Raw genomic sequence first — 57671 nt, 5'->3', positions numbered from 1 at the left:
TAGCCCTGTGAGTATAAATGATGTTTCATCTAAATTAAATTCCTTAATTTTAATATTCTTTTCAAAATCCGAAACAGTTACATACAAATCTGCCATTTTTTTTATACTACTTTTATCTTTGCCTGTGTACTTTCTTTTTTTCAATCCATCAATTCCGTGGGTTAAATAAATCCTAACTCCTTTCGGTTTAATATAGTTATGCAGTATAGGAGCGATATCTGATGCAGAGTGCGAATAAAATAAACCTTTACTCTTAAAATAATATAAGTAGTTTTTAACACTTCCTCTCGTTAAAAATTTATTGATTTTTTCTTTATCTAAGCTCGTTTGATTAATTATCCAATATACTTCATAATTCTCATAATGATTACTTAGATATTCAAATAAAGCCTTGCTATTGTCAGCATATAATTCGCCGGCATGTCCCCCTATTAAAATCACATTATTTCCTATCTTGTTTTTTTGTATAGGGAAAATAATCATTGCAATAAGAATATTCATTATAAACTTTAGTTTTTGAATCATAACGCTACCTTCCTTTATATCACTTAGCTACTAAATATAATATATTGTTACTTCTTAAAAATGAGATCTTAATTGATAATAATAACTATCTTTTAAATATCCTTGTTACGCGTAAAAGTAAATGAAGCACTAAGTTCTTTTCGTAATTATTAAATCCAAAAAACCACATAACAATTAGGTAGAAAAAAACTAGAATTATTCCTTTTAATAAGAGACTAATTATACTTAACATTGGAAATACATATCCTATTCCATAACCGCCTGCCAAAGTAAACATTAAAGGTAATAATAACTTAATGTGGCATTCTTTAAAAAAAACAAATATATTTATTCTTAATGATTTATAAAAAATAATATTCATTCCAATACTACGTAACAAATATGAAAAACATATTGCAAGAGCAGCACCTAAAGCCCCCCAAAACCATGAGAAGATTAAAGATAAAATTATATTAACAATCGCCATACCGGCAAAAACATATGATTGTAATTTTATTTTATTTAGGGCGATTACTGCAGTATTACCTATATATTGTGGTAAATCAATTATACTGGGTAGTATAAGAAGTATGGCGCAATAATAAGATGTAATATAATCAGCTCCAATCCATAAATAAATAAAATCTTTTCCAATAGATATAAATCCAATTATTATTAATCCTATAATTATAAGCTGAATTCTTCCGATTTTAATCATTAATTTAAGTAGAATACTTGATGCATCGTCTTTGTTAACAATTCTAGTTACTTTAGGAAGAAACAAACCATTTATTGCATTTGCAATTGTGAATATATATCCTTCAATAAGACTTGCAATAGCAAATATTGAAATACTTATCGTACCCGAAACTGCCCCTAAAACCGATGGGGTAATATTAAAAATGAATCTCTGAGCTATACTAATAATAGTTGACCACATGGAAAAACTAAAAATTTCCTTTGCAAGAAACCAACTTGTAAAACCAAAGTTAATCTTTATTGAAGTATTTTTTTTCACCATAATCAGTTTTATTGCAATCGTAATTAAACCACTAAATGCGTTTGCTGTTACTAAAGCATATAGTCCATATCCATTCAATAAAGCCACAACTATTAAAAAGATTGAAAACAATTTATTAAATAAATCACAAAGTCTTAATTTTACGAATTTCTCATAAGAAGTTAGAATACCATTAAGTGGAGTAAACGGAAATGATATAATGCTGAATATTGCAATAATTACATATACTATTTCAAAACGATTTAATTCATTTACTGATAACTCTTGGTAAATAAATTTCAAATTAAAATACACAAGAATCAATAGAATCGATAGAACCAAGCCTATTAAAAAATAAAATTTATATATTATTCCCAGAATATTATTTACACTATTTTGATCTCTTTCTGCATGATATTTTGATAAAAATCGTGAGACAGCTGCACTTAAACCAAAATCGAGTAAAAATATACTTATTAGAGAAGTTGCTAATGAGTATAAACCAAAATCATTTTGACCAATTTGTTCAATCATCCAGGGAGTATACAGCAATCCAGCTATAATGTTTATAGCAATGCTACTATAGGAGATAACTGCGGCACGTTTTATTTGATTGGTACTTTCAGACTCATTAATAATAGTATAATTCTTCAAACTTTTTCACACTCCCACTAGCACAGCTAAAAGAATTACTAAATTACTAAATTATACAATTAAACCCATAGTGTTTTTATTAAAATATACTTTTAAACTCGATTTTGATTAAATATAATAATGTTAAACAAGTATTTTTTTTACTTCAGCCGGTACTCCGGCTACTAGATTATTTTTCTCTACATCCCCTATAACCAACGATCCAGCAGCTACCACTACTGAATCATCAATATTAGCACCATTAATAATAATTACATTTGTCCCAATCCAAGTACCATTCTTAATAACAGTTTTAAATTTTAATCCTTTTCCTGCTCTTCTATATATGTCACCAATTTGATGCCCACCTGTACTTATCAAAACATTGGGTGCAATATCACATCTGTCACCAATTGTTACACTTCCATTTCCATCTATAGAAAAGTTTTTCCCTATCCAACAATCATTTCCTATTTTAACTTTGTTGATATATCCAACTTTTATTGGTCCAACTATTTTTGTTCCACTTCCTATATTAAGACCAATAAAATTCAATAATTTCATTTTCGTGTTGAAAAATTTAGTACCTTTTAATATATGATTAATAGTATTAAGAACTAAATAAAACACAACTTTTTTCATGGTTTCCTCCTTCTGTAGTTATAAGAGTCAATACTGATCACCAGTTTTTATCCACATTCATTATTTCATTTTATTAAATAAATCCATATGAACTTTTGCCATATTTTCTATTGTATATTCCCTAATTTTCTCTATATTCGATATAGCCATTCTATGTCTTAGTTTCTCATCATTAATAAGAGTAAAAATTCTTTTTTCTAATTCATTAATATCTTCAACTGGAACAATATATCCATTTTCTCCGTCATTCACTAATTCTATCCCAGCTATACATTTATTAGTTGTAATCACAGGAAGTCCATATGACATTGCTTCATTTATTACAAGTCCCCATATATCCTCTCTTGTAGGTAGGATAAATATATCACTGGACTCATAGTAATCCTTTAATTCATCTTTCGTTTTAAAAGGAATAAAATGTAAATTATTAAGATTTAACTTTTCTCTTAAATTTAGATATTCAGTTGGAGGTTCACCACCTATTATATAAATCCCCCAATTTTTAGGGATATTTTCAGATGCTTTTAAAAGTATGTCGAACCCTTTTCGGTGAATAAAGTTACCAATGGATAAGATTATTTTTTCTTCTGAAATACCAATCATATTTTTTAATTTTTGTTTCATTTCGGCTTTAGGAAAATCATCTAAGGTATCTATTTTACTCAAGGAAGTAAAGGGATATCTAAAAATTTTTTCATTTTTCGCACCATAAATTTGAAAGTAGTTATCAGTAACCTTACTTGTACTAAACCACCAATTTGCAGAAGATATTAATTTTTTTTTGAATTTTTCCTTTAATCCTTTACCACTTTTTGGAAAAGCTCCATCTGCTTCAATTGCAAATTTAATTTTATGCTTTTTTAAATAATTTATTGCATATATTCCAGTTAATTTAGAATAATTTGCGACAATTATAATATCATAATTGTTATTTAAATATTCTTTAACACTAAAGCAAATTGTTTTATTCATTGGTAATTTAGTTGGCTTTAAAAATACTGCTTCAAAATTCTCAAAATTATTATTAAACCATTTTCTATTCCTATGTGTTTGTTTTTCTATTCCTTCTTCAAATACAACAGTTAACTTGCATTCTTTACCTAGCTCATTAAAAAAATTCACCCTATAAGGTGAAGGGAAATTAGTAATAAATAACACCTTCATTCCTTTTCCTCCGTTTTTAGATAAGAGATTCCATTTAATTTTATTTTTGTATACTTAGCTTTTTCAAATAGATATCTAAAGTTAATAAAGAATACCAAAATGGGATCGACATTGGATTGCCAACTGAAAATAAAAACGACTCTGACATTCCATTTATTAGTAACACTATACATAACAGAAATATAATTTTAGTGAACTTTTTCTGTTTTATTTCAAGTTTTAATGATTTATATTTATTCTTAAGCTTAATAAAACAAAAGATAAAAAAAGCTAGGTATAAAACACTTCCTAGGATACCATTTTCTATCAATATAATTAAAAACGAATTATGGATACCCCACTGTGAAAATTCAGAAGGGTTATTTATATATATATGATAATTTGCTGAACCATACCCCCATCCAAATAAGGGTTTCTCCATAAAAATAGGAATACCATCAATCCAAATATCCCCTCTTGAAAATCCTGTAGAATTATCAACTGTTTTTTCTCCTAAAAGCCTATTTAGTGCAGGAATGTCAATGAAATTCATTATAAAAGCAATCACTAACGACACAATAATAATAGAAAAGATAAATTTGATTTTTTGCAACGTGTACTTAAGTTCAAAAAGTATAAATAAAGATCCTATAAGTATAATTACTAATCCTATCAATCCAGTTCTTGAACCTGTACTTATAGTTACAATTATGCCAGCTAAAAAAAATACCCATCCTATGAATTTTTTATTACTTTTAAAAATCATCCATAATGAACAGACAGTAGTACTTAAAGATAAACTTGAAAGCATATTAGGATTACTATAGATCCCTGAAAAACGACCAAAATTAAATATCTCCGACCCTAACAAGATAAATTGGTAAACTATTATTATTCCTAATAAATAACCCATTAAAGAAAATCCACCCATCAATAAATGAGGGCTAACATTTGTTCTATTTAAGAATATATATATAGAGCTTATTATCAAAATAAATGATAATAGTTTAGACATTCCATAGATTAATCCGTAATCTAGTGTAAAAAGAGAGATAATAAAAGTTGGAATTAAAAAATTGAAATAACATGGCCAGAGGTAAAAAATCTGATTCCGCCTAATTTTAGAATAAATACCGATTACTATAAAAACTATCGGTCCAACCCACCTAAGAATCTCCCCTTTGGGCAACATTAAAGATGAACTAATGGAAAAGTATAAGGAGAAAAAAAGAAAAATAAATAAATAGTTTATAGGAATTTTTTTTAGCAAAATTCTATTCATATATTACTCCTATATCAAATAATTATAATTAAATCTTCGTTGTTCTTTGGTTTAAAAGAGTAATGATAATTTCTTCCCAAGTATCTGTTACAAACATTTTCTTTTTAAGTATTTTTTTTTTCTTGATTTCGCCTGTTAAGACTTTTTCCATTAATTCGGCTAACTCTTTAGGATTAAAGGGATTAAAAAAATATGCATTTTCATACTCAGCTAATGCTTCTCTTGAATATGGACAATCAGCAACTAAAATTATTGAACCCATATAGCTTGCCTCTATTAATGGCAATCCTACTGTTTCAATGTAGGAAGGAAAAATTAATGTAGAGGTACTATACCTCTTAGAAACTTCTTCAAATGAAATTTGTCCTAAACAAGAAATATTTTCTTCACTAATTTTTTGATTAATAGTAAGTTCAATATTATATTTTGAAACACCACTGTCTTTAAGTATAGAGCATGCATCAAAAATACATTTATGATTTTTGTATACACTATAATTAGCGGGATAAAAAAAATTATTTTTACAAAAAATAGAATTTTTATTGTACTGATCCATATTATTTAATGAAGGGAAAATGTTCTGTATTTTTTCAGGATTAATATTAGTTATATTTATAACTGCCTCTTTAATCCATTTCGTTTGCACTATTACAGTATCTGCTTTTTTAACTGAATCTTTTATTAAAAAGCCAATAAGCTTTTGATATACTGCTAAAATTCTTTCTTCAGACTTAAAAAAGGAAAAATTTTTAGTGGTTTGGAAAGGTATAGATTGATGCATATATAAAATCTGCGGAACTTTTAGCCCATATATAATAGTATTCTGTAATGAAAAAACTACATCAGGATTTAATTGTGAAATAATTTTTTTACCTTCATAAAAATCAAATTTTAATCTATTGATCCAATTTTTTTTAATATTATCTAAAACAATAACTTTAATATTATCGGTCTCTTCTATATAATTATCACTCAATAAAAATATCCATTCATTCCCTTTACTTAAATCGGTCTTTAAAAGAGAATCATAAAAATTTTTTAGAATTGATAAAGCTCCTCCTGCACTGGCTGCTATGTCATTAATTACTATTCTCATTTTTCTCCCCATACTTTTTGCTTGACATAACTTATATAAGATAAAATTACTCTAAGAACTTTTTCGGATACATTCGGCATGCTATAATCTTCAACCTGTCTAAGTGTATCCTTTTCCTGCGCCTTTAAAATTTCTAAGCCTTGCAATATCCTTTCCTTTTTCAAACCAACCATCATGACTGAAGCTTCTTCCATCGCTTCGGGCCTTTCATGTGTTTGTCTAATATTAAGAGCTTTAAATCCAAGAATGGAAGATTCCTCACTAATTGTTCCGCTATCACTTAGAACAGTATTCGCTTTGATTTGAAGCTTGACGTAATCGTTAAAGCCTAATGGTTTCAATGATCTTACTAGTGGATGAAATCCAATTCCTTTTGTTTCAATCATCTTTCTAGTTCTAGGATGGGTACTCATAATAACAGGCATATTATATATTTCTGCAACCGCATTTATACTCTCAACCAAATTCATAAAGTTTGTTTCTGAACTGATATTTTCCTCCCTATGTGCTGATACTACGAAATAGTTTCCTTCTTCAAGGTTCAATTTCTCTAGTACGTCAGAATTCTCAATGTCATTTTTCCTTGAATGAAGAACTTCTAACATCGGGCTTCCCGTTTTTATGATTCGATCTACTGGCAGTCCTTCTCTTAATAGATATTCTCTGGCAATATCACTATAGGTTAAATTAATATCAGCAATGTGATCGACAATTTTTCTATTCGTTTCCTCAGGTACTCTCTGGTCAAAGCACCTGTTTCCCGCTTCCATATGAAAAATGGGAATATGTCTTCTCTTAGCAGCAAGTACACATAAGCAACTATTCGTATCCCCTAATACCAGCAGAGCATCCGGCTTAACTTCATCCAGAATAGGATCAATTTTCATTAAGATATTACCTATTGTTTCTATTGCTGTTCCATTCGCTGCATCAAGGAAATAGTCAGGCTTTTTCAATTTAAAATCCTTGAAAAACACTTCATTTAATTCATAATCGTAGTTCTGACCTGTATGGACTAAAATATGGTCAATTGCATGTGAATCTTCTAATTTATTTATGACGGCCGATAGCCTAATAATTTCAGGTCTTGTCCCTACCACTGTCATCACTTTTAATTTCTCCATTCCTTAAACCTCCAAGAAGTATGTGTCGGGCTTTTCTGAATCAAAGCATTCATTTGCCCACATGACCGTTACAAGATCAATATCTCCAACATTCACGATGGAGTGTGTATAACCTGTTGGAATATCTACTACTTCTAACTTTTCACCACTAACTCTATATTCAATGATTTCTTCGGAATCAATTGGTCTAAATCTAATCAGTCCTTCTCCGCTTACTACTAGAAACTTTTCATTCTTCGTATGGTGCCAATGGTTACCTTTTGTAATGCCTGGTTTAGATACATTAACAGACACTTGGCCTCTTTCTGGTGTTCTAATAAACTCGGTAAAAGAGCCTCGGTGATCCACATTCATGTTTAAATCATAGGAAAAATCATCTTCTGGTAAAAAGCTTAAATACGTACTATACAATTTTTTTGTTAAAGAGTTTTCCATATTAGGTATGCTTAACTTTTCTCTGCTTTCTTTGAAGCTTTGAATCGTTTCAGCTAAGTCTCCTAATGTAATAGTATGAGTTGTTTTTACATAGCAGTATTGATTCTGTTTAGTTGGTTTTCCTTCTAAAGCCTGTAAAAGTTCTTCTGAAAGATCATCAATATAACATAGTATTAGTTCCGTACCTGGATTATTGATTTGAATGTCTATATTTCTCGCAATGTTATAGCAATACGTTGCTACGACCGTATTATAGTTAGGCTTACTCCACTTTCCAAATAAGTTAGGGAGTCTATACACCATTACTCTCGAACCTGTTTGATGGCTATATTCAAAGAGAGCATCTTCCCCAGCTTTTTTACTCCTGCCATATGCATTATCCTTTTCAGCTTGGATTGAGGACGTGATAAGAACTGGTGCTTTATTATTATGTTTTTTTAATAGTTCAAGTAATTCAAGCGTAAAATGGAAGTTTCCTTGCATGAATTCTTTTTCATTTATAGGACGGTTTACTCCCGCTAAATGAAAAACAAAATCACAGTCTCTAACATAAATATCTAATACTGACGTTTCTGTATCCTTTGTCGCTTTAAGGATATCTTCATATCCTCTATTATTTAGTTCAGCAATTAAGTTTTTTCCAACAAAGCCATTTGCACCTGTTACCAGTATTTTCACGTATTAGGACCATCCTTTCCAATAAGGTAAATCGTTATTTTGAGGTAACAATTTTCATATTTTTCAGTTCACTTCGAATATATTCTATTTGAAGCAGTTTTTCTTTAATTTGTTCCACAGACAGAATTTGAGTATTATGAGAGTTATACTCTTGATCGGTAGAAAGTTTTTGGTCACCTTCAGCAAAGTATTTATCATAATTTAAATCTCTATTATCAGCTGGTACTCTAAAGAATCCGCCCATATCTTCCGAGACAACATATTCCTCTCTCGTTAGTAGCGTTTCGTATAATTTTTCCCCGTGTCTAGTACCAATAACTTTAATTTCATTTGCTGCGTTAAATAATTCTTTTATAGCACGTGCTAAATCCCCAATATAGCTTGCTGGAGATTTTTGTACCATAATGTCTCCTGCCACAGCATTATGGAAGGCAAAAACAACTAACTCCACAGCTTCTTCTAAACTCATTAAGTATCTTGTCATTTTAGGGTCCGTAATGGTCAATGGTTTGCCTCTTTTAATCTGTTCGATGAATAACGGAATGACAGAACCACGAGAAGCCATTACATTTCCATATCTCGTTCCACAAATAAGGGTCTTTGCAGGATTTACAGTCTTTGCTTTAGCAACAAAGACTCTCTCCATCATCGCTTTTGAAATTCCCATAGCATTTATAGGATAGGCTGCTTTGTCAGTTGAAAGACAGATGACCTTTTTAACTCCATAACCAATAGCAGCCGTTAACACATTATCAGTTCCTAAGATATTCGTTTTAACAGCTTCCAATGGGAAAAACTCACAAGAAGGTACCTGTTTAAGAGCAGCTGCATGAAATACATAGTCTACTCCGTGCATAGCATTTTTTACACTTGCCAAGTCTCTTACATCGCCAATATAAAATTTAAGCTTATTATTATTATATTTTTTACGCATATCATCTTGTTTTTTTTCGTCTCTAGAAAAAATACGAATTTCTTTAATTTCACTATCTAGAAACCTTTTCATGACTGCATTACCAAAGGAGCCGGTACCTCCTGTAATTAATAATGTTGTATTATTAAACATAAGTTTGCCTCTTTTCATGGATAAAATGATTCATGATTATTTTATATGATTTTTCAGCTGTATAATAATCTTCTAGGTATTTTCTCGCATTTGCACCCATCTTCACCCTTAAACTGGCATTACATAGTTTCTCTACATTTTCATTAAATTTTTCTACATTCTTACTTTCACACCAATAACCGAATTTGCCTTTTTCTATAACTTCACCAATATCAGTATAAAGATCTGTTGCTGCTAATACTGGCATAGAAGCTTGCATATATGATAGAACTCTTGATGGGAAATTTGGTATTGTAAAACGATGATTTAGAAATAATAATCCTACATCACATGAATTCGCCAAAACTTCATAATCTTGTTTTGGTAATTGTTCAAGTAAATTTAAATTTATTTGTTTCTCTTTATTATAGTAGGATTTAAGCTTATTAAATTCAGTTCCTGAACCTACAATGACAAAGTATGCTTGTTCATTTTCTTTATTAGCCTTCAAACAATCGATTAAAAAATCAATACCTTGTGGTTTACCAAGGTTACCCCCATAAATAAAAACCGTCTTATCAAGTGGTATATTATATTTGTTTTTTATCTCTCTCATTTTTTTTTCGTTTTTTTCTATATTCAAAGGTTCTATACTATTTGGACATACCTCAACAATTTCCGGTGATATGTCAGAGTTATTTCTCACTATAAAATCTACATTTGCTTGTGACATACAACCTATATAATCGGATGTTTGATATAAATGCTTTTCTTTAAAGCGAAAATATTTATACAACATCCCTTTAATCCCTGACTTACTCATCATGCCCAGATCTAATGCATTCTGAGGGAAAATATCTTTTAGTAGAAGATAAGCGGTTGCACCATCTCTTTTTTTAACATATTCTACTGACTTTTGAAGGGTAATAGGCGGTGTAGAATATATAACTAAATCAAATTTAACATTCGAAAAATAATTCTTAATTCCTCTTAGAATATTTGCTTCCAAAGTAAGAGTTGAGACTCCTTTTTCAATCACATTTGTTTTTTGAATATTGCCAATCTGCAATTTAAGTATTTTATAATTTATATTATCTATTAACTTAGTCTTTTCTTTCTTTCTCTTTTCTGTTGGAGATATGATATATACATTATTCTGGTTCTTTATGAACTCTCTTAATAAGTCAGTGTAAATACCGCTTTCTTTAACGGATGAAAAATCAAGAAGTGTTAAAAAAAGTACATTCATTTGCTAAACTCCCCTCGCTGGAATGCCAACATAAGTACCTGGTTCTGTTATATCTTTTACTACCACAGCACCCGCTCCAACAACGCACTTACTAGTGATTTGTATGTTATTGCTGACCACACTACCAATACCTACCCACGATCCTTGACCTATTTTCACCGTACCGGCTAAATGTACACCTGGTGATATATGTACATAATCTTCAATCAAATTGTCATGATCTACTGTCGCCCCCGTATTGATAATGCAACCTTTTCCGATACTGGTGCAGCTGTTAATCACTACTCCCGCCATTACTACGGTGCCTTTTCCTAGACTAACTTGTTCACCGATAATAGCCGCAGGATGAATTAGTGTTGGTATGCTCACACCTTCTTCCTCAAGCCTTTCCTGAAGTTTTTCACGGGTAGTATTATTCCCAATGCCTACTAACATATCAAAGTCTTCCTTATATTTATGAAACACACATGACTTTCCAATTACTTCTATTCCCAATGATACGTTGGTCATTTCATCATCATCCAGGAAAAAGATATTTTCCCATGTGTTCATTTTCAAAGCAATATCAGCAACAACTTTTCCATGGCCACTCGCGCCGATTATAAGAAGTTTTTTACTCATAGCTTCCTTCTTTCCTTTTTTGTCCCTTCAAAAGGCTCCATTGTTGCGGCAACTTCTGAATTAATGCCTTCCCTTATAAAAACCTTTTTAATCGTTAAATAAATGATTTTCCAATCTCCCAAGAAGGTTATATTATTTACATAATCGACATCGAGATTGAATTTATCTTCCCAACTAATCGCATTTCTACCACTAACCTGCGCCAAACCTGACAATCCCGGTCTTACTTCATGACGCCGTGTTTGTTGTTCATCATAAAGAGGCAGATACTGTATCAACAACGGTCTTGGACCTATAATGGACATATTCCCTTTAAGGATATTGAAAAGTTCTGGCAGTTCATCAAGGGATGTCGAACGTAATAACTTTCCAAACCTTGTCAACCTCACATGGTCAGGAAGCAAATTCCCATTTCCATCTCTTTCATCTGTCATCGTTCTAAACTTGTACATCGTAAAAATTTTCTCATGGAGTCCCGGCCTTTTCTGTTTAAATAATACTGGACTCCCCAATTTGACTCTTACAAGCAAAGCTATAATCAAAAGGAAGGGACTCAAAACTACAATAGCCATCAATGATAATATGAAATCCATTGATCTTTTTCCAAACCTTCTGTAGGGGGAACCTTTTAAAGATTTCATTATTTTACCCACAATCCTTTAATAATCTCTGTAACTCGCTCCAAATCCTGATCCGTCATCTTCGTATCGGATGGCAAACAAATACCATTCTCAAATAGTTTCTCCGATACATCCGTTCCAACAAATTCATACTTTTCAAAGAACGGCTGCATATGCATCGGCTTCCAAAGTGGCCTTGACTCGATGTACTCTCTTTCTAGGACTTCCATTATATCCATCGGTCTGACCTTTCCATGTAAAACTAAAGAGCTTAACCAATAGTTTGGCTCATTCCAATCATTGCTAGGCATGAACTTTACTCCATCAAGGTCTCCAAGCTCTCTCTTATAGAAATCAAAGATATAGTTTTTCTTCTCCACCCTTTGATCTAATACCTTAAGCTGTCCTCTGCCAATCCCAGCAACTACGTTACTCATCCGATAATTAAATCCTAATTCGCTATGTTGATAGTGCCTTGCTTTGTCTCTACTTTGGGTGGCCCAAAATCTAGTCTTAGCTATTCTCTCTTCATTATTGGAAACCAACATTCCACCACCAGAAGTCGTGATGATCTTATTACCATTAAAGGAGAAGATCCCATAGTCTCCAATGGAACCGGTATGTTTTCCTTTATAATAAGTACCCAGAGACTCCGCAGCATCTTCTATTACCGGAACCTTGTATTTATTGCAGATTTCCATAATCTTATCCATATCGGCAGAAAGTCCGTACAAATGCACAATAATGACGGCTTTCACATCAGGATATTTCCTAAAAGCTTCTTCCAATGCATTCGGACACATATTCCAAGTCTCGTAATCACTATCTATAAACACAGGAATCGCATTTTGATAGATTATTGGATTGGCCGTTGCTGAGAAAGTCAGTGTCGGACAAAACACAATATCCCCTTCTTCAACTCCTGCAGCTTTAAGTGCTAAATGAATGGCTGCCGTTCCCGAGGATAAGGCGGCAGCAGCTTTGCTCCCTACCTTTGCTGCCAGTTCATTCTCAAATTGATTTACGTTTCCCCCGAGAGGAGCGATCCAGTTCGTATCAAAAGCTTCCTTTATATATTGCATCTCATACCCTTCATCACTCATGTGTGGAGATGAGAGGAATAACCTATCTGCCATCGTCTAAAAACTCCCTTACATATAATAGTTACTTATTAATTAGTAAACTATGAATATCAGTACTATGCTTTGATTTCTTGTGAAGAAGTATGAACCATTTGAATTAAGAACTCTAAAACTTCCTCTTTTACTTCATTATTCTGTAAAGCGAACTCTATCGTTGTTTTGACAAACCCCAACTTCTCACCCACATCAAACCGTTTCCCTTCAAAGTCATAGGCAAATACACGTTGAATTTCATTTAACTTTTGGATGGCATCGGTTAGCTGAATTTCGCCACCCGCTCCTCTTTCTTGCTGATCCAAGAACATGAAGATTTCAGGTGTAAGAATATATCGGCCCATGATGGCCAAGTTTGATGGTGCCGTTCCTATCGTGGGTTTTTCAATGAATTGATCCACTTGATATCTTCTTCCTGTTTGTCCGGAAGGGTCTACGATGCCATAGCGATGTGTCTCGTTCTCAGGAACCGTTTGCACACCTATGACAGACGAAAGGGTTTGGTCATACTCATCGATTAATTGTTTTAGGCATGGTGTTTCCGCCTGAACGATATCGTCCCCTAAAAGAACAGCAAAAGGTTCATCTCCAATGAATTTCCTTGCACACCAAACGGCATGTCCTAATCCCTTAGGTTCCTTCTGTCTAATATAGTGAATATCCACTTTAGAAGAGGCTTGGACCTTTTCCAATAGTTCGAATTTATTTTTCTCCATTAGATTGCTTTCCAACTCAAAGGCATTATCAAAATGGTCCTCTATCGCTCGCTTCCCTTTCCCCGTAACGATGATGATGTCTTCAATGCCTGATGCGACTGCTTCTTCGACGATATACTGAATGGTTGGCTTATCTATAATCGGCAGCATTTCCTTAGGCATAGCTTTTGTAGCTGGTAAAAAACGGGTGCCTAAACCCGCCGCAGGAATGATTGCTTTTCTTACCTTCTTCATTTGTGTTCCTCCCTATAACTACTTCGCTATTGAAAAATCTTTATTCTTTTTCCGATTAGCCAAATTAATCACGAACTCTTTCAGTTCTACTAATGGTAAACTTTCATGGGAGCGTAAAAGGTAGTTGATTTCCTCTTCCTGCTCCAAAACTGCTTTTCCAATGAATATCTTAGGGAACACGGCATCACTATGAACTTCTTTCTCACCTAGTAGTTCCTCATACATCTTTTCCCCCGGTCTGATACCTGAATATTTAATCCCTATTTCTTCAAGCGTATAGCCAGATAGCTGAATGAGATTTTTCGCTAAGTCTACGATCTTAACGGGTTCACCCATATCAAGGACGAAAATCTCTCCGCCTCGTGCAAGGGAACTGGCTTGAATGACCAAGCGCGATGCTTCCGGTATCGTCATAAAATACCTCGTCATATCTGGATGTGTCACTGTTACAGGTCCGCCTGCCTGGATTTGTTTCTTGAAGAGAGGAATGACACTGCCCCTACTGCCTAACACGTTACCAAATCGGACAGCGACGAATTTGGTTGGGCTATTTTTAGCCAATTGCTGAATGATCATTTCCGCAATTCGCTTAGTCGATCCCATAATATTTGTCGGGTTCACTGCTTTATCTGAAGAAATCATGACAAAGGCCCCGACGCCGAATGTATCGGAAGCTTCGGCAACATTTTTGGTGCCAAAGATGTTGTTCTTGACTGCTTCACGAGGATTATATTCCATGAGTGGTACATGTTTGTGTGCAGCCGCATGATATACGATATGGGGTCTATAGTGGTCTATCACTTCAAATATTCTTTCCCGATCCTGTATATCAGCAATGATAGGAATGATATCAATATGTTCGGCGTGTACCTTTCTCAGTTCCATATCGATTTGATAGATGCTATTTTCTCCATGCCCTAATAGAATCAGTTTTTCAGGAGAGAAGCGACAGATTTGCCGACAAATCTCGGAACCAATCGAGCCACCTGCACCGGTTACTAGAATCGTTTTATCTGTTACATATTCCGAGATTCCGTTAATATCCAATTCGACAGGCTCTCTTCCTAATAAATCTTCTACCTCCACTTCTTTGAAATGCGTGAGCGAAACGTTTCCAAGCATAATATCTTCAATTTTTGGCATGATGAGGATCTTGGCATCTGTTTTTGAACACGCTTCATACACTTCCTTTAAATCATTTCGATTAAGTGAAGGAATGGCGATCACGATGTTATCTATCTGATACTTTTTGACCACTTCTGGTATGTGTTTGGATTTCCCGACAACTGGTATACCTAGAAAATCCAACTTATACTTCTTCCGATCATCATCAATAAAGGCCACTGGCTTCAAGTCTGTATGTTGCTGATTATTAAGCAATTGCCGAACCACCATCGTTCCTGCTTCTCCTGCGCCAATGATCAATGTATTCTTTTTAGCCAATTTAGAACTCGTATATCGATCTCTCAGCATTCTCCACATGAACCGTGAACCGCCAATCAGCAATACATGGAGCATCCAGGTTAGGGCGAGTGCTCTAATATACACTTGGTTAAAGAATAGTAATTGTACGACCGCTGTAACAACAATGGACAGTGAAACCGCTTTAATGATGGCTAATAATTCCCTGACACTCGCATAGGCCCAAACTTTGTTATAGAGTTTGTATAATGAGGCAAAAAGATGATGGCTGCACAATAAGGTAATCGAAGTCACTATAAGTGTCTGGTTACCGAATAAGATGGAATCCGTGTATAAAATCAAACAGCCGATATAAATGGATGTCATAACAATGAATGAATCCAGTAGAAATAAAAACGTTAACCTACTGCGGTATGCCACGTACTTAACCCCTTTCTTTTTTAAAATAAATAGCTAATGAAAAAACATATAGGGAAGCAGATATGTTCTCTCATTAGCTATTTATTAGGCACATTATGAATAATATAAAATTGGGCATCTAACCCACCCTCACTTTGCACTACTGACGACTAGCGTCTAAGGATGATGAACATCCCACAGCACAATCGAGTGTTTCTCGCGATAACGGGCAAGGAACCTCACCGGTCAGAAAAATTTCTGACTAATTATTTAATTGCGTTCTAGAAGAGACCAAGAAATTTCTTCGATTCAATCTGTTGTGGAATTTCCTTATATGCTAAATCTCCTTGGATAAGTAGTTCTGCGTTATCCATGAAACCGTATACCATATCCACACCAAAATTTTTTTCGATTTCATCAAATGCTTGTATCATATGAAACTTCCGATTCGTTAAATTATGTGCATCGGATGCTACATAATGTGTCAAGTTCGCCTCTATAAGTTGAAGGGAGAACTTTTTGATTTTCTTCCCAAAGAGTCCACAAACGCTCCCTGCCGTAATCTGTGTCAAGGCTCCACTTTTGACGAACTCGTATAATAAATGAGGAGAAGAGACAAGCTCTAGGTTACGTTCGGGATGGACGATGATGGGCAGAAGCCCATCCATTTGAATGTCATATAATAACCGTTTCGTATAAGCCGGAACATGATTGGAAGGCAATTCAATCATGATATATTGCCTTCCGTCCACGAGTGATAACACTTTTCCAACGTCGTAATTGTGTAATAGATCTCCAGTAATCCTTACTTCTTGGCCTGGTACTATATCGAGGCCGATGGCTTCTGCCCTTAACACATCGTTAAGAGCATTCACCTTATTTAAGATCGTCTGCCTCGGGTTGTCATAATGACCATCATCATGATGTGGAGTGGCAATAATTAAACGAATCCCCTCTGCGACGGCTGCTTTTGCCATCGCAATGCTCTCCGCTAACTGTGTGGGACCATCATCAACTCCAGGCAAAATATGGCAATGGATATCAATCATGTCATAACTCCTTTTCCTACTTATCTAAGCTAGAGATTACCTGTTCACTTATTTTGATAATAGTAGTATTGCTGTTTCTTCAGTTTTTTCCTATTTAATACGGCCCCTAACACGTTGGCATTAACAGAGTCTAGCAACTCCTTCGCTTTTCTCATTTCATCTTTATCTGATTTTGCACTTCTTACAACCAATATTGTCCCATCACAGCGATTCGCTAGAATTTGTGCATCGGTTACAGCCAAGATTGGCGGTGAATCGAAAAGGACGATATCAAATTGCCCATACATCTGTTCCACTAATTCATCCATTGCCTTCGAGGCTAACAATTCAGCTGGATTTGGTGGAATTGGACCACTAGGTAAAACATACAGATTCTCTTCATCTGCTCGATATACAGCCTTCATAAGAGAAGTCTGTTTCATAAGGACGTTCGTAAGACCGGTATTATTCGTTATATCGAACGCAAATTGCATAGTTGGCCTCCTTAAGTCTGTATCGACTAGGAGTACTTTTTTTCCTTGTTGGGCAAATACTACGGCTAGATTGCCCACAGTCGTCGATTTTCCTTCCGAAGGCGAGGAAGATGTCACTAAAATGGAACGGACCTTTGTGTCTACCGTAGAAAATTGAATATTGGTCCTGATTGTTCGATATTGTTCGGATATAGGCGATCTAGGATTATTCTTTGCAACTAAATTTTGTCCATTTGTAAATTTTCTGCTAGATTTTCTAGCCATTTGCTTTCACCCCTTTGCCTACCGCGGTGCTTGATCGTATCTTCGATTTCTTTTCTTTTTTTTCGTTTATTTCCATGATGGCACCTAGAACAGGCACTCCAAGAATTTGTTCAATGTCTTGCTCTGTTTTGACTGTATTATCTAGGTATTCTAATAGGAAAATTAAACCTATACTCGCCATTAGACCTACTACTAGAGCGATTGCAATATTTAATAATGGTTTCGGTTGAACCTGAGCTGGATTACTTTCGTATTCTGCTCTCGCGAGTATTTTCACATTATCAACTGCCATGATTTCGGTTATTTCTCTTTGAAATACACTAGCAGTCGTATTGGCAATCATCACTGCCCTTTCATGCTTCTCATCTTGAACCGTAACATTCAGCACTTGTGAATCCTGTTCGCTTTGCACCGAAATTTTATCATTCAATTGCTTGGTCGATAGTTCTAAACCTAGCTCTTCATTGACGATATCAAGTATGGCCGGACTTTTTATAATGACAGTATACGTATTGATCAATTGTAAATTCGTTTGAACCTCATTGGAGCTATAAACGTTGCTGCCTTTCTCATCATTTGCTTGATTGACCAGTAATTGAGTCGAAGCTTGATAGACTGAGGGTAGATAGTTGAAACTGACAATGGCCGCTACTAAGACTGCTAGCACCGTAATTCCCAATATCCAACCCCATCTTTTCTTCAATGTCATAAACAATTCTTTTAAACTTATTGTTTCCTCCATATAGGCCCCCTTAGTAGTTAATTAGAACAGGTTGTTTTTCCTTTTTTTCATGTTTTTACCTACTTTATAATTATTAAAACCTATATTACCATTTATTACTAGCAAAAAATGTCGTTTATTGTTCGTAATCTCCTTTTTTTGTAAAAAATAATGATATATAATCATTACTTTTCAAAATTAGTGAATTCCACCCGTAATATAGGTCATATTACTCAAAAAAAATCACATAGTTACTTCTAATGGAGCCAGTTAAAAGGATTTCTATCCTACTCTACTACTGCTTACCCTCTTTATTTTTCCCGGCTTAAGAGAAATTTGACCTCTCCCTTTTTCTTTCTCGTAACATGTATAGCTTATTAATAGCTTCATATGAAAGGATATGACCATTGTGAATAAAACAACAGTCACTGGTGGTAGTGCATCTAGTTAATTAGATAATAGGCGGCATCAAGTGAGGGTGGAGATCACTACGTTAGCCGCACAGGAAACAAATATTGTGCTAGATCATCAGCAGGTTAGAAATATAAATTTTACTTTTTGAGACATTTTGGCTCTTTTTTATATGTGGTTAATTAGTATGGTTGATTTATATGCTTCTGTGGTTGAATTATCATTTTCCGTGGTCGAATTAATTGTGGTTGTGGTTGAATTATTGCTGTTTGTGGTCGAATTACCTATTTATTTGTGAGATTTTTTTATTGAAAACAGCCCCCGGATGATTCCGGAGGCTGAACCTGTTTATTTTTTCGCTTTGACCACAGTTACGGTTCTTGCTTTGCTGGAATATCCCGCTTTGCTTTTGGCCGTAACGGAAAGCTTGGTTCCTGCTTTTTGTTTTGTCTTCATCGTAACTTTAAATGTTCCCGCACTGTTGGTTTTTGCTTTTCCGAGCTGGCTGCTTCCTTTTTTAACGGTAACGGTCGAGCCTTTTTCAGCTTTTCCTGTAATTGTTTTAGCATTGTCCTTGACTGTATGAACGGTTGGCTTTGCGACGTAGTTCACGGCCCTTTTGGCATTTACGCGCCCATTTCCGTAAAGATCGTCTTTTCCCTTTTTACCTAGGTCATCGGCCGTGCTGAATAGGCGTTCTTCGACCTGCGTATTCTTCAAGGTGGGCTTGTTCCCCCAGACCAAGGCTGCGACCCCAGTGACGATAGGCGCGGCCATCGAGGTTCCTGTCATATAACCATACGATTTATAAGGAAGCGTTGAATAAATCGAATCACCTGGTGCAGCCAAGTCAATATTGGTTCCATAATTGGAATAGTCGGCAATTCGATCTTTCTTTGACGTCGCACTGACGGAAATGACGTTCTCATAGGAAGCGGGATAACTGTTCCAGTAAGTATCTTCATTTCCAGCTGCGGCAACGATGACCAATCCCATATCATGGGCATGCTGGATGGCTTGATCTTCACTATAAGAATAATTGAAGCCTCCTAAACTCAGATTGATAATATTAGCTCCATATTCCACGGCATAATAAATCGAATAAATGAGATCAGAGGAATAACTAATATCACCGTTAAAAACATTAATCGGCATGATTCTAGTATTCGGGGCGACACCCGTTCCGCCAGCTCCATTATTCATCGTAGCCGCAATGATTCCGGCCACATGTGTTCCATGTTCTCCTGCCGGCAAATAGGTGCTACTAAAGTTCACCATGTTATAGGGAGCATAGAATTTTCCTTTTAAATCGGGATGGTTCAAATCAGCCCCGTCATCAATGACGGCTACTATGATTCCTTTCGAACCCTTCGTCTTGTCCCAGGCTTTCTCGGTTTGGATCAACTTGTGATGATATTGTTTCGTATAATGGGGATCACTCGGTTTTTTCATCTTTTGAATGAGATGATCTGGTTCCACGTACTCAATATTTTTATCTTTTTCTAGCTTCCTTATAAAACCAACTAGGCTTGTGTCATCCGGGACTTCCATCGTTTTCAATAGACCCATATTATCTATCGTTTTCTCGCTATTACTGTACTTTTTCAAACTACCTTCTCTGGCTGAAGGTTTCATTTTGACAATGACTCTATCTGTTTCAACATCGGTTGGATTGGGCTGCTCAGCCGCTAGTGTAGTAGGGCTGTTGCCTACGCCTATTTGCATGCAAAAGACGATGACAACCAATAAAGAAAACATCCGATTCATACTTATCCCCTCTTCCTCATACTCTCGAACTATAACATTACCAGTTATTAACTAATTAATATACTAATTTCATGAGATTCATGACAAAAAAAGCCTCCCAGATTCTCGGAGGCTTCCTCTCTATCACAGTTTTACTTTTTCACGGTCACTTTTCTCGACTTACTTACATTCTTTGCTTCGTCTTTTGCATAGACATACACGATTTTCCCGGCACTTTGCTTGGCAATCTTGACCGTGAAGTTGCCTTTATTGGTAGCTTTGGCAGATCCGATGACTTTGCCTGATGTTTTGATAGAAACAGTTGAGCTTGCTTCTGCCTTCCCTGTCACCTTTGTTGTTTTGGGCGTAACTTTATTGACTGTCGGCATGCTTGGTGCGGTTTTATCCTTAACCGTCACTTTTTTGGCAGGGCTTTTGTTTCCCGCTTTATCGGTTACGGTTACGATAAGCACTTTTCCAGCCTTTTGCTTTTTCTTCATCGTCGCGGTGAATTTGCCTGAGCTGTTGGTGGTGGCCTTTCCAAGCGTAGTCGTTCCCGTTTTGACTATCACGCTCGAACTCGCTTCCGCTTTCCCCGTCACCTTTGTCGTATTGTCACCGACAACATTTACTGTCGGCTTAGGTGGGGCGGTTTTATCGGTAACTGTAAGGGAGACCGGTACGCTTTTATTTCCTGTTTTATCGACGACCCGTATATACACTTTCTGACCGGCTTTCTGTTTGCCAATCGTCGCTGAAAATGTCTTTTCCCCGTTGATTTTTACCGTGGCAAGCGTTTTTTTCTTCGTATAAATGGAGACGGTGCCTGTTTTGAAGTTATTAGGTATCGTTCCTTTAATTTTCTTATCCTTATCCGAGATGCCTGTCACAGAAGGCTTACTGAGGGTCTTCATCTCAAGCGCCTTTTTGGCATTGACCCGCCCGTTTCCATAGTAGACATCTTTCCCTTTTGTGCCTAGATCGATAGCCGAATCATATAGCCGGTATTCCACCGCTAATTGGGAAAGTTTCGGTTCATTGGACCAAATCAATGCGGCTACACCGGTAACAATGGGTGTCGCCATCGACGTACCGCTCATATAGGCATATCGATTATTAGGAAATGTTGAAAGGATTTTGTCCCCGGGGGCTGTAATATCCACCGATGAATCGTAATTGGAATAAGTGGCGCGCTTATCTTTTGATGTGGTGGCACCCACCGAGATGACATGACTGAATGCGGCAGGGTATACTCGCTTGTTGCTCTTTTTCAAATCCCCGTCATTTCCGGACGCTGCGATAATCAGTACCCCTTCTTTATACGCCTCTTGGACCGCTTTATCTAGCGCCTTTGAATAATGGTTTTCTCCTAGACTCATATTGATTATGTCGGCCCCGTTTTCGATCGCATAATGAATGGCTTCAATAATATCGACTGTATCTGCATATTGTCCGTTAAAAACGTTAATCGGCATAATTTTAATCGTAGGGGCCACACCTGCGCCGCCTACTTTATTGTTGGCAGAACCGGCAATGATCCCCGCAACATGCGTTCCATGTTCTCCTTTGGGCAAGATATTCTTTCTCTCCCGTACGGTATCATATCCTTTATAAATCTTCCCTTTTAAATCTTCATGATTGCGGTCAATGCCATCATCAATGATGGCTACGATCATTTCTTTTGAGCCCATGGTCTTTTTCCATGCAGCTTTCGTCCCGATTTTTTGGTGATGCCATTGTTCCTTAAAGATAGGGTCAGCCGGACTTTCCATCTTTTTAAAAAGATAGTTTGGCTCTGCATACTCTACCTTTTTCTGATCTTCAAGCTTCTCTATTAGCTTTTCTGGGGTTTGCCCTTTAGGGATGTCTACCGCCTCAATTAATTCGCTGATAGGCTCATGATTTGTTTCTATATATTTTACAATGACACCATCGGCATTAGGAGTTTCCTCTGCAAAAACGGCTTCTGGCTGTTGAATTGGCAAAAATGTTAAAAGAAGTGCGATAGGTAGGATGGACTGAAATAATTTTTGCATGGGATCACTCCAATAGATTGTTATGGGGATTTTTTCATTAGTTCCCTCTATCTAAATTGTATACTGATAGATTTAGATTTACTAATTTTTCATCTAGTCAATATGAATCATTTCCATTTTTATCAAAAGAAAAAACCGCAATTTGCGGTTTCAGTGTCCTCCTAAATAGGCATTCTTGATTTCTTCACTTGCCGTTAATTCCTCAGCTTGACCCGATAGGACGATGCGACCCGTTTCCACTACATACGCTCGATCTGCAATGGATAACGCAAGGTTTGCATTTTGTTCGACGAGTAGAATGGTCGTGCCCGTTTTATTGATTTCTTCAATGATGCTGAAAATCTGTTTCACCAGTAACGGTGCAAGTCCCATCGAAGGCTCATCCAATAAGAGCAGACGCGGCTTTGCCATGAGGGCCCGACCCATCGCGAGCATTTGCTGCTCTCCGCCAGAAAGGGTTCCCGATTGTTGCTTCAGTCTCTCAAGCAAGCGTGGAAATAGTTCGTATACCTTTTCCATATCCTTTTTGATCTCCGCCTTGTCTTTTCGTAAATAAGCACCTAGTTGAAGGTTTTCTTCCACCGTCATGTTGGCGAAAACACGGCGTCCTTCCGGGACATGTGAGATTCCCATCTTCACGATCGATTGGGCAGGTTTGCCACCGATTGATTGATTCTCATAAAGAATCTTTCCTTGTTTCGGTTTCAATAAGCCGGAAATCGTCTTGAGCATCGTACTTTTACCTGCTCCGTTCGCCCCAATCAGGGTGACGATTTCACCTTGGTTGATTGTGAGGGAGACACCCCTTAGTGCCTGTATGTTCCCGTAATATACGTTAATATCCTCGATTGTTAACATTATGAAACCTCCTCGCCCAGATAGGCCTCGATGACTTTTGGATTGTTACGTATTTCTTCCGGCTTTCCTTGAGCGATCAACTGGCCATGATCGAGCACATAGATACGCTCGCATACACCCATGACAAGTGGCATATCGTGTTCAATCAACAGCACGGTCAAGTCAAATTTCTCACGGATTAGCGCAATCAATTTCATGAGTTCGTGTGTTTCCTGGGGATTCATGCCGGCCGCCGGTTCATCGAGTAAGAGTAATTTCGGGTTAGCGGCAAGGGCACGGGCAATTTCCAAGCGCCTTTGCTGACCATATGGCAGGTTTTTCGCCTTTTCATCCTTGTATCGATCCAGATTGAAGATCTTCAGGAATTCAATGGCCTTTTCCTCCATTTCCTGTTCCCCTTTAAAATGGGTGGGGAAACGCAAGATGGAACTGACAATGCTATGTTTCGAAAGAGAATGATAGGCTACCTTTACGTTATCAATCACCGAAAGTTCACTGAACAAACGGATATTCTGGAACGTCCGGCTGATTCCTTTTTGCGTGATTTTATAGGGCGGACGTTTCCTCAAGTTTTCCCCGTCAAGGGAAATGGTGCCCTCAGTCGGGACATAAACCCCAGTCAATAAGTTGAAAAATGTCGTTTTCCCAGCTCCATTCGGTCCGATTAAACCGACCAATTCCCCCGGATACAACTCGACGTTAACATCGGATACCGCTTTAAGCCCTCCAAACTGGATGCCGACCGAGTCGACTTTAAGCAGCGGTGTTTTTGTTGTTGCCATGGCTGCTGCCTCCTTTACGATTGAACATGGACGTTATTTCTTTCGTTCCCATCAAGCCTTGTGGACGATAAATCATCATCACAATCAGAACAAGGCTGTAAATGATCATTCTTGTTTCTGGATAGTCTTGCAGGAATGTCGTGACGACCGTAAGAAGGATAGCTGCCAATACGGAACCGGATAAGCTTCCAAGTCCACCGAGTACGACTAGAATTAAGATATCGAATGATTTCAAGAACCCAAAGTTCGACGGTTGGATAATATAGAAGTTGTGGGCATATAACCCTCCAGCGATTCCAGCAAAGAAAGCACCGATTGCAAACGCGACAACTTTATAATAGGTTGTGTTGATTCCCATCGAATCAGCTGCCGTTTCGTCCTCACGGATCGAGATGCAGGCCCTTCCATGTGTCGAACTTGTAAAGTTCCGGATGACAAGGACTGTGATGAGTACGGACCCGAACACCCACGGCCAAGTAGTCAAATGCGATACTTGCATTCCGCTTGCCCCGCCTACATAGTCAATATTCAAGAGCACGATCCGGACGATTTCTCCAAACCCCAAGGTCGCGATTGCCAGGTAATCCCCTTTAAGACGCAAGCTTGGAATCCCAATGATCAAACCGGCAAGCGCTGCGATCAACCCACCTATAATCAATGCCAGGGGAAACGGCATTTGCAACTTCATGGTAACGACCGCTGAAGCGTATGCACCGACGGCCAGAAAGCCGGCATGTCCGATTGAAAATTGACCGGTAATCCCGATGATTAAATGAAGGCTCGTTGCCAAAATAATATTGATCCCGATGAACATGAGCGTATTTTGATAAAAAGGATTCAAAGAACCGCCGCCGATCAGTACCTGGACCACGGCGAAAAAGATCAGTGATAGGACGATCGAGAGCCAAAAACCTTTGGCCCGCTTAAAAGTAGTCATAGCTTTGTCTCCCTTATACTTTTTCTTTTTTGTTTTTACCGAACAAGCCTTGTGGCATGAAAATCAAGATAAGAATCAGTACGATAAAGGCTACGGCATCTCGCCATAATGAATAGCCGGCGGCACTGACCAAAGCCTCGATGACTCCAAGCAATAATCCTCCGACCATCGCACCTGGGATAATTCCGATTCCACCAAGCACCGCGGCTACGAATGCCTTCAACCCTGGGAGCACTCCCATCAAAGGCTCGATTTTTATATAATAGATACCAAAAATGACCCCTGCTGCTCCCGCTAATGCGGAACCGATTGCAAATGTTGCTGAAATCGTATTATTGACGTTGATCCCCATTAGCTTAGCCGCATCTGCATCGAAAGAAACGGCACGCATCGCCTTCCCGATTTTCGTTCGATGCACAATGATTTGTAGAACGATCATCAATGCGACGGCTACGCCAAAGATCAATACCGACTGGCTGTTTATCGAAGCACCGAATATATTGATTTTATCCGAAGGCAATACATCACTCGGATAAGCTTCCGGCTGTGCACCACGGACATAGATGAATCCATATTCGATCAAAAGCGAAACACCGATGGCGGTTATAAGAGCGGCAATGCGCGTTGCATTGCGCAATGGCTTGTATGCGATCCGTTCAATTAATACGCCAAAGAGTGCACAGACCGTCATTGATATAAGAAGAGCTGGCACGAATGACAGTTCCAAAACCGTTATCGAGTAGAAACCAACGAATGATCCGACCATGAAGACGTCACCATGTGCGAAGTTTATCAGTTTAACAATTCCATACACCATCGTATATCCGAGAGCGATAAGGGCATAAATGCTACCGAGTGAAACTCCATTTATTAGCTGTTGTACCAATTCCATATTCGACTCTCCTTGAAAAATCTAATTTTATAATGCGGCACGTCTATTTTTTCAGTGGGTAAAAAATGAGAAGTCGCCAGCACCTTCTAATCGAAGAAGGGCCGGCGAAGGTTAAAACCTTTCCCAGATCATTCAGGATTGATTTTTGTATTGAATACCTGTTTTCCTTCTTTAAACTCAAGGATCGTAGCGGATTTGATTGGATTGTGTTTTTCATCTAATGTAAATGTTCCCGTCACAAGGCTAAGATCTTTTGTTTTTTCCAAAGCATCCTTGATCTTATCCGAATCCGAAGATCCGGCACGTTTAATGGCATCGGCAAGGAAGTAGCCAGTATCGTAGCCTAAAGCGTTAAAAGCATCAGGGGATTTGTCTTTGTATTCAGCCTTGAATGCCGACACAAAGTTCTGGATCTTTTCGTCAGGGTCACCTGAAGAATAATGGTTGGTGATGAATGTATTATTTAGAGCCTTCTCACCAGCAATTTCAACTAGTTTAGGAGAATCCCAACCATCGCCGCCCATGAATGGAACGTCAAGACCTGTTTCACGAGCCTGCTTAACGATCAATCCAGCTTCTTCATAGTAGCCTGGTAGGAAGATGAAATCCGGTTTTGCCGATTTCAGGCGAGTCAGTGTAGAACGGAAATCAGTATCCTTGGCAATATAAGCTTCTTCCGCTACAACTTTTCCACCATTTTTTTCGAATTGTTCCTTAAAAGCTGCCGCTAACCCTTTTGAATAATCGCTTGCACTATCAATATAGATGGCTGCGCTTTTTGCTTTGATTTCGCTAGTGGCGAAATTCGCTGCAACGGTTCCTTGGAAAGGATCGATAAAGCTTGTTCTGAAAACATAATCATTCAATTTATCATCTTTATATGTGATTTCTGGGCTTGTCCCAGAAGGAGAGATGACCGGAACCTTATTATCTTGGGCAATCTGCACCTGTGCGATTGTATTCGTACTCGTTGCGGCACCGACGATCGCTGTCACCTTATCTTGAGAAGTCAGCTTGATGGCACCACTAGTCGCTTCAGCCGCTTCCGATTTATTATCAACTGGTATAAGTTTGATTTTTTTTCCATCAATGCCTTCTTTGTTAATTTCTTCAGTCGCAAGCTTGAGGCCTTCTGAAATCGATTGTCCATAAGAGGCTACTCCCCCTGATAATTCAAGGTTCACACCGATTTTGATCGTGTCTCCCTCTTCACCCTTTTTTGATGTTGAAGCAGAGTCCGATCCGGAACAACCTGCCAATACCCCCGCTGCAAGTGATAACGAAAGAAATGCACTTGCTAATTTCTTCTTTTTCATAATGAACCCCCTATTTGGTAATCTTTGTTTGTGGCGCATGAATATTTATTCAATACACCGTTTAAATAACAGATTAATATAAATATTTACAATTAAATAAATATTTTGAAAATAGTGTACCGCATAATTTTCACCACGTCTAGACGTAAAATTCATGAACATTTTGTCCAATAGTCTATATCTCATAGACCTTTGCAAGCTATTATTATATTGATATATGCCATCCTCGTTATTAACAGAGAAAAATCAAAGAGTTTCTTTATTTCAATGTTATAAACCTACGTTTTTCATCGGTCATTTTTTATTCCGTCATTAGTAACATCCAACCTTATCATTTCCTTAATTTTCTATTCTTGAGTATCCTGATAGGTTTTTACGCCTACATTCAGCACGTATCTTTTATACAGATTTCTATTTCAAAATTGTATAATACTATATAAATATGCAGGTATTTCTGCTGGCATATTACAACAAAAAGACCGCCATATGGCGGTCCCTTTGAATCAATCTAGATCACGGATCAATCTTCGTATTAAAGGTTTGTTTGCCATCCACATATTCCAAGATGGTGGCCGATTTAATCGGATCATGGTTTTCATCCAAGTTCAAGGTTCCTGAGACTAATTCGAAATCCTTCACTTCTTCTAATGCTTTTCTGATATTTTCAGATGTTGGGTCTCCAGCTCTTTTGATGGCATCAGCCAAATAGTAACCAGTGTCGTAGCCTAATGCAGCAAAAGCATCAGGTGTTTTGTTGTATTTAGCTTTGAATGCTGAAACGAAATCTTGAATCTTAGCGTCTTCGTCTTCCGGCGAATAGTGATTAGTGATATAGGTGTTCTTCAAAGCTTCCGCTCCGGCAATTTCCACGACTTTTGGTGAATCCCAGCCGTCTCCACCCATGAACGGGAGGTCCATTCCATTTTCCCGAGCTTGCTTCAAGATCAGACCGACTTCTTCATAGTAACCTGGAAGAAATACGAACTCTGGTTTTGCTGACTTGATGCGAGTCAATGTGGCACGGAAATCAGTATCTTTTGTCACATAAGCTTCTTCCGATACGATTTTCCCTCCATTTTTCGTAAAGGCTTCCTTAAAGGCTGCAGCGAGTCCTTTTGAGTAATCGCTTGCACTGTCAACATAAATGGCAGCAGTCTTCGCCTTCACTTCATCTGTTGCGAAATTGGCTGCAACGGTTCCTTGGAATGGATCGATGAAGCATGTTCTAAACACATAATCATTCAATTTTCCAGCTTTGTTCGTGATATCGGGATTGGTTGCGGTTGGTGTAAGTAGAGGAATCTTGTTATCCTGTGCGACCTGAACTTGTGCCAACGTGTTTGTACTTGTAGCGGATCCTACAATCGCCACTACTTTATCCTGACTGACAAGTTTAATCGAACCGTTCGTTGCTTCTGCTGCATCCGATTTATTATCCACTTTTTTAATTTCAATTTTTTTACCATTGATTCCTTCTTTATTGATTTCATCGATGGCCAATTGCAAACCATCCATTGCAGACTGACCAAATGAGGCCGTCCCACCTGACAATTCAAGGTTCGCACCAATTTTTATGGTGTCTCCTGAACTGGATGATCCTCCGCCTGAACTACTGGTTTTCGAGTCACCATTGCAACCTGCCAGTGCCCCCGCGATTAATGATAGTGATAAAACCATGCCTGCTAACTTTTTCTTTTTCATTTGAAACCCCCTTTTTCTTTAAAAACAAAAAGAATATTCTGAAAATAATGTATCTCATTCTAGGTAGTTTGTCTATATTTTTCGGTAAAATAGTAAATATATGTAATTATTAAAACAAAAAAACTGACCCTGGATCAGAGTCAGCTTCCGGCTTATTAATCGTTAACACGACGAACTTCAATATCTTTTAATAGGTCATTGATGACCCAGCTTGCCGCAATTAAGCCGGCTACAGATGGAACGAACGCATTGGAAGATGGAGGCATTTGAGCTTTACGGATTTTCGCCTCATCATTACCGACCTCTTTCCGGACATCCTCACGTATCACAATTGGGCTTTCATCGGAAAATACAACCGGAATTCCTTTTGTGATGCCTTCTTTACGCAATCTTGTGCGGATGACTTTCGCAAGCGGATCGGTATGTGTCTTCGAAATATCAGCAATCTGGAAGCGGGTTGGATCCATTTTATTTGCGGCACCCATACTTGCGATGATCTTGATATTTCGTTTCAGGCACTCTTTCATGACATGCATTTTGTAGATGACCGTATCGGATGCATCGATGACATAATCGAGATTATAACTGAAGAATTCATCGAAGGTTTCTTCTGTATAAAACATCTTCAAGGCGATGACTTCACACTCCGGATTAATATCCTGGATGCGCGCTTTCATCAATTCGGCTTTTGGCTGACCCACAGTCGAAAGAAGCGCATGGATCTGTCTGTTTACATTTGTGATGTCCACATCATCTTTATCGACAAGGATAATCCGGCCAACACCTGTACGTGCCAACGCTTCGGCTGAAAAAGAACCGACTCCGCCTACACCAAGGACAGCAACCGTCGTGTTTTTCAACCGATCCATGCCCTCTTTACCAATCGCTAGTTCATTTCGTGAAAACTGATGCAGCATATATTTTCAACTCCAATAAATTCTGATCTTATTTGTGTTCCCAATTAACAATATATCATAAACATCAGGGATGACAAGCAAATATGACCAGTTTTATCGGAATTGGCAGGCTAGTTCATTCGAGACAATTTTTCAAGCAAGATGGCTAATAGGAGTGTGCGTTCTAACAGGCTTTCTATCTCTAAATATTCATCTTCGCTATGGGCATGGCCTCCAATCGGTCCGAGTCCATCAATCGTTGCGATCCCTAATTCAGAGGGGAACGACGCATCCGAGCCTCCACCCGTTTCCGTATCGGTGATGGTGATGCCCATTTCCTCACCCGCTTGCCGGATGATTTCCAATAAGACGGTGGTTTTCTCCGTCTTTTCCATGGGCGGCCGGTCCATCTTACCGCTCAGGCTAGTTTTTGTTCCCGCTACAAACGTTTGGGCACAGATATCCTTCATTTGCTTAAAGACGAACTGCGCCTGATTTCTTTTTGAGATTCGCACATCTATTAAAGCTGATGCATGGGGTGCAACTGTATTGACCGCCACCCCGCCTTCTATGATTCCAACATTTACACCGATGCCTAGTTGATGATCCGTTAACCGATGCAGGGCGAGGATCTTATGAGCCAATTCTTCAATCGCACTCTGACCTTTTTCCGGTTCAACCCCAGAATGTGCAGATTTCCCTACAACCTCCACCTTGAATTGGCCGCAACCTCTTCTCGCGGTGACAAGCGAACCATCTGCTCTCGCTGGCTCTAACACAAGCGCGAACTTCTGGTCCTTGGCTTTTTCCGAAATGAGCGCGGCAGACGATGGCGACCCTATCTCTTCATCACTGTTCAAAATGATCTGTATATGTTTATAGCCGGTTTGTCCAGTGAGCTTCATGCAAAAAATCGCATATAGAAGCTCGACCAAGCTTCCCTTCATGTCAATAACACCTGGCCCATATGCACGCGGGCCCACCATTTTGAACGGACGTTTCTTCGCCGTCCCTTCCGAAAAAACGGTATCCATATGACCAATAATGAGAATATGCGGAGACATTGCTTCACGGTGCTGGATGACTAAATGATCGCCATATTTCTCCTGTTTAATTACCGTCACTAGAAAATTAAGATCCTCAAATTTCTTTTTTAAAATCGCTCCGATTTCATCAATGCCTTTTTTTGTATAAGAACCGCTATCGATATTCACAAGCTGCTCCAATAATTGGAGCATTTCTTTCCTTTTCGCGTGCAATAAGTCCTTCAAAGCCCTCACTACTTTCTATCCTCGCTAAAGATTTATACTCCTACTCATAATTTACGAACGTACATCACGGAATGTTCCATAAATAGTGCGGGTATCAGTCGGTTTGATGTTTTTACCGGTCAATTTTGCACTTTTATCGGTCTAATGTAACATTTATCGGTCAAAACTCACTTTATATCAGTCAACCTCCCATTCAAGAACATATTCTCGCCCTTTATATGATCCGTAATGATCGACCTTCATTCCTGACAGGATACGATTGGCAACCGTTCCTGATTCAATTTGCAGAAACGAACGCACATCTTTATTCGTTACCGTAGGACGGAAAAGGAGGGCAAAATCATGCAATGCTTGTAAGTGAGCATTCTTTGAGCTATGCGAACATGAAGGGCATATCCATTTTCCCCGCCCGCGTTTCATGGGAAGAGCCATACATTCCGGAAATTGGACACCTTTCAATAATTCAGTTTCAGGGATTTGGTACACGTGTAGGATATTCTGATTAAGCGGGGTGTTTTTTTGGAGGAAGCTATTAGAAAGTTTGTTGAATTGCCTTTGCGTCAGTAAATGGGAAGGATACTTATTTTCAAGGGTTCGTATTCTAGCGTTGAGGGTTTCTTTACCAGTAATTTGGTTGAAAATCGAAGTGTGCCCAGGCGTAGTTTTGATGATGGCATTCGGGTTTGCATTAGCAATGAGGGTTTCTATCGGAATCTCCGGGAATTTATGAAGCCTCATCCAATCGATTAAGCGGGATTTCTGGATATTCACCTGTAGAAGCGGGTCAAGGTAGGCTTGTTCCTGCCCGTCTTTCGTACGGATCAATTGAGGATAAAGTCGATCAAAATAAAGTGAACCGGCAAAGTTTTTCACCTCTATAATAATCATTACGTTTTTGGACAAAAGCAATAGATCCAGTTGAAAAAAACGAGTTGCGTCATGCTGTAATCGCAGATCATGAAAGATGTAAAATTCCCCTGATAGATAGGCTAACTCAGCACCGATGGCTCGTTCTCCTTTATGGCCCGTGTGTATTTTCCGATAATCACTCGTTATAAGGTGATGCTTAGGATGGTGTTCAGGTAGCCTCCTCGTCAACGCTTCTAGTTTGAGCATCTTAATTGGCTTCTTGCATGGTTTTTTAATCATTTCATCACTCTCCTTACATGCTTTTTTCGACATGTCTGCAGATGAATCCTGCATAAAAGGGTTCTGCACGTCTTTTATCGGTCCGTTTGTGTTTTTATCGGTTAAATCAGCACTTTTATCGGTCAAATGAATACATTTATCGGTCAAAACGCCTCTTTTATCAGTCAATATCCAAAGCACACAAAAAAACCCATGTTTTCTCAACATGAGTTACTTTGTTATGAGTAAGAGTCCCAATTGTGCCGTTTATGCCTTTGTTTTGAACCCGCTCTCCGCAGGTGGGTGCTCGGTTCCTTGCATTTGTAAGTCCTCTACGAAGGAGGCATTTACGCGGCCTGGAAACTAGTGCTCCCGGTAACTATAAGTGTTCGGTCAAAACTTATAGGTTAAAGAACGAACACATCAGGACTCTTACTTGTTGAAATCATCATAGCATATCACTTAGCTGTGTTTCAAGAGAAAGCATCTAGGTATAATTTATCATTTTTTACCAATTTACTTACTTTTCTTTGCAGCCAATCTGATGCTTAGTTCTGCTAATTGCTTGTCGCTTACCGGACTTGGAGCATCTACAAGCAAATCGCTGGCGCTAGCTGTTTTTGGGAACGCGATGGTATCGCGAAGGTTTGAACGACCCGCAAGCAACATTACCATACGGTCTAATCCAAGGGCAATTCCGCCATGTGGAGGTGTTCCGTATTCAAAGGCATCCATTAGGAATCCGAATTGTGCTTTTGCTTCTTCTTCAGTGAATCCTAGTACTTTGAACATTTTTTCTTGAACATCACGTTCGAAAATACGTAATGAACCACCGCCAAGCTCGTATCCGTTCAATACAAGGTCATAGGCTTGTGCGCGGACATTGGCTGGATCGGATTCAAGAATATCCAAGTCTTCACGGAATGGCATTGTGAATGGATGGTGGGCTGCGTAGTAGCGGCCTTCGTCTTCATCATATTCAAATAATGGCCAGTCTGTAACCCATAGGAAGTTGAATTTGCTTTCGTCGATCAAGCCTCTTTCTTTACCAAGCTTGTTACGAAGTGCACCAAGTGCATCCGCTACGATTCCTTTTTTATCAGCAACAAATAGGATAAGGTCTCCTACTTCCGCTTCCACTGCAGCTACTAATTGTTGTTGGTCTTCAGCGAAGAATTTAGCGATGGGTCCTTTTACGCCGTCTTCTTCGACTTTCAACCAAGCAAGGCCTTTCGCGCCGTAAATCGCTGCAAATTCTGCCAATGCATCGATATCTTTACGGGAATAGTCTGCATTTCCGTCCTTAACGACGATTGCTTTTACTTGTCCCCCATTCGCTATAGCTCCTGTAAATACTTTAAAGTCGCTATCTTTCACGATTTCAGATACGTCTTTCAATTCCATTGCAAAACGTGTATCCGGTTTGTCTGAACCAAAACGGCTCATCGCTTCGTTATACGTCATTTGTGGGAATGGAAGGGTTACGTCCATTCCTTTTACGTCTTTCATGACTTTTGCCATCATGTTTTCAGCCGTTTTAATGATATCTTCCTGGCTCATGAAGCTAGTTTCAATATCGATTTGCGTGAATTCAGGCTGTCTGTCAGCACGTAAATCTTCATCACGGAAACAGCGGGCAATTTGGTAGTAGCGTTCGAAGCCAGATACCATCAACAGCTGTTTGAAAAGCTGTGGAGATTGTGGCAATGCGTAAAATTCACCATCATGGACACGGCTTGGCACTAAGTAATCACGTGCGCCTTCTGGTGTGCTCTTTGTTAAAATCGGTGTTTCGATATCAAGGAAGCCTTCTCCGTCCAAGAAATCACGGATTGCTTTAGTCGTTTGGTTACGCATTTTCAACGTTTCGAACATTGCTGGACGACGTAGGTCCAAGTAACGATATTTCAAACGGATATCTTCTGAGACTTCCGTTCTTTCATCAATGATGAACGGAGGTGTTTTTGCTTCATTCAAGATTGTTACGCTTTCCGCTTGAACTTCAATCGTACCTGTTGTCACGTTCGGGTTGATGTTCGCCTCATCACGTTTGATGACTGTTCCTTGAATATCAAGTACGTATTCATTACGGATTTTTTCAGCGGTTGCCAAGGCTGCTGCCGAGATATCTGGATTGAAAACGACTTGTACGACCCCGCTTCTGTCACGAAGGTCGATGAAGATGACTCCACCTAGGTCACGACGTTTTTGTACCCATCCTTTTAATGTAACCTTTTCACCAATAGCTGCTTCTGTTACTTCTCCATTGAAGTATGTTCTGCCAAACATGGTATTTCCCCCTTAAGCCTGTAGCTTTTTAAATTGTTCAACGAATGTAGCTAGATCCATTTGGACTTGTTCGCCCGTTTCCATGAACTTTAGACTGATTTTATTGTTTGCCAATTCATCGTCCCCGAGAGTCGCCACGTATTTCGCTTCTAGACGGTCAGCTGATTTAAATTGGGCTTTTACTTTACGGTCCTGGTAGTCTTTTTCGACTTTGAATCCAGCATTACGCAATTGATAGGCAAGTTTAACGTTATAATCCTTAGCCGCTTCACCTAATGAAACAAGATAGCAATCGATGCCTTTTTTAATTGGAAGTTGAACATTTTCGGCTGAAAGTGCAGCAATGAGACGCTCGATGCTAAGTGCAAAACCAATTCCTGGCGTTTCCGGACCGCCAAGCTCTTCGGCAAGTCCGTTATAACGTCCTCCACCGCATAGAGTCGTGATGGCTCCAAATCCTTCAGCATCACTCATGATTTCAAAAGCTGTATGATTGTAATAATCCAAGCCGCGAACAAGTGTTGGATCTTCGACAAACTCGATGTCCAAATTTGTTAAATGCTGCTTCACTTTTTCGAAATAGATACGTGATTCCTCATTTAAATAATCAATGATGGAAGGTGCCGTTTGCATCAATTCATGATCGTGGTCTTTCTTACAATCAAGAATACGGAGTGGGTTTTTTTCCAGGCGTTGCTGGCAATCACCACAGAACTCGCCGATGCGTGGCTCGAAATGCTGGATTAATGCATTGCGGTGCGCTGTCCGGCTTTCTTTATCCCCTAAGCTATTAATGACCAATTTCAGTTTTTTCAATCCAAGTGCCTTGTACAGGCTCATCGCCAATGAAAGAACCTCTGCATCAATGCCGGGATCCTTACTGCCCAAAGCCTCGATCCCAAATTGAACGAACTGACGGAAACGTCCTGCTTGGGGCCGTTCATACCGGAACATAGGTCCGATATAATAAAGTTTGACCGGTTGATTCGCCCAACCAAACATTTTGTTCTCGATGTATGAACGAACGACTGAAGCTGTTCCTTCAGGACGAAGCGTCAGATTCCTTTCGCCGCGATCCTGGAATGAATACATCTCTTTTTGCACGATGTCGGTCGTATCCCCTACACCCCGCAAAAATAATTCCGTATGTTCAAATATCGGCGTACGGATTTCTTTATACTGATAACGTTGACAAATTTCGCGCGCGGTCTTTTCAATATACTGCCAAATCTCCGTTTGTTCAGGCAGTAAATCCTGTGTACCTCTTGGAATCTGAATCGACATAATTATTTCCTCCTTTAAAGCAAACGCCATTTTATCCCAAACAAAAAACTCCCGCCCCTTGTAACATAATCGTTACAAGGGACGAGAGTTGAATATCCCGTGGTGCCACCCTAGTTGAAACACAATAAATACGTGCCTCCGCTTAAAAGCAGTTAACGCCTGCTTACGTCCATCTCCTACTAGTGAAATCGTTCAGAGTGAAACCTACGGAGGGTTCTTTCATTAAGTCATCATGTGGAATGCTTTCAGCCTCGGCATTTCCTCTCTTGTTCATGTGTTTCTTAATTACTCTTCTCCATCATTGGTTGTTACAGTAATAGTTCTGATATTGTATAATCATACGGACGTTGCCTTCAAATGTCAAGATTCCTTGAGAAATTTGTCGAAACTTTCATTGATTGAGATTCTTTTTCAAGTTTTTGATCGTCCGGACGTTCACTTCGAATTCGGATGCTAATTCAACAAGATTTGCAGTTTGTTCCTTTTGGATGAAATCATGAAAATCGACGCCTAATACTTGATTGCCTCCATTTAATGTCGTTTGGGCCTTCTCGCTGAATTTCATTTGTACCCCTCCATCGTTTAGATATGATTTAGTCTTTCCAAAAATAAATCTTTTTTGCATAATAAAGAGGGAAATTTTTTATTGAACGAGAATAGATACAGATAGACAGAAAAGGGAGAGAGACAGCCATGAAAAGGAAACCAGGAATCATTGCCCTTGCCCTGTTGCTGATGATGACGGCTTTTTCACCGGTACAACACGTACTCGGAGAAAGTGAAGGAGAAATTATCGTGACGTCAAAGGTGGTCAATGTCCGTGAAGGTGCGGGCCTTAGTTACCCTATCGTCAAAAGGCTTACAAAGGGCGACAAATATGAAATCGTTAATGAAAAAGATGATTGGTACGAAATACGGATTGGTACCGGTAGGACAGGCTGGGTGGCCAATTGGCTTGTGGAAAGAAATACGGAGTCGGGTCAAGTCAGGATGAAAACTGGTCAAGGTACCATTACCGGCGATTCCGTCCGTGTCCGTTTTGGTCCAGGCACCACATTCCAAACGGTAAGTACCTTATCAAAAGGTACACCAGTGGACATTATGGAAAAGAATGAAAATTGGGTCCAAATTAAAAAAGGTGACATCGAGGGATGGGTCGCAGCTGACTACATTCAGCTTCCTTCTTCTTCAGCAGAGAACAAGGTGAATCAAGATGTTAAGGAAGAATCGGGAAGGAACCTGAAAACCGGTTTCGTCATGGTCGACAACCTTAATGTCCGTTCGGAACCATCCAAAAACAGCGCCTCATTAGGTAAACTGAATAAGAGTGCTTCGGTCACCGTTTATCAAATCAATAATGAATGGGCTGAAATTAACTTTAAAGGCAAAAAAGGATGGGTCGCTGAATCATACATAGAAATTGGCAAGGATAAAGACGTTACCAAGGAAATCACGGCAGGCACGGCCATAGCAAGAATAACCGCCACAGGTTTAAATGTGCGGAAAAAAGATTCTTTGAATAGCGAAGTCATCGGTTCGGTAAATAAGGATGAGACTTATCCAGTTCTCCAACAAAAAGGACAAATGACACAGCTTCAACTTTCCGACGCAAAAAAAGGATGGGTCGTCAGCTGGTTCCTAGAAATTGAGAATGAGGAACAAACGGCCCAAAAAACGAACCAACCTAACAAAGGTAAGAACATTACAACTTTACATGATGGCACCATCCTTAGAAGTAAACCGGACACTGGCTCCGACATCGTTGGACAAGTTAACGGGGGGGAAACCTTCCCCGTCCTTGGCATGGAGGGAGATTGGTACTCCATTAAGCTTAAGAATGGGAAAATCGCTTATGTAGCAGGCTGGATTGTTAAAGTTGAGGGGAACGCCGATCAAGTTAAACGACCAGGTGTTGAAAAATATTTAGAAGATAAAGTCATCATCATTGATCCAGGTCATGGAGGCCGGGATAGCGGGACAATCGGAGTTGGTGGTACTCTTGAAAAGAACTTGACCATCCAGACGGCTGAGTTACTTCGGGACAAGCTTCAGGCCGCTGGGGCAAAAGTCATCCTAACAAGAAGCTCCAATACGTATGTGGCTCTTCCGTCACGTGTCAGCATCTCTCATATTCATAATGCCGATGCGTTCATCAGCCTCCATTATGATAGCACCATCGATCAGATTACAAGTGGGATAACCACGTATTATTATCACGGCTATCAGCAGGCCTTGGCCTCTTCCATAGCCCATTCACTCGGTTCCACCATGCAGGTACCTAATCGCGGGTACCGGTTTGGGGATTATCATGTAATCCGTGAAAACAAACGAGTCGCTGCACTGATTGAATTAGGTTACTTAAGTAACCCTGTCGACGAATTGACGATTACAACGAACGAATACCAAGAAACCGTCACCTCTGCCATCTATAATGGTTTGGCAAGGTATTTTAAATGATGTAAAGCCGGGGCCCAAAATATGGGGCCTCGGCTTTTCCCATTTTCTCGGATAAAAAAATAAATCCCTGCACAATGCAGGGATTTACTTTTTACTTTCTAATAGCAACGTTACTGGACCATCATTGGTGAGCTGAACATCCATCATGGCACCGAATTCACCTGTTTCGGTATGGACGCCTCGTTTGCGTAGCTCTTCATTGAATAGATCATATAAAGCTTTCGCCTCATCAGGACGGGCGGCGTCCATGAAGTTCGGGCGACGTCCTTTTCGGCAATCACCGTATAACGTGAATTGTGAAACGGAAAGGATCGAACCACCAACATCCAGTAGTGAATGGTTCATCTTTTCATTTTCATCTTCAAATATTCTAAGATTGACAATTTTCTCAGCCAATTGTACGGCGTCAGCCACAGTATCCCCATGGGTGACTCCGACTAATAGCACGAGCCCTTTATCAATTTGACCAATTGTTTTGTCTGCCACAACGACCTTGGCAGCTTTGGAACGTTGTAAAACAACACGCATAATGATAAAACTCCTTAGTTCATAATCCTTCTTACGGAATAGACATCTGGTATTTGTTTTATACGGACGACGACCTTTTGTAAATGGGCAATGTTATGAATGTAAATGGACATATTGATGGTGGCCACTTTATTACGGTCTGACTTACCTGAAACGGCTGAAATATTTGTCTTAGTTTCATTGACCGCTTGCAGGACTTCATTCAATAAGCCTCGTCGATCATATCCGCTGATTTCAATCTCAACAATGTATTCCTTGCGATCGTTTATGCTGCTTTCCCACTCAACAGGGACCAGACGGTGATCCGATTCGCCACTTTCCAAATTAGGGCAGTCTCGTCTATGAACGGAGACTCCACGTCCTTTGGTAATATAGCCGACAATTTCATCGCCTGGGACCGGATTGCAACATCTTGATAAACGTATGAGCAGATTATCAATGCCTGGTACACGAACCCCAGAGTCACGTTTTTTCGATGAGCTAGGGAAGGTTTTGAGATCTGAAACCGCTTCTGTGATGTCCGCTTCCTGCTCGACCATTTTCTGCTTACGCCATTTTTCAGTAAGGCGATTGGCTACTTGTAGGGCTGTAATCCCGTTGTAGCCGACTGCTGCATACATGTCCTCTTCATTAAGGAAATTGAATTTATCCGACACGCGCTTAATGTTTTCGGGAGTCAGGATTTCCTTCAGGTCAAATTCCATTTCCTTGATTTCTTTTTCAACCAGCTCTTTGCCTTTTTCAATGTTTTCTTCGCGGCGCTGCTTTTTGAAGAATTGGCGGATTTTATTTTTCGCCTGGGACGTTTGGGTAAGTTTTAGCCAGTCCTGACTAGGTCCATATGAATGCTTCGAAGTCAGGATTTCAATGATGTCACCTGTTTTCAGCTTATAATCCAGCGGTACCATTTTCCCGTTCACTTTGGCTCCTATCGTTTTATTACCGATTTCGGAATGGATACGGTAAGCAAAGTCAATTGGATTAGATCCTGAAGGAAGCTCAATTACATCGCCTTTAGGTGTGAAAATGAACACCATATCGGAGAAAAGATCGATTTTCAGGGACTCCATGAATTCTTCGGCATTGGTAGCGTCATCTTGGAATTCTAGGATTTCCCGGAACCATGTCAATTTTTCCTCTAGGGACGGCTGTTCACCGACATCCTTGCCTTCTTTGTAAGCCCAGTGAGCGGCTACCCCGAACTCGGCAATGCGATGCATTTCCGATGTACGGATCTGCACTTCAAGCGGATCGCCTTTTGGTCCGATTACCGTCGTATGCAACGATTGATACATATTCGGCTTTGGCATTGCAATATAATCCTTGAATCGGCCAGGCATCGGTTTCCAACATGTATGGATGATCCCCAGGACTGCATAGCAATCCTTGATGCTGTTAACCACGATTCGTACCGCTAATAAATCATAAATTTCACTGAATTGCTTGTTTTGGAGAGCCATTTTCCGATAGATGCTGTAAATATGTTTCGGTCTGCCGGAAAGGTCGGCATTTATATGGACTTCCGTAACATTCTTACGCACTTCTTCAATGACTTCTTCTAAATACTCTTCGCGCTCCGCACGCTTTTTCTTCATGAGATTGACGATGCGGTAATACTGTTGCGGATTCAAATACCGTAGTGCGGTATCTTCCAGCTCCCATTTAATCGTGCTAATTCCTAGACGGTGTGCAAGCGGTGCAAAGATTTCCAGGGTCTCATTCGAAATCCTTCTCTGCTTTTCCTGTGGAAGATGCTTCAACGTCCGCATGTTGTGCAATCTATCGGCTAGCTTGATTAAAATGACCCGAATATCTTGAGCCATTGCAACAAACATTTTCCGATGATTTTCCGCTTGTTGTTCTTGCTGTGATTTATATTTGATCTTCCCTAATTTGGTTACGCCATCGACGAGCATGGCTACTTCAGGACTGAAATTTTCTTCGATATCCTTTAACGTGATCTCCGTGTCTTCAACAACATCATGTAAAAAACCTGCGGCAATAGTTGCAGGATCCATTTCTAGGTCCACCAGTATACCAGCGACTTGAATCGGATGAATAATATACGGCTCCCCCGATTTACGGAATTGTTCTCGGTGAGCATGCTCTGCATATTTAAACGCTCTATGAATAAATTCAGCTTCTTCCGGCTGAAGATATAAGCTGGCCCGTTCTACAACCTGCTCGGCAGTCAATATTTGATCATTAGCCATTTAATCACCTTAACCCCACTTTAACTGCCACCGGATACTTTTCCGTCCGGATTGAGTATGATTGGTAACACTTTCCTTCTTTCAACAAAACCCTACATTATTTGCTAAAAAAAATAAATCCGCCTAAACGGATACATGTGCAAATGGATTTAGTAGAAGAAAAACTCTTTATTATTACTATTATCGAAAAAAAACACAAGGATGTAAAGGGTTAAACGTGTATTTTCTTTAGAATGCTTCTTTTTTTCATTGGAAATTCGACAAAATCACTGAAAATGATAAAAAAAAGAAGGCACTCTGGTCAGAGCGCCCTTGTTTTTAGAATGTCATTAATGTTAAAACATCATAACCTTCTAATTTATCTTTTCCATCTAGGTCTGTTAATTCAATCAGGAATGCAATTCCCGCTACAATTCCACCAAGTTCTTCTACTAATTTAATCGTCGCTTCGATTGTACCGCCAGTAGCAAGTAAATCGTCGGTGATTAGAATGCGTTGGCCCGGTTTAATAGCATCTTTATGGATTGTCAATACATCCGTTCCATATTCTAAACCATATTCGACTTTGATTGTTTCCCGTGGAAGCTTACCTTCTTTTCGCACTGGTGCAAATCCCACTTCCAAAGAGTATGCGACTGGGCAGCCGATAATGAATCCGCGCGCTTCAGGTCCAACAACTAAATCAATCTTCTTATCGCGGGCGTACTCCACGATTTGATCTGTTGCGTATTTATAGGCGGCACCATTATCCATTAATGTTGTAATATCTTTGAAGATAACACCCGGTTTCGGCCAGTCTTGCACAATCGTTACAAATTGCTTTAAATCCATTGCTTTGTTTCCTCCTCAAGGTCTATTGCCTCATGAATCAATATATGATTGAACCAATCGAATAATTGCTGATAGGAAGAATAAACTAGCTCTTGCTCGAGCTCAAATTGTTCTTTCTTTCTTATAAACGAAACAGATTCACTGAAATCGCGTTTTTTCGGGTTGGTCGTGAGCATAATTAATCCATTGTCTATTGTAACAAAATCAAGCTCAAAAAACACCTTAGAAATAAAATCCACTGTATCTCTTGACCAGCCGCGGTATTTGGCAAGGTCATCGCCATACCTTTTTATATCGAGCGGGCCCTTTTTGGAAAGAAATGCATAAAACCATTTGAAGTGGTCACGCGTCGGTAGCGTACTCAAAAAATGATCCTGCACATGAGAAAAATGAGCATAGATTCGTGCTGGTTTTTTATTTTCAACCACCTGTTTCAACAGGTTCCTCAGCGGTGGCATGTCCATGAATACGACATGGCCTTCATGACATTCCAGTTCCAAGGCATCCTTTTCGTCCTCTATATGGACAAGGTCAGGATGTTGTTGTAGAAATGGATAGGCTTTAAGAGTTTCCTCAGAGAAGATAACGATCTTCCGGTTATGTGCCGGAATGTCCGCCAGCCATTTATCAGCTTGTCCCTTGCCTCGATAGTCGAAAAGTTGCCAATGATTGACTTCTATATCTTGCACAAAGATTTGCGGCTTTTTGATGTTATTCCATTCATTGATGGAAAGTTCACCGATAACGGAAACCTTTGCGTGTGGGGCAATCTCTTCCATATAATGTCCAAGGCCGAACCCTACCCCATCCAGTTTATGATTCTCGCTATCCTCAAGCTGAACCTTCAAGTGGTTGTGGTTCGTGCCAATTTTGCGGACGCTCGCAAGCTGAACGGAATCTATTAAAATCTTCGGCTTAGGGTTCGTCACACCGAAGGGAGCAAGCAAACTCATTTCCTGGATCGTTTGAATGGAGGCTTCAGCCAATGTCGTCGCCCCATCCAGATTGGTAATCGGTGTGAAGTCCTCTTCGTTAAGTTGTTCGTTCGCAATCTTATTCATACGGTCCCGAAGCTCTTGAACGTCTTCGATTTTCAATGTCATCCCTGCAGCCATAGGATGGCCACCGAAATGAGGCAATAGTTCCCGACAGGTTGAAAGGCTTGCGAAAAGGTCGAAGCCGGAAATGCTCCGGGCCGATCCCTTTGCAAGTCCTTTTTCCTGGTCAAAACTTAATACGATGGTTGGTCGGTAAAAACGTTCAACGAGCTTAGAGGCTACAATCCCGACAACCCCCGCATTCCACCCTTCCCTTCCAATGATAAGGACACCATTGGTCTCAGGCGGATAGTTTTCCTCCACTTCCCGAATGGCTTCTTCAGCCATCGATGCAACCATCGTTTGCCGCTCTTTGTTAATATCGTTGATTTCCACAGCAAGCTCGGTCGCTTCTTCCAAATTATCCGACATCAGTAAATCGACGGCCGGATCGGCATCTCCAAGGCGGCCAACGGCATTGATTCGAGGCGCCATCCCAAATCCGATTGATTCTTCACTCAATGCCTCCTGCTGGATATTCGCCACTTTCATCAAGGCTACGAGCCCTGGTCGTTTGGTCAACCGCAGCTTTTCGATTCCTTTCGCAGCAATCAGACGGTTCTCCCCTTGTAAAGGGACCAAATCGGCAATGGTACCGATTGCCGCGATTTCCAGCAGATCCTCGGGCATTTCGCCAAGTAAAGCATGGGCCAGTTTGAACGCAACCCCCACTCCTGCAAGGTCTTTAAAAGGATAGGCGCTATCTTCAAGCTTTGGATGGATGATGGCCAGTGCTTCAGGCAGGTTAGGACCTGGTTCATGGTGGTCGGTCAAAATATAATCCATGCCTAGCTCAGCTGCCAGCTTCGCTTCTTCCACAGCAGAGATTCCCGTATCGACGGTTATTAACACCTTAACGCCTTGATCTGCAGCCAGGCGGAAAGCCATTGGATTCGGTCCATATCCTTCCGTAAACCTGTTGGGAATGTAAAAATCGACATCAGCACCTAATTTAGTCAATGTCGTCATCATGACCGTCGTGGACGTTACACCATCCGCATCATAGTCCCCGAAAATCCTGATTTTCTCTTTATTTTGTATCGCTTCTCTTATTCTATATACCGCTTTATCCATATCTTTCATTAAAAACGGATCATGGAAAGTTTGATTTTTTACAAATAGAAATGAACGGGCACTTTCAATGGTATCTAGGCCCCTATTCACTAGTAATGTCGCAACCAAAGGTGTGATATGAAGCTCTTCGGCTAGTATAGCTACTTTATTTTCATCGACGGATTTTACGTTCCATCGAGTTTTTGGCTTTAACATGCATTCACCCCTTAACCTACTTATTATACAAAATCACAAGTTTGGTTTCAATTTTATATTATAGACTTTCTTGTTCAGAAAAAAAAGAAGGCCGGCAATTATGCCAGCCCCCTCTTAGTTATTAAACTTGACCTTCCATACTCTGTTTCTTTTCTTTTGCTGTATTCAATGGTCCTTTTTTCTTCAATTCTTTGATTTTTAAATCGAGCCAGAATTGAGAAGCAATCAATAGGGACGAGTATACGCCACATAATAAACCAATAAATAAAGCAATCGAGAAGTTTCGAATAGCTTCACTTCCGAATATCGCTAACGCCACCACTGTTACAAGAACGGTCAAGACCGTATTGATCGATCTCGTCAACGTTTGTCTTATACTGATGTTGGCAATATTCTCAAGCTCTTCGACCGTTTTGACCTTTCGGCTAAATCGTAGGTTCTCACGGATACGGTCAAAAGTAACGATTGTATCATTGATGGAATAACCCACAATCGTCAAGACTGCTGCGATGAATGTGATATCCACTTCAAGGCGAAGCAAGCTGAATATCGTGATGATGAAGAACGCATCATGTATTAGGGCTACAACAGCCGGTAAAGCCATCCGCCATTCAAAGCGTACGGATACATAAAGGATGATGCCAAGTGATGCGATCAATAAAGCAATCATCGCATTTTTAGCAAGTTCTTTTCCGACTGTAGGAGAAACGGTGCTGACATTAGGTTCGGCACCATAATCCTTCTTGAAGTGGTCCTTCAATTCGGCGATTTCCTGTTTATCAAGGACACCGACCGTACGAACGACAGCATTTTTATCATCTGTACCGGCAAGCCTGATATCCTTCGCTTCAATATCGAACTTGTCCATCTCCGTCTTAATCTGTTCAGTCGTAAGTGCCTCTTTCGAAGCGATTTCAATACGGGTACCACTGGTAAAGTCAATGCCCAGATTCAATCTGAATACGAACAAGAAAATGATCCCGATGAGCGTAACACCGATTGAAATGCTATAAAAGACTTTCCGATGTTTTACGAAGTCGATTTTATCAAAGCGAGTTGGCAATGACATTAAATCGATTTTCTCGGATAGATTGTGAATGTATTTTTTCTTCACGCCAAACCAAGATTTCCGTTTGTCCAGGAACCCACTTTTCACCCATAAGCTCATGAAAAGACGCGTACCATATACGGCGGTGACAAAACTCATTAAGATGGAAATGATCAACGTTGTGGCAAATCCTTTAACCGAGCTTGTCCCATAGAAGAATAGTACGGCTGCGGCCAACAATGTCGTCAAGTTAGCATCCATGATTGTGCCAAGTGAATTTTTCGTACCTTCTGTGTATGCTGCCTTCACAGATCGTCCAAGTTTTAACTCATCCCTGATTCGCTCATAGGTGATGATATTGGCATCGACTGCCATCCCAACACCGAGTACAAGAGCCGCTATACCAGGTAACGTAAGAACCGCATTCATCCAATCAAAGACTAATAGCGTTAAGAAAATGTAAATGCTCAATGTGACGATCGCAATGAAGCCTGGGAAGCGATAATACACAAGCATGAAGATAAAAATAAGTGCAATTCCGATGATGCCGGCAAAAATAGTATCATTCAAAGCCCCTTCACCAAATTGGGCCCCAACGGAAGTGGAGTACACTTCTTTTAAGTCAACGGGCAGGGCACCTGCGTTCAATAACCCAGCAAGCTCTTTTGCCTCTTCTACTGTAAATTGACCCGTTATGAATACTTTATTTGTACTGAAGACTTCACTGACAGCTGGTGCTGAAATCATATTGTCCTGTGAATCTACTTTTTTAATGGAATCTTTTCCTTCTTCAAAATCCAACCAGATAGCCAGTACATTCGTCGGGCTCTCCATGGAAGAAATCTTTTCAGTGATCTCTTTAAACTTGTTTGCATCTTTCAATGTGACTTCAACGACAGGTTTATTATCTTGGAACGTTTGCTTTGCGCCGCCTTCTTTCAGGTCAGCCCCTGTCATCATTTCCTTATCATTGTAGTCACGGAAGGATAGTTTTGCCTGAGTCGAAAGAATTTCCCTGGCATTATTTTGATCTTGGATACCCGCTAGCTGAACACGGATCCGATCATTTCCTTCAATTTGAATGATAGGTTCGTTGACCCCCAATACATTGACACGCCGATCGAGCGCGCTCGCTGTACTGCTCAAAACATCCTGGGTGATTTTTTCACCGGCAAGCGGTTTTACTTCATATAACACTTCAAAACCGCCTTGAAGATCAAGACCAAGCTTGATGTTCCCAAGGATTCCTTTTGAAGTCGTTCCCATCGCTGCGGCAATCAAAAGAACAATTAGAAAAAACGCAACGATTCTGCTTCTTTTTACCATTATGTAGTAGGCCCCTTTCTTTATTACGCCTGTTCTTGGAGTATAAATAACTGTTTATTTTTTCATGAATGATCTTGTTTGCTCTTTAGTTTGAGAAAAAAGGCACAGTTCTTTATGCTTTTTTCCAAAAAAAAGCATAACCATATCTATTATGATTCATTTACAAACGGCTGTCAATTTAAGTATATATCTCTTTTATTCTTTCAAAAGCTCTTTTAACTCTTCTTCAGAAAGGGGGGCGAATAGATTGGGTGATTTAAAAGCTTGGACCATTTGGAACGACATGAACTGATTGCTTGAAAACGTAACGATGTCAGCGACCAATTCGTGAAGATGGACGCTTTCCTGCGGTCGTTTCCATTTCATGTCTGTCAATGTACTCCAAAGGTCCTCCTCGGTAACAGCTTCTAATCCAATCATTTCGAACTCCTCGCATTTGCTTTTCAGGAATGGTCGTACCTTTAAATAATACCGCTGATACGGATGATTTTTTTTCTTCATCACTTTGCCTCCATTAAAATGATTCTCAATTGGATGCGTACATTTCTTAGAAGAGACTCAATCATTTGAGAGAACACAAACACTTTTGTCATGCTTTGTCCAAGTACAAGCATATAGATAATTGTATAGTATAACCGCTTTTTTGAGAAGGCAGGGAGGGAGTTCAATGTCTAAATTTTTGAAAGGGACGCTGATTTTATTAATAGCAAGCCTGATTACAAAGGTTCTTGGATTCATCAACCGCATCGTCATCGCCCGTTTCATCGGCGAAGAAGGCGTTGGTTTATATATGATGGCACTGCCGACATTATTTCTTGTTATCAATATGACTCAATTGGGTCTGCCGATTGCCATATCCAAATATGTAGCCGAAGCGAACGCCAGGGGCGATGAACGGAAAATCAAGAAAATTCTCGTTGTTTCTTTGGCATGCACATTTGGTTTATCGATGATTTTCACCCCGGCCATGCTCCTGTTGGCACCCGTTCTTTCTGAACACTTGTTCACGGACGGACGAACGGTTTGGCCACTTATGGCGATTGCCCCTATTGTTCCGATCATCGCCATTTCATCTGTCCTGCGCGGATATTTCCAAGGTAAGCAAAATATGAAACCATTTGCGTTCTCACAAGTGATTGAGCAGGTGGCCCGGATTACCTTCATCGCGGTGCTGACAAAAGCCTTTTTACCGTATGGAATTGAATATGCCGCAGCCGGTGCCATGTTTGCCTCAATAATTGGTGAACTCGTTTCTCTTTCATACCTTTTAACAAGCTTTAAATTCAAGAAGCATTTCAGATTCAGAAAGGGTTTCTTTCAAAATGTTAAATCAGGAAAAGGGACGTTTACCGAACTAATGGGAATTGCCCTTCCTTCGACAGGCAGTCGCATGATCGGTTCCATTTCCTGGTTCCTGGAACCAATCGTCGTTGCTCAGAGCTTAGCCCTGGCAGGCGTGACGGCTGCAGCGGCCACAAGTCAATACGGGGAGCTAACAGGATATGCCTTGCCCCTTCTCATGCTTCCCTCCTTTGTCACGGCTTCACTGGCTACAGCCCTCGTTCCTGCTGTTAGTGAAGCACGGACGACAGGAAATTATCTGCTAGTGGAACATAGGCTTCAGCAAGCACTGAAAATTACCTTCATTACTGGCTGTCTAGCCGTCGTCACTCTCTTCATCTTCGCTGAACCAATCTTACAGGTGATGTATGGTTCTTCTCATGCAGCCGTATTCATTAAGTTCCTGGCACCTTTTTTTATCCTTTTCTATTTTCAATATCCACTTCAGTCCATGCTTCAGGCACTTGACCTTGCAAAAGCTGCCATGTTTAACAGTCTGGCAGGAAACATCCTCAAGATCGGCGTAATCTGGATGCTGGCTTCAAAGGAGAATTTCGGCATCATGGGGGCTGCAATCGGAATAGCGGTAGGGACCATGCTCGTTACGTTCCTCCACTTTTCCACCGTTATAAAAGTCGTTCCATTCACGCTCCATTTCCGGAGCTACATCCTTTCTTTGATCATTGCTTTGGTTTCTGGCTTTGGGGGTTATTATGTCTACGAATTCCCTCTCGCCTCTCTACCATTGGGATCGCGCTTATTGCTCTCCGTTTCAGTATTGTTGGTGCTTTTCATCTTTTTCATGTTAGGGACGGGCAGCATAAAGAAGGTGGATTTGATTCGTATTCCTCTCATCGGTAGTTTTTTAGCAAAGCTTGCTTGGAAATAGAAATAACCAAGTTGCCTTGGTTATTTCCTCACTTCTTTTTTATCAATATAGATCTGTCCATTGATGAAACCGCAAATCGAGACTTCTTCAAGCTTCAGGTATCCATGCCTTTTCAACTGATGCAGAAGCCAGTATTTGTCTTTCCCTATGTATGCAAGGTTGTTTTCCTGTATCTTTCCGTCGATGATAAGCGGGTATGGTGTTTCGATACGTTTTGACTTCTTCCCTTGGCTATTTTTAATGACAGAGAGCTTGCCCGAAGATTCAAGTATCGCAAATTGCACTTCATTTAAGTCACTGATTCCCTGTTCGCGAAGTTGTGTCAGCAAATCATTAAAATTATACCGTTGCCTTCTCATTACTTTCTCATCTATTTTCCCTTGGTTGATGATGATTTGCGGCTGGCCATCCATGAGATAACGGAACCTTACACTCTTCAATGAAAAGAATGCCAATATGATTTGAACAACTGCAAGGACCAGCATAGGGAAAACCGTTCCCAAAAATGGTTTATCATTTCCTTCTAAGGCTAATACAGCAATGTCTCCTATCATGATGGAAACCACCAAATCCAGGATGCTAAGTTCCCCGACCTCCCGTTTTCCCATCAACCTAAAAAGGAGCAAAATGAATAAATAAACAAATAAGGTCCTTAACCCACTGCTTAAATAATCTTCCATAGCAAAGCACTTCCTTCACCATTATCATGGCTGGGATGACGAATAATTACTCTTTTTATTTTAAAAATTCCTGGAAGGTTCCCAAACCTGGTCTAAAGCGGATAAAAGTGGAATATGCTTGTACAAACACATCAACAGGCTAGTCGATCCAGCCTTTTAAAAAGGGGGAATAATCATCGAAACGAAAAAAATGAGCGTCGCCGTACTTTATGGCGTCGGCTCCATCTTTGCCATAGCTGTGATTGCAAGTTTTCTATTTTCGATTCTTCTTCGTTTCACTTCATTGACGGAATCATCCCTGACATACGTAATCATGATCGTGTCCTTTATATCATTATTCATTGGCGGGTTCATTTCAGGGGGCAAAGGTCAGAAACAGGGATTATTCCTAGGTGGCAGTACAGGATTACTGTATCTTTTAGTCGTGTTCCTTTTTCAATACTTGGGACATGATGCACTGTTCACCTTGAAACAATGGATTTATTACGGATGCTTTGTCATTACCGCTATGATGGGTGGAGTACTTGGAGTGAATATGAGCTCAGAATCACGGACGAATTAATAGGAAACAAAAAAAGCCGGGCACAAGGCCCGGTTTTCGTCTGTCTTATACTTGTGCTTCTCTAGCTGGTGCGCTTTCCGTAATTTCACGGATTGCAGCACGGTCAAACGTTAGTTTTGAACCATCTGTAGATTTAATGACGATTTTTAACTCATCGATAGCATCGATTGTTCCGTGCATTCCACCGATCGTTGCAACCTTGTCGCCTTTTTTCAAGCTCTCTTGCATGTTTCTTGTATTCTTGGCGCGTTTTTGCTGCGGACGGATAAGTAGGAAATAGAACAATACGAACATTAAGATTAACGGAAGTAATTGTGTTAAACCACCCATTTATATTCACTCCTTTCATTTTTTAAAGTATTTATGGAATTAGAAGTTTTTTGCATTTGGCTTATTGAAACCATATTGTTCAAAAAACTCTTCCCTAAAGTCTCCAAGGCGATCTTCTCGGATAGCTTGTCTGACCTGTTCCATCAAGTTTAACAGAAAATGAAGATTGTGATAAGTCGTTAGACGAATACCATACGTTTCTTCGCATTTAATTAAGTGGCGAATGTATGCCCGGCTATAATTTTTACAAACATGGCAATCGCAATTTTCATCGATTGGACCAAAATCACGCGCGTACTTCGCATTTTTTACGACTAATCGGCCAGTACTCGTCATCAATGTACCATTACGAGCGATTCGTGTTGGCAATACACAGTCAAACATATCAACCCCGCGGATTGCACCGTCAATCAATGAATCAGGTGATCCAACCCCCATGAGGTAACGAGGCTTATTCGTTGGTAGGAGCGGACTCGTGAACTCAAGCACACGGTTCATGATATCCTTTGGTTCCCCCACCGATAATCCCCCAATAGCATAACCCGGGAAATCAAGGGAAACAAGGTCTTTCGCACTTTGTTTACGGAGATGTTCAAACTCCCCACCCTGAACGATACCGAATAATCCTTGATCATTTGGACGTTCATGAGCATTCAAGCAGCGTTCTGCCCAGCGTGATGTCCGTTCGACAGACTTCTTCATGTATTCCTCGGTAGCCGGGAATGGAGGACACTCATCGAATGCCATCATGATATCTGAGCCTAGTGCATTTTGGATTTCCATTGCCTTTTCAGGAGATAAAAATAGCTTATCACCATTGATATGGTTTCTGAAATGGACGCCCTCTTCCTCAATTTGACGGAATTTGCTTAGGGAGAATACCTGGAAACCGCCGGAATCCGTTAATATTGCGCGATCCCAGTTCATGAATTTATGCAGTCCTCCAGCTTCCTTGATGATCTCATGCCCTGGACGTAGCCATAAATGGTACGTATTGCTGAGGATGATGCCTGCCCCCATTTGTTTCAATTCTTCAGGTGACATCGTTTTGACGGTAGCCATCGTCCCTACCGGCATAAATGCTGGTGTTTCGAAAGTACCATGTGGCGTATGAACGCGACCAAGCCGTGCCCCCGTCTGTTTACATGTTTTGATTAACTCATATCGTATTGCAGTCAACGCAATAACTCCCTTCAAGAGCCTACCACTCTTTATATTACTTGATTAACATTGCATCTCCAAAACTAAAGAACCTGTATTTTTCTTCCACTGCCGTTTCGTAGGCATGGAGAACATTTTCCCTTCCTGCAAGTGCAGAAATAAGCATGATTAACGTCGATTTTGGCAAATGGAAGTTCGTGATCATTGCATCGATTCCCTTGAATTCGAAACCAGGATAGATGAAAATGCTTGTCCAGCCACTTTCTTCCTTGAAAACCCCATCATTACGGGATGCAATCGTTTCCAGCGTTCTTGTTGATGTCGTGCCGACTGTGATGATTCTTCCGCCGTTTCCTTTCACTTCATTCAACAACCGTGCTGTGCCTTCGGTCATTTGGTAAAATTCCGAATGCATTTCATGACTGTCGATGTCTTCCACACTTACAGGGCGGAACGTTCCAAGCCCAACGTGTAGCGTGATGAAAGCAATGTGAACCCCCATGTCTTTAAGCTTTTCAAGCAAATGCTCCGTAAAGTGGAGACCAGCCGTAGGTGCTGCTGCCGATCCACGTTCACGTGCATAAACCGTCTGATAGCGGTCTTGATCGTCAAGTTGTTCTTTAATGTAAGGAGGCAACGGCATTTCGCCAAGTTCGTCCAATATTTCATAGAATATGCCATCATACTGGAATTTCATAATCCGGCCGCCATGATCCAGAATGCCTGTGCAAACTGCACGTAGCTTGCCATCACCAAAAACGATAGTGGATCCTTCTTTAATACGTTTTGCAGGTTTCACCAAGGTCTCCCAAACATCGTCACTCTCTTGTTTTAACAAAAGAACTTCAACTTTCCCGCCTGTTTCCTCTTTACTTCCATAAAGTCTTGCTGGTAAAACCTTCGTATCATTCAATACAAGGCAATCACCCGGCTTCACATATTCCGTGATTGAACTGAACACATTATGCTGAATCTCACCGGTTTCCTTGTCCAACACCATCAATCTACTGGCTTCTCTGTTCTTCAAAGGAACTTGGGCAATCAATTCCTCTGGTAAATGAAAATCAAATTCTTCTAGTTTCATCTGTTCCACTTCCTAATCTGTGTATCATGTAGTTAGTTATTATTTAAAACGGCTAATTAAATAAAAAATAGCCGACAGCACAATGCTGACGATGATCGAGGTCATGATAGGAAAATAAAAAGTCGTATTTCCCTTCTTGAAAAAGATATCCCCCGGGAGCCTGCCAAGCTGAATGAACTTCATCGCAAATCCAATCACAAATATAATCACACCTAGAGTCATGATCGTTTTAGGCACATTCATCGCTCAGGCATCTCCATCCCGAAATGCTCGTAAACAAGCGAAGTTGCCATACGACCTCGAGGAGTCCTCTGTAAAAAACCAACCTGCAGTAGATAGGGTTCATACACATCTTCAATCGTATGCGCTTCCTCCCCAATCGTAGCTGCGATCGTCTCCAAGCCCACAGGACCACCACGAAACTTTTCAATGATTCCTTTAAGTAATTTATGGTCAATATGATCCAGTCCTAAACGGTCAACCTGCATTAATTCCAATGCATAATCAGCCAGTTTCGTCGTGATTGTGCCATCCCCGCGAACTTGGGCAAAGTCTCTCACACGACGTAAAAGCCTATTGGCAATCCTAGGGGTCCCCCGCGACCTTCTCGCAATCTCACCGGCAGCCTGGTCATCCATTTCCGTATCCATGATTTGGGCGGTCCGGAGAACAATGTCGGTCAAGTGATGTTCCGTGTAGTATTCCAAGCGGCTCAAGACGCCAAACCGGTCCCTAAGAGGTGCTGAAAGGGAACCCGCACGAGTTGTAGCACCAACAAGGGTGAACGGTGGTAGATCGATTCGGATTGAACGGGCTTCGGGTCCCTTACCGACCACGATATCCAGACAAAAATCCTCCATGGCTGGATAGAGGACTTCCTCCACGACCCGAGGCAAACGATGGATTTCGTCAATGAATAAAACATCTCCTGGTTCAAGGGCACTCAAAATGGCTGCCAAATCTCCCGGTCTTTCAATGGCCGGTCCAGAAGTGGTACGGATATTGACTCCCATTTCGTTCGCAATGATGACGGCAAGCGTCGTCTTCCCAAGCCCCGGCGGTCCATACAAAAGCACATGATCAAGCGTTTCTTCACGCATCCGGGCGGCTTCGATGTACACACTCAAATTTGCCTTCACTTTATCCTGTCCAATATATTGCTTTAAGTTTTGCGGTCGCAGGCTTTGTTCAAAGGATAGTTCGTTCAAATCGGCTTCCTGATTAAAAACTCTCTCCTCCATTGCGCCACTCCTTATCTTAACATCATTTGCAATGCTTTCTTAATGTATTGCTCGGTCGTCATTTCTTCCACTTGCAGCTTTTTCGCAACCTTCTGTATTTCTTTTTCCGAGTAACCGAGTGCCTTCAAGGCCAGAATCGCTTCGTCCAACTCTTCGGAATACCCATTTTGATTGATTGCCGTCGGAACTCCCTCATTGAATAAGTTCGGGAAAGCATCCGGGATGATATTCTCAAGCTTGCCTTTTAAGTCAAGGATCATTTGGCGTGCTGTCTTCTTCCCTACACCAGGGAATTTAACAAGGAACGTCTCATCCTCATTTTCGATGGCTTGCACAACCTGATCCACCTGGCCCGACGCCAATATAGCAAGCGCCCCTTTTGGTCCGATTCCCGTCACATTCAATAGCTTCGTGAACAGTGCCTTTTCCTGCCGCGATTGAAATCCGTATAAAGAAATCATGTCCTCACGTACATAATGATATAGAAAAACTTGAGTCTCTTTCTTAAATTGGGCGGAGTAAATAAAAGGATTCGGAGTCAGCACTTGATATCCGATTCCCCCATTATCCACGACTATGTATTCAGGTCCAATATAATCGACCATGCCTTTTATATAATCATACAAATTAATTCTCTCCCTGATTTAGCTGTACCTCTCATTTTATCATAAAAGGAGAGGGAAGTTTATTAAAAGTTATTTAGCAATTGGTGGTGTTCACCTCCTATGCTTATTTATGTTCTTTTGAGATAGGCACCTTTTGCCCCGACCCTGGATATCCTGAATTCCCTACCCGTTAGTTTGGTGTTAAGTCACCCATCAATCCTTGGAAGGCAGACAAATAGGACGGGTGTATTTCTCCCATCCTAGTTAATCGAATACGGCTCATATTCCTTAATAAGCTGTTTATATTGATCCTTATTTACGATTGGAATCCCTTTTTGCAGTTCTTCCTGCTTGTACACTTCCAATTTCCCTACATCCAATTGATAGAAAGTATGAATGATTTTGGCATGCTCCGGCTTCCCGATAAAAATGGATAGAGTCCCATCCTCCTTCATCCCAAGATAGCCGTTTGCTTTGAGTAAAGGCGATATATCATTCTCTATTTTATTCAATACAATGTGGTCATCATTTTGATCAACCACATTCCATCCTTGGTATTTCAACCAAAAGTCTTCCATCGTCCAAATCTTTTCCGTCAATTTCTCTTCACTTAATTCCCCATCGAGATACAAACGCTGGAGGATGACTTTTTGTTCGATTGGCTGACTTTCCTCTTGTTTTGCTTCCTCGGCAAAAGCAGTCAAACAAAATGGGATGACGAACAAGGCCAAGAAAAACTGGATTTTCAGTTGATTAATCAATGTGATCACCTCTTAAGGCGTTTACTTTTTACATAGTTTGACCTGAAATTCGATTATTAACCGAAAAATTCCGTTAGCCTTATTTTAAAGGAAAAAAGCTGACTCCATTCGAAGCCAGCTTGGATGCGTTTATTTTATATGATCTTTATGAATATCCAGGTTGTCGAACATATCATTGGCATCCAGGACAATTAATTCTTTTGTATCTCCGTCTCGCAAATTATTATCGAGCGTCATCGTCCGGAAGTACACACCTTCATCCGTCGTTACATAAAGTGCCCGGCCTTCAGTTAGAGGTTCGATTTTCTTCCACACCGCTTCTTTGACCGCTGTTGACTGATCATAATCATCGAGCAACAAAGCCACCAACATCTCATCTTTCATGATTATGGCCCTTGCGTCAATGACATTCTCCACACGATTAGCAACCCCATTCGCTTGGTCGACTAATGTCCCTTCATACGAGTTATAGTAGGATGATCTAGCCCGAAGTGGTTTGCTTTCATGACCATGATAGTTACGGTCCTTCTTACTGTATGCATCGTCTTTCCCATACAAATCCTTCTCCATATCATCAAAATTGATTTGACGAACGAGTGCATTCTTTTCAGTTGTATGGTACCCCGTTTCGTTCATAGGATTTTGATTCTCTGCCGTATCATTATTATTGGCACAGCCAATCAAACCCCCAACGAATACCGTGCAAAGCGGCAGTGCCCAAATTTTGTTCCGCACCAACAATCCCCCCTTTGCTAAAATGGATTGAGCCTATTTTCGCTCATAATTAGCATGGGTGTATTGAAGGGATTTCAGTCTGTAAGTTATGTCCATATTAGATACTCATTACCTTTTGGAAATCATGTCCGCCAATTTTTCGTTCATCTCCATTCGCTTCGAAAACCCCTCCACCGTCATTTTCCAAACGGAATGGAATTGTGATGAACTTTTATTATTCCGGTTCCACTCGCGGAATATATCCGTAGGGAAAGCCAAAGCATAAAGAAATGCCCGATCTTTTTGATACTTTTTCAACTGTGGAACTTGCCAAAGCATCGTGGCAGCATCATCGAGATGGGGCGAAATCCGATTGGCATATTGTAAATAATCGATGCATCGTGGTGCCTTCGCCATTAAATCGAAATCGATTAAAGCAAGTGACCCATCTTCTCTCCTCAAAAAATTATGGTGGGCACAGTCACCGTGAATGATGACGTTTTTTTCCTTATCCCATTTTGATTGGTTTTTTTCAAACCCCTCCAAGGACCATTCCCCCCACCTTACCCACTCATTGATGATTTCATCTGAAACATATTGGCGAGTATACGAAATATTCTTTTTGAATAATGACAATCTTTCTTTCCATTTTCTCACCTGATCAAATAGGGGAGCTTTGATCGACAGATTTTCAGAAACATCGTGAAATCTTTCCAATAATTCAATGCCCTCCAACCGGTCTTTATGATGGGAAAAACGGAACTTTTTCTTGCTTGGAGGTATATAGTCCATACTGCCATACCATTTCCCTTTGAATTGGAACGGCATTAACTTCTGGTGAATCTGATACGTTTGTTCGAACCCTTTTTGACTTAACAAAGAAGTCAATTCCCTTTGTCGATCCCATTTTTCAAAGCTATCGAATCCTTTAAGAATGATGGGAGCGTCTTTTTTGAATGAAATCATATAGACATTGCTCTGAAGATGATGGACGTTCTTTGGTCGGCGGTTTAAATAAGAGAGGAGACGAGTGTAAAAAACACTGTCCCCCTGATAATTAGTAGTCATCACTTTCGTCCGCATACGTAGGCATTCCAAATGTTTCAGGTGCTTGAACGCCTCCGAATTGACCTGGTTGACCACCCATTTGTCCTGGCATCATTGCTTCAGGGTGACCTCCGAGCTGTCCACGCATCATTCCGGGCTGCCCGCCAAACTGACCTGGCATCGCACCTGGTTGGCCCCCTAGTTGATGGCCATATGGATTCCCCATCATGCCTCCCATTTGGTTGCCGGGCTGGTTCCCCATCATGCCTCCCATCTGGTTGCCGTATGGATTACCCATCATGCCTCCCATCTGATTGCCGGGCTGGTTCCCCATCATGCCTCCCATCTGGTTGCCGGGCTGGTTCCCCATCATGCCTCCCATTTGGTTGCCGGGCTGGTTCCCCATCATGCCTCCCATCTGATTGCCAGGTTGGTTCCCCATCATGCCTCCCAT

General features: G+C 40.1%; 51 protein-coding genes, 1 other RNA gene, 1 pseudogene and 1 other annotated feature (1 of these 54 running past the window's edge). Of the genes and pseudogenes, 3 read left to right on the top strand and 50 right to left on the bottom strand.

Annotated elements, in window-relative coordinates; genetic code table 11:
• The 33 genes from ACIQXR_RS00265 to ACIQXR_RS00105 all read right to left on the bottom strand — a co-directional run.
• Positions 1-525, bottom strand: partial view of a CDP-glycerol glycerophosphotransferase family protein gene (locus tag ACIQXR_RS00265; RefSeq protein ID WP_402869755.1) — the start only. Its footprint begins 636 nt before the window's first position; the window shows 525 of its 1161 coding nt (coding positions 1-525); its start codon is at positions 523-525; its stop codon lies off the left edge, out of view.
• An 85-nt stretch (positions 526-610) separates the two neighbouring features.
• Positions 611-2158, bottom strand: a complete 1548-nt coding sequence (locus ACIQXR_RS00260) for an oligosaccharide flippase family protein (RefSeq protein ID WP_402869757.1) — start codon at positions 2156-2158, stop codon at positions 611-613.
• Positions 2159-2281: 123 nt separating this feature from the next.
• Positions 2282-2779 carry an acyltransferase gene (locus tag ACIQXR_RS00255; protein ID WP_402869758.1) on the bottom strand — a complete coding sequence of 166 codons (498 nt, stop codon included), beginning with the start codon at positions 2777-2779 and terminating at the stop codon, positions 2282-2284.
• A 60-nt stretch (positions 2780-2839) separates the two neighbouring features.
• Entirely contained in the window at positions 2840-3943 is a 1104-nt protein-coding gene (locus ACIQXR_RS00250; protein ID WP_402869760.1) for a glycosyltransferase family 4 protein, read from the bottom strand.
• 40 nt (positions 3944-3983) lie between these two features.
• Entirely contained in the window at positions 3984-4835 is an 852-nt protein-coding gene (locus tag ACIQXR_RS00245; protein ID WP_402869762.1) for an O-antigen ligase family protein, read from the bottom strand.
• A 397-nt stretch (positions 4836-5232) separates the two neighbouring features.
• Positions 5233-6300, bottom strand: a complete 1068-nt coding sequence (locus ACIQXR_RS00240; protein WP_402869764.1) for a glycosyltransferase — start codon at positions 6298-6300, stop codon at positions 5233-5235.
• Entirely contained in the window at positions 6297-7424 is a 1128-nt protein-coding gene (wecB, locus tag ACIQXR_RS00235) for a non-hydrolyzing UDP-N-acetylglucosamine 2-epimerase (RefSeq protein ID WP_402869767.1), read from the bottom strand. Before wecB ends, ACIQXR_RS00240 begins: the two co-directional genes overlap by 4 nt.
• A gap of 3 nt (positions 7425-7427) precedes the next feature.
• Positions 7428-8537, bottom strand: coding sequence for a polysaccharide biosynthesis C-terminal domain-containing protein (locus ACIQXR_RS00230; RefSeq protein WP_402869769.1), 1110 nt, complete (start codon positions 8535-8537; stop codon positions 7428-7430).
• 34 nt (positions 8538-8571) lie between these two features.
• Entirely contained in the window at positions 8572-9603 is a 1032-nt protein-coding gene (locus tag ACIQXR_RS00225; RefSeq protein ID WP_402869771.1) for a polysaccharide biosynthesis protein, read from the bottom strand.
• Positions 9596-10831: a glycosyltransferase family 4 protein gene (locus ACIQXR_RS00220; protein ID WP_402869772.1), complete on the bottom strand. Its 1236-nt coding sequence runs from the start codon at positions 10829-10831 to the stop codon at positions 9596-9598. The genes ACIQXR_RS00225 and ACIQXR_RS00220 overlap by 8 nt, the downstream gene beginning before the upstream one ends.
• Before the next feature lie 3 nt (positions 10832-10834).
• Positions 10835-11452, bottom strand: coding sequence for an acetyltransferase (locus ACIQXR_RS00215; protein WP_402869773.1), 618 nt, complete (start codon positions 11450-11452; stop codon positions 10835-10837).
• A complete protein-coding gene (locus ACIQXR_RS00210) occupies positions 11449-12093 on the bottom strand; it encodes a sugar transferase (RefSeq protein WP_402869775.1) in 645 nt (214 codons plus the stop codon). The genes ACIQXR_RS00215 and ACIQXR_RS00210 overlap by 4 nt, the downstream gene beginning before the upstream one ends.
• A complete protein-coding gene (locus ACIQXR_RS00205; protein ID WP_402869776.1) occupies positions 12093-13208 on the bottom strand; it encodes a DegT/DnrJ/EryC1/StrS family aminotransferase in 1116 nt (371 codons plus the stop codon). The genes ACIQXR_RS00210 and ACIQXR_RS00205 overlap by 1 nt, the downstream gene beginning before the upstream one ends.
• A gap of 62 nt (positions 13209-13270) precedes the next feature.
• A complete protein-coding gene (gene galU / locus ACIQXR_RS00200; RefSeq protein ID WP_402869777.1) occupies positions 13271-14158 on the bottom strand; it encodes a UTP--glucose-1-phosphate uridylyltransferase GalU in 888 nt (295 codons plus the stop codon).
• Between the two features lie 18 nt (positions 14159-14176).
• Positions 14177-16000, bottom strand: a complete 1824-nt coding sequence (locus tag ACIQXR_RS00195) for a polysaccharide biosynthesis protein (RefSeq protein WP_402869779.1) — start codon at positions 15998-16000, stop codon at positions 14177-14179.
• 260 nt (positions 16001-16260) lie between these two features.
• Positions 16261-17028, bottom strand: coding sequence for a tyrosine-protein phosphatase (locus ACIQXR_RS00190; RefSeq protein ID WP_402869781.1), 768 nt, complete (start codon positions 17026-17028; stop codon positions 16261-16263).
• Positions 17029-17072: 44 nt separating this feature from the next.
• The gene (locus ACIQXR_RS00185) at positions 17073-17765 is read right to left on the bottom strand and encodes a CpsD/CapB family tyrosine-protein kinase (protein ID WP_402869783.1); all 693 of its coding nucleotides are present in this window, start codon (positions 17763-17765) and stop codon (positions 17073-17075) included.
• Positions 17758-18507, bottom strand: a complete 750-nt coding sequence (locus ACIQXR_RS00180; protein WP_402869785.1) for a YveK family protein — start codon at positions 18505-18507, stop codon at positions 17758-17760. The genes ACIQXR_RS00185 and ACIQXR_RS00180 overlap by 8 nt, the downstream gene beginning before the upstream one ends.
• Positions 18508-19245: 738 nt before the next feature.
• The gene (locus tag ACIQXR_RS00175; RefSeq protein ID WP_402869787.1) at positions 19246-20664 is read right to left on the bottom strand and encodes a S8 family peptidase; all 1419 of its coding nucleotides are present in this window, start codon (positions 20662-20664) and stop codon (positions 19246-19248) included.
• Positions 20665-20795: 131 nt separating this feature from the next.
• Positions 20796-22679, bottom strand: a complete 1884-nt coding sequence (locus ACIQXR_RS00170; RefSeq protein WP_402869789.1) for a S8 family serine peptidase — start codon at positions 22677-22679, stop codon at positions 20796-20798.
• A 150-nt stretch (positions 22680-22829) separates the two neighbouring features.
• Positions 22830-23537 (bottom strand): ABC transporter ATP-binding protein, encoded by a 708-nt coding sequence (locus tag ACIQXR_RS00165; RefSeq protein WP_402869791.1) that lies wholly within the window; start codon positions 23535-23537, stop codon positions 22830-22832.
• Positions 23537-24319 carry an ABC transporter ATP-binding protein gene (locus ACIQXR_RS00160; RefSeq protein ID WP_402869793.1) on the bottom strand — a complete coding sequence of 261 codons (783 nt, stop codon included), beginning with the start codon at positions 24317-24319 and terminating at the stop codon, positions 23537-23539. The genes ACIQXR_RS00165 and ACIQXR_RS00160 overlap by 1 nt, the downstream gene beginning before the upstream one ends.
• Complete coding sequence (locus tag ACIQXR_RS00155) at positions 24291-25256, bottom strand: branched-chain amino acid ABC transporter permease (protein ID WP_402869795.1); 966 nt, start codon at positions 25254-25256, stop codon at positions 24291-24293. The genes ACIQXR_RS00160 and ACIQXR_RS00155 overlap by 29 nt, the downstream gene beginning before the upstream one ends.
• A gap of 13 nt (positions 25257-25269) precedes the next feature.
• A complete protein-coding gene (locus ACIQXR_RS00150) occupies positions 25270-26148 on the bottom strand; it encodes a branched-chain amino acid ABC transporter permease (RefSeq protein ID WP_402869797.1) in 879 nt (292 codons plus the stop codon).
• Positions 26149-26276: 128 nt separating this feature from the next.
• Positions 26277-27464 (bottom strand): ABC transporter substrate-binding protein, encoded by a 1188-nt coding sequence (locus ACIQXR_RS00145; RefSeq protein WP_402869799.1) that lies wholly within the window; start codon positions 27462-27464, stop codon positions 26277-26279.
• 513 nt (positions 27465-27977) lie between these two features.
• The gene (locus tag ACIQXR_RS00140; RefSeq protein ID WP_402869801.1) at positions 27978-29165 is read right to left on the bottom strand and encodes an ABC transporter substrate-binding protein; all 1188 of its coding nucleotides are present in this window, start codon (positions 29163-29165) and stop codon (positions 27978-27980) included.
• Positions 29166-29320: 155 nt separating this feature from the next.
• Complete coding sequence (locus ACIQXR_RS00135) at positions 29321-30082, bottom strand: tRNA threonylcarbamoyladenosine dehydratase (protein WP_402869802.1); 762 nt, start codon at positions 30080-30082, stop codon at positions 29321-29323.
• A gap of 110 nt (positions 30083-30192) precedes the next feature.
• Positions 30193-31341, bottom strand: a complete 1149-nt coding sequence (locus tag ACIQXR_RS00130; protein ID WP_403079277.1) for a M20 family metallopeptidase — start codon at positions 31339-31341, stop codon at positions 30193-30195.
• Between the two features lie 168 nt (positions 31342-31509).
• A complete protein-coding gene (locus ACIQXR_RS00125) occupies positions 31510-32661 on the bottom strand; it encodes a nuclease-related domain-containing protein (protein ID WP_403079275.1) in 1152 nt (383 codons plus the stop codon).
• Between the two features lie 46 nt (positions 32662-32707).
• A non-coding RNA gene (gene ssrS, locus ACIQXR_RS00120) (6S RNA) lies at positions 32708-32893 on the bottom strand.
• An 83-nt stretch (positions 32894-32976) separates the two neighbouring features.
• Positions 32977-34749, bottom strand: a complete 1773-nt coding sequence (gene aspS / locus ACIQXR_RS00115; RefSeq protein ID WP_402869808.1) for an aspartate--tRNA ligase — start codon at positions 34747-34749, stop codon at positions 32977-32979.
• A gap of 12 nt (positions 34750-34761) precedes the next feature.
• A complete protein-coding gene (gene hisS, locus ACIQXR_RS00110) occupies positions 34762-36033 on the bottom strand; it encodes a histidine--tRNA ligase (protein ID WP_402869810.1) in 1272 nt (423 codons plus the stop codon).
• Between the two features lie 74 nt (positions 36034-36107).
• Positions 36108-36344 (bottom strand) — a binding site (T-box leader).
• 80 nt (positions 36345-36424) lie between these two features.
• Positions 36425-36598 (bottom strand): hypothetical protein, encoded by a 174-nt coding sequence (locus ACIQXR_RS00105; protein ID WP_402869812.1) that lies wholly within the window; start codon positions 36596-36598, stop codon positions 36425-36427.
• A 128-nt stretch (positions 36599-36726) separates the two neighbouring features.
• Between ACIQXR_RS00105 and ACIQXR_RS00100 the strand changes: the two genes are divergently transcribed.
• Positions 36727-38490 carry an N-acetylmuramoyl-L-alanine amidase family protein gene (locus ACIQXR_RS00100; protein WP_402869813.1) on the top strand — a complete coding sequence of 588 codons (1764 nt, stop codon included), beginning with the start codon at positions 36727-36729 and terminating at the stop codon, positions 38488-38490.
• 84 nt (positions 38491-38574) lie between these two features.
• Here ACIQXR_RS00100 and dtd read toward each other — a convergent pair whose 3' ends face one another.
• From dtd to ACIQXR_RS00070, 6 genes are all read right to left on the bottom strand, one after another.
• Positions 38575-39018 carry a D-aminoacyl-tRNA deacylase gene (gene dtd / locus ACIQXR_RS00095; RefSeq protein WP_402869815.1) on the bottom strand — a complete coding sequence of 148 codons (444 nt, stop codon included), beginning with the start codon at positions 39016-39018 and terminating at the stop codon, positions 38575-38577.
• 14 nt (positions 39019-39032) lie between these two features.
• Positions 39033-41231, bottom strand: a complete 2199-nt coding sequence (locus ACIQXR_RS00090) for a RelA/SpoT family protein (protein WP_402869817.1) — start codon at positions 41229-41231, stop codon at positions 39033-39035.
• 318 nt (positions 41232-41549) lie between these two features.
• Complete coding sequence (locus tag ACIQXR_RS00085) at positions 41550-42062, bottom strand: adenine phosphoribosyltransferase (RefSeq protein ID WP_402869819.1); 513 nt, start codon at positions 42060-42062, stop codon at positions 41550-41552.
• Positions 42053-44428, bottom strand: coding sequence for a single-stranded-DNA-specific exonuclease RecJ (gene recJ, locus ACIQXR_RS00080; protein WP_402869821.1), 2376 nt, complete (start codon positions 44426-44428; stop codon positions 42053-42055). The genes ACIQXR_RS00085 and recJ overlap by 10 nt, the downstream gene beginning before the upstream one ends.
• A gap of 121 nt (positions 44429-44549) precedes the next feature.
• A complete protein-coding gene (gene secDF, locus ACIQXR_RS00075; protein ID WP_402869823.1) occupies positions 44550-46802 on the bottom strand; it encodes a protein translocase subunit SecDF in 2253 nt (750 codons plus the stop codon).
• Positions 46803-46997: 195 nt separating this feature from the next.
• Entirely contained in the window at positions 46998-47303 is a 306-nt protein-coding gene (locus ACIQXR_RS00070; RefSeq protein WP_402869825.1) for a post-transcriptional regulator, read from the bottom strand.
• Positions 47304-47469: 166 nt separating this feature from the next.
• Here ACIQXR_RS00070 and spoVB point away from each other — a divergent pair, with 166 nt between their 5' ends.
• Positions 47470-49032, top strand: a complete 1563-nt coding sequence (gene spoVB, locus ACIQXR_RS00065) for a stage V sporulation protein B (RefSeq protein ID WP_402869827.1) — start codon at positions 47470-47472, stop codon at positions 49030-49032.
• Between the two features lie 20 nt (positions 49033-49052).
• Here spoVB and ACIQXR_RS00060 read toward each other — a convergent pair whose 3' ends face one another.
• Complete coding sequence (locus tag ACIQXR_RS00060; protein ID WP_402869829.1) at positions 49053-49712, bottom strand: DUF421 domain-containing protein; 660 nt, start codon at positions 49710-49712, stop codon at positions 49053-49055.
• A 190-nt stretch (positions 49713-49902) separates the two neighbouring features.
• On the opposite strand from ACIQXR_RS00060, the gene ACIQXR_RS00055 reads away from it, so the two are divergent.
• Positions 49903-50274 carry a TIGR04086 family membrane protein gene (locus ACIQXR_RS00055; protein ID WP_402869831.1) on the top strand — a complete coding sequence of 124 codons (372 nt, stop codon included), beginning with the start codon at positions 49903-49905 and terminating at the stop codon, positions 50272-50274.
• Between the two features lie 45 nt (positions 50275-50319).
• Here ACIQXR_RS00055 and yajC read toward each other — a convergent pair whose 3' ends face one another.
• The 10 genes and pseudogenes from yajC to ACIQXR_RS00005 all read right to left on the bottom strand — a co-directional run.
• Complete coding sequence (gene yajC, locus ACIQXR_RS00050; protein WP_402869833.1) at positions 50320-50604, bottom strand: preprotein translocase subunit YajC; 285 nt, start codon at positions 50602-50604, stop codon at positions 50320-50322.
• Positions 50605-50643: 39 nt separating this feature from the next.
• The gene (tgt, locus tag ACIQXR_RS00045; RefSeq protein ID WP_402869835.1) at positions 50644-51783 is read right to left on the bottom strand and encodes a tRNA guanosine(34) transglycosylase Tgt; all 1140 of its coding nucleotides are present in this window, start codon (positions 51781-51783) and stop codon (positions 50644-50646) included.
• Positions 51784-51820: 37 nt separating this feature from the next.
• Positions 51821-52849 carry a tRNA preQ1(34) S-adenosylmethionine ribosyltransferase-isomerase QueA gene (queA, locus tag ACIQXR_RS00040; RefSeq protein WP_403079274.1) on the bottom strand — a complete coding sequence of 343 codons (1029 nt, stop codon included), beginning with the start codon at positions 52847-52849 and terminating at the stop codon, positions 51821-51823.
• Between the two features lie 39 nt (positions 52850-52888).
• Positions 52889-53092 (bottom strand): DUF2905 domain-containing protein, encoded by a 204-nt coding sequence (locus ACIQXR_RS00035; protein ID WP_402869839.1) that lies wholly within the window; start codon positions 53090-53092, stop codon positions 52889-52891.
• Positions 53089-54090, bottom strand: a complete 1002-nt coding sequence (ruvB, locus tag ACIQXR_RS00030) for a Holliday junction branch migration DNA helicase RuvB (protein WP_402869841.1) — start codon at positions 54088-54090, stop codon at positions 53089-53091. The genes ACIQXR_RS00035 and ruvB overlap by 4 nt, the downstream gene beginning before the upstream one ends.
• Before the next feature lie 11 nt (positions 54091-54101).
• Positions 54102-54716 (bottom strand): Holliday junction branch migration protein RuvA, encoded by a 615-nt coding sequence (gene ruvA / locus ACIQXR_RS00025; RefSeq protein ID WP_402869843.1) that lies wholly within the window; start codon positions 54714-54716, stop codon positions 54102-54104.
• A gap of 239 nt (positions 54717-54955) precedes the next feature.
• Complete coding sequence (locus tag ACIQXR_RS00020) at positions 54956-55456, bottom strand: BofC C-terminal domain-containing protein (RefSeq protein ID WP_402869845.1); 501 nt, start codon at positions 55454-55456, stop codon at positions 54956-54958.
• A 129-nt stretch (positions 55457-55585) separates the two neighbouring features.
• Entirely contained in the window at positions 55586-56191 is a 606-nt protein-coding gene (locus ACIQXR_RS00015) for a YhcN/YlaJ family sporulation lipoprotein (RefSeq protein ID WP_402869847.1), read from the bottom strand.
• Between the two features lie 108 nt (positions 56192-56299).
• Positions 56300-57238, bottom strand: a complete 939-nt coding sequence (locus tag ACIQXR_RS00010; RefSeq protein WP_402869849.1) for a phosphotransferase — start codon at positions 57236-57238, stop codon at positions 56300-56302.
• Positions 57228-57671, bottom strand: a pseudogene (locus tag ACIQXR_RS00005) (hypothetical protein); the annotation flags it as partial. The pseudogene ACIQXR_RS00005 and the gene ACIQXR_RS00010, both read right to left, overlap by 11 nt.

The sequence above is a fragment of the Peribacillus sp. NPDC097224 genome, from assembly GCF_044761985.1.
Lineage (GTDB): Bacteria > Bacillota > Bacilli > Bacillales > DSM-1321 > Peribacillus.
This window is presented reverse-complemented; position numbering and strand designations above follow the sequence as displayed.

What these genes read in the sequence shown, in the direction of transcription:
- ACIQXR_RS00170 (WP_402869789.1), bottom strand. Translation starts at nt 22,679, where the DNA reads ATGCAAAAATTATTTCAGTCCATCCTACCTATCGCACTTCTTTTAACA.
- spoVB (WP_402869827.1), top strand. Translation starts at nt 47,470, where the DNA reads ATGTCTAAATTTTTGAAAGGGACGCTGATTTTATTAATAGCAAGCCTG.
- wecB (WP_402869767.1), bottom strand. Translation starts at nt 7,424, where the DNA reads ATGGAGAAATTAAAAGTGATGACAGTGGTAGGGACAAGACCTGAAATT.
- ACIQXR_RS00225 (WP_402869771.1), bottom strand. Translation starts at nt 9,603, where the DNA reads ATGTTTAATAATACAACATTATTAATTACAGGAGGTACCGGCTCCTTT.
- ACIQXR_RS00010 (WP_402869849.1), bottom strand. Translation starts at nt 57,238, where the DNA reads ATGACTACTAATTATCAGGGGGACAGTGTTTTTTACACTCGTCTCCTC.
- galU (WP_402869777.1), bottom strand. Translation starts at nt 14,158, where the DNA reads ATGAAGAAGGTAAGAAAAGCAATCATTCCTGCGGCGGGTTTAGGCACC.
- ACIQXR_RS00245 (WP_402869762.1), bottom strand. Translation starts at nt 4,835, where the DNA reads ATGGGTTATTTATTAGGAATAATAATAGTTTACCAATTTATCTTGTTA.
- ACIQXR_RS00175 (WP_402869787.1), bottom strand. Translation starts at nt 20,664, where the DNA reads ATGAATCGGATGTTTTCTTTATTGGTTGTCATCGTCTTTTGCATGCAA.
- hisS (WP_402869810.1), bottom strand. Translation starts at nt 36,033, where the DNA reads ATGTCGATTCAGATTCCAAGAGGTACACAGGATTTACTGCCTGAACAA.
- ACIQXR_RS00105 (WP_402869812.1), bottom strand. Translation starts at nt 36,598, where the DNA reads ATGAAATTCAGCGAGAAGGCCCAAACGACATTAAATGGAGGCAATCAA.
- ACIQXR_RS00250 (WP_402869760.1), bottom strand. Translation starts at nt 3,943, where the DNA reads ATGAAGGTGTTATTTATTACTAATTTCCCTTCACCTTATAGGGTGAAT.
- ACIQXR_RS00165 (WP_402869791.1), bottom strand. Translation starts at nt 23,537, where the DNA reads ATGTTAACAATCGAGGATATTAACGTATATTACGGGAACATACAGGCA.
- ACIQXR_RS00060 (WP_402869829.1), bottom strand. Translation starts at nt 49,712, where the DNA reads ATGGAAGATTATTTAAGCAGTGGGTTAAGGACCTTATTTGTTTATTTA.
- ACIQXR_RS00135 (WP_402869802.1), bottom strand. Translation starts at nt 30,082, where the DNA reads ATGCTGCATCAGTTTTCACGAAATGAACTAGCGATTGGTAAAGAGGGC.
- ACIQXR_RS00035 (WP_402869839.1), bottom strand. Translation starts at nt 53,092, where the DNA reads ATGAATGTGCCTAAAACGATCATGACTCTAGGTGTGATTATATTTGTG.
- ACIQXR_RS00140 (WP_402869801.1), bottom strand. Translation starts at nt 29,165, where the DNA reads ATGAAAAAGAAAAAGTTAGCAGGCATGGTTTTATCACTATCATTAATC.
- ACIQXR_RS00155 (WP_402869795.1), bottom strand. Translation starts at nt 25,256, where the DNA reads ATGACTACTTTTAAGCGGGCCAAAGGTTTTTGGCTCTCGATCGTCCTA.
- yajC (WP_402869833.1), bottom strand. Translation starts at nt 50,604, where the DNA reads ATGGGTGGTTTAACACAATTACTTCCGTTAATCTTAATGTTCGTATTG.
- recJ (WP_402869821.1), bottom strand. Translation starts at nt 44,428, where the DNA reads ATGTTAAAGCCAAAAACTCGATGGAACGTAAAATCCGTCGATGAAAAT.
- ACIQXR_RS00180 (WP_402869785.1), bottom strand. Translation starts at nt 18,507, where the DNA reads ATGGAGGAAACAATAAGTTTAAAAGAATTGTTTATGACATTGAAGAAA.
- dtd (WP_402869815.1), bottom strand. Translation starts at nt 39,018, where the DNA reads ATGCGTGTTGTTTTACAACGTTCCAAAGCTGCCAAGGTCGTTGTGGCA.
- ACIQXR_RS00160 (WP_402869793.1), bottom strand. Translation starts at nt 24,319, where the DNA reads ATGGCAACAACAAAAACACCGCTGCTTAAAGTCGACTCGGTCGGCATC.
- ACIQXR_RS00215 (WP_402869773.1), bottom strand. Translation starts at nt 11,452, where the DNA reads ATGAGTAAAAAACTTCTTATAATCGGCGCGAGTGGCCATGGAAAAGTT.
- ACIQXR_RS00220 (WP_402869772.1), bottom strand. Translation starts at nt 10,831, where the DNA reads ATGAATGTACTTTTTTTAACACTTCTTGATTTTTCATCCGTTAAAGAA.
- ACIQXR_RS00255 (WP_402869758.1), bottom strand. Translation starts at nt 2,779, where the DNA reads ATGAAAAAAGTTGTGTTTTATTTAGTTCTTAATACTATTAATCATATA.
- ACIQXR_RS00185 (WP_402869783.1), bottom strand. Translation starts at nt 17,765, where the DNA reads ATGGCTAGAAAATCTAGCAGAAAATTTACAAATGGACAAAATTTAGTT.
- ACIQXR_RS00205 (WP_402869776.1), bottom strand. Translation starts at nt 13,208, where the DNA reads ATGGCAGATAGGTTATTCCTCTCATCTCCACACATGAGTGATGAAGGG.
- aspS (WP_402869808.1), bottom strand. Translation starts at nt 34,749, where the DNA reads ATGTTTGGCAGAACATACTTCAATGGAGAAGTAACAGAAGCAGCTATT.
- queA (WP_403079274.1), bottom strand. Translation starts at nt 52,849, where the DNA reads ATGAAACTAGAAGAATTTGATTTTCATTTACCAGAGGAATTGATTGCC.
- ACIQXR_RS00145 (WP_402869799.1), bottom strand. Translation starts at nt 27,464, where the DNA reads ATGAAAAAGAAGAAATTAGCAAGTGCATTTCTTTCGTTATCACTTGCA.
- ACIQXR_RS00240 (WP_402869764.1), bottom strand. Translation starts at nt 6,300, where the DNA reads ATGAGAATAGTAATTAATGACATAGCAGCCAGTGCAGGAGGAGCTTTA.
- secDF (WP_402869823.1), bottom strand. Translation starts at nt 46,802, where the DNA reads ATGGTAAAAAGAAGCAGAATCGTTGCGTTTTTTCTAATTGTTCTTTTG.
- ACIQXR_RS00210 (WP_402869775.1), bottom strand. Translation starts at nt 12,093, where the DNA reads ATGAAATCTTTAAAAGGTTCCCCCTACAGAAGGTTTGGAAAAAGATCA.
- ACIQXR_RS00190 (WP_402869781.1), bottom strand. Translation starts at nt 17,028, where the DNA reads ATGATTGATATCCATTGCCATATTTTGCCTGGAGTTGATGATGGTCCC.
- ACIQXR_RS00090 (WP_402869817.1), bottom strand. Translation starts at nt 41,231, where the DNA reads ATGGCTAATGATCAAATATTGACTGCCGAGCAGGTTGTAGAACGGGCC.
- ACIQXR_RS00085 (WP_402869819.1), bottom strand. Translation starts at nt 42,062, where the DNA reads ATGGATTTAAAGCAATTTGTAACGATTGTGCAAGACTGGCCGAAACCG.
- ACIQXR_RS00100 (WP_402869813.1), top strand. Translation starts at nt 36,727, where the DNA reads ATGAAAAGGAAACCAGGAATCATTGCCCTTGCCCTGTTGCTGATGATG.
- ACIQXR_RS00070 (WP_402869825.1), bottom strand. Translation starts at nt 47,303, where the DNA reads ATGAAGAAAAAAAATCATCCGTATCAGCGGTATTATTTAAAGGTACGA.
- ACIQXR_RS00150 (WP_402869797.1), bottom strand. Translation starts at nt 26,148, where the DNA reads ATGGAATTGGTACAACAGCTAATAAATGGAGTTTCACTCGGTAGCATT.
- ACIQXR_RS00055 (WP_402869831.1), top strand. Translation starts at nt 49,903, where the DNA reads ATGAGCGTCGCCGTACTTTATGGCGTCGGCTCCATCTTTGCCATAGCT.
- ruvB (WP_402869841.1), bottom strand. Translation starts at nt 54,090, where the DNA reads ATGGAGGAGAGAGTTTTTAATCAGGAAGCCGATTTGAACGAACTATCC.